The sequence below is a fragment of the Rhodococcus sp. FH8 genome, assembly GCF_019266085.1.
GTDB classification, from domain to species: Bacteria; Actinomycetota; Actinomycetes; order Mycobacteriales; family Mycobacteriaceae; genus Rhodococcus_F; species Rhodococcus_F qingshengii.
The window spans coordinates 57362-115032 of record NZ_LPNQ01000084.1 but is presented as its reverse complement, the minus strand read 5'-3'; the positions used below and the strand labels follow the sequence as shown (position 1 = coordinate 115032).

At 63.2% G+C, this 57671-nt stretch carries 29 protein-coding genes (2 of these 29 running past the window's edge); 11 read left to right on the top strand and 18 right to left on the bottom strand.

What is annotated here, in order from left to right:
* The 4 genes from gndA to ATN38_RS31020 form a co-directional block, all read right to left on the bottom strand.
* A protein-coding gene (gene gndA, locus ATN38_RS31035) for an NADP-dependent phosphogluconate dehydrogenase (protein WP_065455743.1) crosses the window boundary here: on the bottom strand, positions 1–2 show a 2-nt sliver of it. The gene continues 1456 nt to the left of window position 1, outside the view; just 2 of its 1458 coding nucleotides fall inside the window; the start codon is cut by the window's left edge — 2 of its three bases fall inside, at positions 1–2; its stop codon lies off the left edge, out of view.
* A 217-nt stretch (positions 3–219) separates the two neighbouring features.
* Positions 220–2205, bottom strand: a complete 1986-nt coding sequence (locus tag ATN38_RS31030; protein WP_218749331.1) for a DEAD/DEAH box helicase — start codon at positions 2203–2205, stop codon at positions 220–222.
* A gap of 261 nt (positions 2206–2466) precedes the next feature.
* Positions 2467–3420 (bottom strand): M56 family metallopeptidase, encoded by a 954-nt coding sequence (locus ATN38_RS31025; protein ID WP_007730909.1) that lies wholly within the window; start codon positions 3418–3420, stop codon positions 2467–2469.
* Between the two features lie 25 nt (positions 3421–3445).
* On the bottom strand, positions 3446–3859 hold the full coding sequence (locus ATN38_RS31020) for a BlaI/MecI/CopY family transcriptional regulator (RefSeq protein ID WP_003944876.1): 414 nt from the start codon (positions 3857–3859) through the stop codon (positions 3446–3448).
* A gap of 191 nt (positions 3860–4050) precedes the next feature.
* Between ATN38_RS31020 and ATN38_RS31015 the strand changes: the two genes are divergently transcribed.
* A complete protein-coding gene (locus tag ATN38_RS31015; RefSeq protein WP_030536378.1) occupies positions 4051–6627 on the top strand; it encodes a bifunctional lysylphosphatidylglycerol flippase/synthetase MprF in 2577 nt (858 codons plus the stop codon).
* A 10-nt stretch (positions 6628–6637) separates the two neighbouring features.
* Here the strand turns inward: ATN38_RS31015 and ATN38_RS31010 are convergent, their stop codons facing one another.
* Genes ATN38_RS31010 through ATN38_RS31000 form a run of 3 tightly spaced genes read right to left on the bottom strand, consistent with a single transcriptional unit; the run spans position 6638 to position 10034 of the window.
* Positions 6638–7489 carry an ABC transporter ATP-binding protein gene (locus ATN38_RS31010; RefSeq protein ID WP_218749330.1) on the bottom strand — a complete coding sequence of 284 codons (852 nt, stop codon included), beginning with the start codon at positions 7487–7489 and terminating at the stop codon, positions 6638–6640.
* On the bottom strand, positions 7486–8577 hold the full coding sequence (locus ATN38_RS31005) for an iron chelate uptake ABC transporter family permease subunit (RefSeq protein WP_003944960.1): 1092 nt from the start codon (positions 8575–8577) through the stop codon (positions 7486–7488). Before ATN38_RS31005 ends, ATN38_RS31010 begins: the two co-directional genes overlap by 4 nt.
* Positions 8574–10034, bottom strand: a complete 1461-nt coding sequence (locus ATN38_RS31000; protein ID WP_073512408.1) for an iron ABC transporter permease — start codon at positions 10032–10034, stop codon at positions 8574–8576. The genes ATN38_RS31005 and ATN38_RS31000 overlap by 4 nt, the downstream gene beginning before the upstream one ends.
* A 202-nt stretch (positions 10035–10236) precedes the next feature.
* Between ATN38_RS31000 and ATN38_RS30995 the strand changes: the two genes are divergently transcribed.
* Positions 10237–11019, top strand: a complete 783-nt coding sequence (locus tag ATN38_RS30995) for a hypothetical protein (protein ID WP_003944809.1) — start codon at positions 10237–10239, stop codon at positions 11017–11019.
* A 236-nt stretch (positions 11020–11255) separates the two neighbouring features.
* Complete coding sequence (locus tag ATN38_RS30990) at positions 11256–11684, top strand: PaaI family thioesterase (RefSeq protein ID WP_003945020.1); 429 nt, start codon at positions 11256–11258, stop codon at positions 11682–11684.
* 83 nt (positions 11685–11767) lie between these two features.
* Here ATN38_RS30990 and ATN38_RS30985 read toward each other — a convergent pair whose 3' ends face one another.
* Positions 11768–13183: an NAD(P)/FAD-dependent oxidoreductase gene (locus ATN38_RS30985; protein WP_003944885.1), complete on the bottom strand. Its 1416-nt coding sequence runs from the start codon at positions 13181–13183 to the stop codon at positions 11768–11770.
* A gap of 411 nt (positions 13184–13594) precedes the next feature.
* Here ATN38_RS30985 and ATN38_RS30980 point away from each other — a divergent pair, with 411 nt between their 5' ends.
* Positions 13595–14392: a metalloregulator ArsR/SmtB family transcription factor gene (locus ATN38_RS30980; protein ID WP_081604857.1), complete on the top strand. Its 798-nt coding sequence runs from the start codon at positions 13595–13597 to the stop codon at positions 14390–14392.
* A gap of 263 nt (positions 14393–14655) precedes the next feature.
* On the opposite strand, the gene ATN38_RS33030 is transcribed toward ATN38_RS30980, so the two are convergent.
* On the bottom strand, positions 14656–15165 hold the full coding sequence (locus ATN38_RS33030; RefSeq protein ID WP_256932253.1) for a hypothetical protein: 510 nt from the start codon (positions 15163–15165) through the stop codon (positions 14656–14658).
* A gap of 7 nt (positions 15166–15172) precedes the next feature.
* Here ATN38_RS33030 and ATN38_RS30970 point away from each other — a divergent pair, with 7 nt between their 5' ends.
* The 5 genes from ATN38_RS30970 (at position 15173) to galE (ending at position 20570) form a co-directional block, all read left to right on the top strand.
* Positions 15173–17260 (top strand): glycosyltransferase, encoded by a 2088-nt coding sequence (locus tag ATN38_RS30970; protein WP_218749329.1) that lies wholly within the window; start codon positions 15173–15175, stop codon positions 17258–17260.
* A 92-nt stretch (positions 17261–17352) separates the two neighbouring features.
* Positions 17353–17580: a PqqD family protein gene (locus tag ATN38_RS30965; RefSeq protein WP_218749328.1), complete on the top strand. Its 228-nt coding sequence runs from the start codon at positions 17353–17355 to the stop codon at positions 17578–17580.
* A 7-nt stretch (positions 17581–17587) separates the two neighbouring features.
* On the top strand, positions 17588–18466 hold the full coding sequence (locus ATN38_RS30960) for a hypothetical protein (protein WP_256932252.1): 879 nt from the start codon (positions 17588–17590) through the stop codon (positions 18464–18466).
* A complete protein-coding gene (locus tag ATN38_RS30955) occupies positions 18445–19575 on the top strand; it encodes a nucleotidyltransferase family protein (protein WP_218749327.1) in 1131 nt (376 codons plus the stop codon). Before ATN38_RS30960 ends, ATN38_RS30955 begins: the two co-directional genes overlap by 22 nt.
* Positions 19572–20570, top strand: coding sequence for a UDP-glucose 4-epimerase GalE (gene galE, locus ATN38_RS30950; RefSeq protein ID WP_007732078.1), 999 nt, complete (start codon positions 19572–19574; stop codon positions 20568–20570). The genes ATN38_RS30955 and galE overlap by 4 nt, the downstream gene beginning before the upstream one ends.
* Positions 20571–20577: 7 nt before the next feature.
* On the opposite strand, the gene ATN38_RS30945 is transcribed toward galE, so the two are convergent.
* The gene (locus ATN38_RS30945; RefSeq protein WP_218749326.1) at positions 20578–21561 is read right to left on the bottom strand and encodes a hypothetical protein; all 984 of its coding nucleotides are present in this window, start codon (positions 21559–21561) and stop codon (positions 20578–20580) included.
* 331 nt (positions 21562–21892) lie between these two features.
* Between ATN38_RS30945 and ATN38_RS30940 the strand changes: the two genes are divergently transcribed.
* Positions 21893–23215, top strand: a complete 1323-nt coding sequence (locus ATN38_RS30940) for a diguanylate cyclase (RefSeq protein WP_256932251.1) — start codon at positions 21893–21895, stop codon at positions 23213–23215.
* Here the strand turns inward: ATN38_RS30940 and ATN38_RS30935 are convergent.
* The 4 genes from ATN38_RS30935 to ATN38_RS30920 form a co-directional block, all read right to left on the bottom strand.
* Positions 23204–23677: a DUF5709 domain-containing protein gene (locus ATN38_RS30935; protein WP_003945009.1), complete on the bottom strand. Its 474-nt coding sequence runs from the start codon at positions 23675–23677 to the stop codon at positions 23204–23206. The genes ATN38_RS30940 and ATN38_RS30935 overlap by 12 nt on opposite strands.
* A gap of 73 nt (positions 23678–23750) precedes the next feature.
* Positions 23751–24926, bottom strand: coding sequence for a lipase family protein (locus ATN38_RS30930; protein ID WP_218749373.1), 1176 nt, complete (start codon positions 24924–24926; stop codon positions 23751–23753).
* Between the two features lie 110 nt (positions 24927–25036).
* Positions 25037–51613: a non-ribosomal peptide synthase/polyketide synthase gene (locus ATN38_RS30925; protein ID WP_218749325.1), complete on the bottom strand. Its 26577-nt coding sequence runs from the start codon at positions 51611–51613 to the stop codon at positions 25037–25039.
* Between the two features lie 293 nt (positions 51614–51906).
* Positions 51907–52263: a hypothetical protein gene (locus tag ATN38_RS30920; protein ID WP_051720850.1), complete on the bottom strand. Its 357-nt coding sequence runs from the start codon at positions 52261–52263 to the stop codon at positions 51907–51909.
* Between the two features lie 189 nt (positions 52264–52452).
* Between ATN38_RS30920 and ATN38_RS30915 the strand changes: the two genes are divergently transcribed.
* The gene (locus tag ATN38_RS30915; protein WP_003944971.1) at positions 52453–52791 is read left to right on the top strand and encodes an RNA polymerase-binding protein RbpA; all 339 of its coding nucleotides are present in this window, start codon (positions 52453–52455) and stop codon (positions 52789–52791) included.
* Positions 52792–53220: 429 nt separating this feature from the next.
* Here ATN38_RS30915 and ATN38_RS30910 read toward each other — a convergent pair whose 3' ends face one another.
* From ATN38_RS30910 to lnt, 4 genes are all read right to left on the bottom strand, one after another.
* Positions 53221–54399 (bottom strand): PrsW family intramembrane metalloprotease, encoded by a 1179-nt coding sequence (locus ATN38_RS30910; protein WP_003944910.1) that lies wholly within the window; start codon positions 54397–54399, stop codon positions 53221–53223.
* Entirely contained in the window at positions 54396–55049 is a 654-nt protein-coding gene (locus ATN38_RS30905; RefSeq protein ID WP_228400993.1) for a hypothetical protein, read from the bottom strand. Before ATN38_RS30905 ends, ATN38_RS30910 begins: the two co-directional genes overlap by 4 nt.
* Positions 55050–55185: 136 nt before the next feature.
* On the bottom strand, positions 55186–56016 hold the full coding sequence (locus ATN38_RS30900) for a hypothetical protein (RefSeq protein WP_030536365.1): 831 nt from the start codon (positions 56014–56016) through the stop codon (positions 55186–55188).
* A gap of 92 nt (positions 56017–56108) precedes the next feature.
* A protein-coding gene (gene lnt, locus ATN38_RS30895; protein WP_050655285.1) for an apolipoprotein N-acyltransferase crosses the window boundary here: on the bottom strand, positions 56109–57671 show its 3' portion. 6 nt of this gene lie beyond the right edge of the window; only the last 1563 of its 1569 coding nucleotides appear in the window; its start codon lies off the right edge, out of view; the stop codon is at positions 56109–56111.

Here is a 57671-nt window from a genome sequence, read left to right as displayed (position 1 = left end):
ATGCTTACAGCTTTCCCTCTCGGTCCGCGGCTGTGAAATCCTGCGCTGTGCGCAGCCGAAAACGGTGCGGCCGCGACGCGCGTGAACATCAGACCGTGCATACAAAACACGGATGCAGATCACTTTAATTGCAGTGACCTGCATCCGTCTCGATACAGCTTCCGGCACAGCCGGAAGGTTCTCAGTGTTCAGTTGTCGAGCCGCAGCTCAGCGCAGGTATTACCGCTGATCGCGCTTCGGGCCGTCGAATCCGTCATAGCTACGACGGTCGGTACGGCTGCGGAAGCCGCCACCGCTGGTCGAGGCTGCACGGTTGTCGCCGCCTTCGCGGTTTCCCTGGTATCCACCGGAGGAGCGGTTGCCCTGGTAGCCGGTCGAGGGGCGGCTGTCGCGATCGCCGTACGAGCGGTTGTTGTCACGGTTGCCCTGGTATCCACCACCGGAAGAGCGGTTGCCCTGGTATCCGCCGCGGCTCTCGCCGTCACGGTTGCCCTGGTATCCACCACCCGAAGAGCGGTTTCCTTGGTAGCCGGTCGAGGGGCGGCTGTCGCGGTCTCCGTAGGACGGACGGCTGTCACGGTTGCCCTGGTAACCACCGCTGGAGCGATCACCCTGGTATCCACCGGAAGAGCGGTTGCCCTGGTATCCGCCGCGGCTCTCGCCGCCGCGGCTCTCGCCGTCGCGGCTTCCCTGGTAGCCACCCGAAGAGCGGTTTCCTTGGTATCCGGTCGAGGGGCGGCTGTCGCGGTTGCCCTGGTAACCACCACTGGAGCGATCACCCTGGTATCCGCCGCGGCTCTCGCCGTCGCGGTTGCCCTGGTAGCCACCCGAAGAACGGTTGCCTTGGTATCCACCGGACGAGCGGTTGCCCTGGTATCCGCCACGGCTTCCACCACGATCACCGAAGGAACGCTCGCCACGAGAAGAGCTCTCGCGCAACGGTTCTCCGGTCGGCTTCTTGGCGCCGGTGATGCGAGCAAGTTCAGCAGAACCCGGGGTGACGGCAACGGCTGCGGCATTGACGCCGGCCATACCGGTCAGACGCTTGAACTGACGCTTCTGGTTCGGCAGCACGATGGCGACAACGGTGCCCTTCTCGCCGGCGCGAGCGGTACGACCAGCGCGGTGCAGGTAGTCCTTGTGGTCGGCCGGGGGATCGACGTGAACGACGAGGTCGATGCCGTCGACGTGGATGCCGCGTGCTGCGACGTCCGTTGCGACGAGGACCGGGGTGCGGCCGTTCTTGAAACGCTCGAGGACGCGGGTGCGCTGGTTCTGTGCCTTGCCGCCGTGAAGCGACTCGGCAGCGATGCCGACTGCGCGGAGGCGGTCGGTGATTCCCTCGCAACCGAGCTTGGTGCGGGCGAACATGATGGTGCGTCCGTCGCGGGCACCGATCTCGGCGAGGACTGAATCCTTCTGTCCACGATCGACGAGGAGGACGTAGTGCTCCATCGTGTCGACGCTTGCGCGGCCGTCTTCGGTGGAGTGGGTGACGTGGTTGGCCAGGAACTGACGAACCAGCGACTGGACCTCACGGTCGAGGGTTGCCGAGAACAGCAGACGCTGTCCGTCTGCGGGGGTCTCACCGAGGATCGAGCGAACCTCGGGCAGGAAGCCCATGTCCGCCATCTGATCGGCTTCGTCGAGTGCGGTGATTTCCACCGAGTCGAGGATGCAGGTGCCCTGACGCAGGTGGTCGCCGAGACGACCCGGCGTTGCGACGAGGACGTCTACGCCGCGGCGAAGCTGATCGACCTGCTTGGCGAACGGCGTTCCACCGACAGCGGGGCGAACCGTGAGTCCGAGTGCTCCGGCGTAGGAGTTGAGGGAGTCGACCACCTGGAAAGCAAGCTCACGGGTGGGGACGAGCACGAGTGCGCGGGGACGCTTGGCGGCCGGGCGATCTTCGTGGCGTGAGAGGCGGGTCAGCATCGGCAGGCCGAAGGCGAGGGTCTTGCCCGATCCGGTCTGTGCGCGGCCGAGAACGTTGGTACCGGCGAGCGCGTCCGGGATGGACTGCGCCTGGATGGGGGACGGGACGGTGATGGAGTTGCGCGCCAATGCGGCAACAAGCTGCTCGGGCAGGCCGATCTCGGCGAAGGTGATACCCGGCTCGGTGGCGACTGCTTCTTCGGCAGCGGGGGTGTTGACGGTGGGGTCTTCGATGTTCTCGGAAGACGACATTTGGACAGCGTTGGTCACGCGGAAACCTCTCCGGACTACGGGCACGTCGCGGAGCGGAAGAAGCCATGCTGAAATACACGACACAGTTCGCAAAGGGACGAGCCAGGGCACATGTCACCTGGCAATCCGAACGCATACTGCGGGGAATTGGGCTGTGTGCCGTTATATGTTGACGGACCACGATGGTGGCCGTGATCCACTCTACGCCACCGGGGACACCGAAGTCAGGTAGCCCCGCCTGTGACCTGCACTACTACACGGGGTTACGCAGGTCAAGACTCAGTATGCGTTGAAAAGCAGTCGAAGTTCGGTGAGCCAGGGCACAGCAACCGCAACCGTGGGAACAACGAGAATCGCGACCGCCCCGAGATACGCAAAAACTGCGATGCGGGGATCTGCGTCGTCGGCCGAGAGGCGCTGCACCCGGATGAGCGTCGACGGCCCGCCCGCTGCCATTGCCCCGCGGGGTGCCGTCGATCCGGCACACGCGACAAGCGCCCGCGCGAGGGGAGTGGGACCGGTAGCCCGCACGGCTGAATCGTCGGCGAGCAACTCCACCAGTAGCTGCACCGATCCCAGGGCCGACTTGCTACGAACGAAACGGGGGAACGCGTGGTTGACGGCAGTGAAAGCCTCGAGGACCAGATCGTGACGAGCTCGCAGGTGGGAACGCTCGTGCGTCAGGATGGCTTTGACCTCGGCATGATCGAGGTTCTGCAGAGTGCCTTGACTGAGAACCACGCGTTGACGCAGACCTGGCAGGCAGTATGCGATCGGTTCGTCGACGTCCAGTACCCGCAGATCGGGTGTGCGTTCCACCGACGCGGGCATGGCGCAGTCGTCGAGAAGGTCCACCAACACGCGGTGACGTGCACGGCGACGTCGGGTTCTCACAGCGACCTGGATGATCGAGAAGATCAGCTTCGCGCCGATCAGAAGCGTCAGGGCAAAAACAACCACGTACAGAATCCACAGCGGGAGCCCGAGTGCATCGATTTCGGCGGTCGGGGCCGTCGTCGGCCTACCGTCAGTGCCGGGAACGAGCAGCTGGCTGGCAATGGCCAGGCCCGAGCTGAATGCCGACAGCACCGCAGCAATTGCGACGGCTTGCCACAGAACCAACGCCGCGCGTGGAGCGCGGTAAGGCCACGTGGAGCGGCTCAGGAGTGCGGGAACCGGACCGGCCAGCAACAAGGCAAGCAGTCCGAAAACCAGTGCAGTAGTGGCGTTCATGTCCTACACATCATGCACGACGAAATCAGTTCGGCCTAGAAATTCCGGGCTGCGCAGCCTTTTTCGCGGACTCGCGCACCTCGAGGGCAGCGAGCGCCTCGCGGAGAGCATCGGCTTCGTCAGCATTGACCTGTCCCACGAAGTGGACGAGCGCCGCAGCGCGACCGCCGGACTCCGGAGCCTGGGCCAGCGCGTCGACCATCAGACTCGCGACCAGTTCTTCGCGCTTATTGACGGGAAGATAGCGATGTGCGCGATCGTCACGCTGCTGAATCACCAGATGCTTCTTCGCCAGGCGCTGCAGAACGGTCATTACCGTCGTGTACGCCAATTCGCGATGCGTCGCGAGTGCTTCATGCACCTGTCGCACAGTTTGCGGTTCCGATGTGGACCACAAATGATCCATCACCGCGCGTTCGAGTTCACCTAGACCTGCCATTCTTCGATTCTACGGACTTCCACGACGAAATACGTACTACTGGTAGTAGTAACCACCTCGGTGGGGGTGTGGTATTGGCCATAGTGATCGGCGTGACGGTTACGGTGGTGTGAGACGACGAAAGTCCCGACAATGACGATGCCCGATAATTGCAAGCCAACAGTCGATCCGCAGAAAGTAGCCGCACGTAGATGACGATCGACAGTTCGCCGGGCACCGAAGAATCGACATCACGGGCGCGGGTAGTCACGCAGAAAGCTGCCGGCATCATCCGTTTCGGCATTCGCGACGCACCGTTGACGGTCGTTCTACTTCTCACCATGTGGATCGTGGGTGCCGCAACCGGCAGCCTCGTTCACGGACCGTCCCGCGATCTCGAGCACACGATCGGTGCCGGAATGGGCTCGATCCAGCACGGCCGCATCTGGACTCCGCTCACGTCCGTGCTGTGGGCAGGAAACCTGCTCGGGTACCTCGGCGCGACCGTGCTCCTGATCGCAGTCGCCGCACCCCTCGAACGCCGAATGGGAACGATCAAGCTTGCGATCGCCGGCGCAAGCACTCAAATCTTGGGAGTCCTGCTCGGGCTCGGCTGGGCGTCGTTTGCGAAGGTGTTCGATTCCAGTTGGGGATTCCGCCTCCACGTGGGCTCCGCGGTCGGAGCCAGTGCATGGATCGTCGGCGCTGCGATGGCCGCCAGCTCGAACATGGGCACCCTGTGGCGCCGTCGCATTCGCGTCGGAACTTTGGCGTTGACGATCACTTTGGCCTTGTTCAGTGGTCAGCTGCAAGACGTCATCCGATTCTTTGCCGCTGTGGTGGGTTTGGTGATCGGACAGTGGATCGTCGGACGATCGGCGCGCGGTGAGCGCATCGCCGGGACACAGCGAGAGGGTCGCGTCCTGGTCGCCATCGTCGTCGCGGCGAGTGCGATCGGCCCGATGATCGCCGCGCTGTCCCCGCAGGCGGTCGGCCCACTCGCGGTCCTCCGTGACCTCTTCCGCGGAGTTCCCTGGACTGTCGCCGAGGTTCGAGAACTGTGCGAGGAGTCGTCGTCGGATCCGGACTGCCGACGAGGACTCCTCGAGCTCAGACTCTCCGGTATCGGCCCGACTCTGCTCTCGCTGATGCCGTCGATCTTCGTTCTCGTGTTGAGTGACGGGCTCCGTCGTGGCCGCAGATTCGCCTGGATTGCGACAGTGTGTGCTCAGGTCGTCCTACTCGTCCTCTCGATCGGGAACTTCGTCATCAGGTTCGTCGACGCCGTCGACAGTGACAGCTTGTTCTACGGAATCAGCGATCCGAACGTGTACCGAACTCTGGTGCCGTTCCTGACACCGCTCTTCGTACTGATCCTGCTGATCGCGACACGTCGATACTTCGACGTCGCGGCCCCGGCCAAGACATACCGACGTCTCGGTGCTGCGATCGTGACCTTGCTCGCGGTCCTCGCCGTGATCTACGTCGGCGGCGGAATGCTCGCCAGGCACGGGTTCGATCGCGAGCCCACCGTAACGATGTTGCTCGCGGACTTCCCTCAGCGCCTTGTACCGCCCGTGTACCTGCAGTTGATCGATCCGCGTCTGCTTCCCGTGGACATCGAGTCGACGTTGCTCTTCGAGTGGACCGGCGTCGTGTTCTGGGGCGTCGCCGCCGTGTTGGTGTTCGTGAGTTTCCTCAAGCCGGTCAAGACCGCCGATCCCAAAGCCGCCGAACGAGCACGATCCATGTTGATCGCCGGTACCGGCAGCCCGTTGTCCTGGATGACGACGTGGAAGGGAAACACATACTGGTTCAGCGCGGACGGTTCGAGTTACGTCGCGTATCGCGTCATCGCCGGTGTTGCTCTCACAACCGGTGATCCGGTCGGTCCTCCAGATCGCATGCGCACGGCGATCGAGGAGTTTGCCGAGTTCGCTTCGTCGAACGGTTGGATTCCCTGCTTCTATTCAGTGACCGACGACGCCCGAAGCATCACTGATTCCATGGGCTGGAGCGGCCTGCAGGTCGCCGAGGAAACCGTGCTCGACCTCGGACAGGTCGCGTTCACAGGAAAGCGGTTCCAGGATGTGCGAACAGCACTGAACCGGGCGAAGAAGTCCGGGATCACGGCCGAGTGGATTTCCTTCCCTCATGCACCTCTCGCGATCAAGGATCAGATAGTTGCGATCTCGGAGGAATGGGTGGCGGACAAGGGGATGCCCGAGATGGGATTCACCCTCGGCGGACTCGACGAGATCGACGACGAACAAGTGCGGTGCCTGATCGCCGTCGACGAGGATCGCACCGTGCACGGTGTCACGTCGTGGCTACCGGTGTACCGCGACGGCAAAGTCGTCGGGTGGACACTCGACTTCATGAGGCGACGCTCCGAAGGATTCCGTCCCGCGATGGAGTTCCTCATCGCCTCCGCTGCACTGAAATTGGAGGAGGAGGAGGACGTCGAGTTCCTCAGTCTGTCCGGTGCACCGTTGGCAACAATCGCCGGTGATTCCGAGAGGAATGCGAACGAACCGGAGGCCACGACTTTCTCGGCGATGATGGACAGCGTGCTCGACCTGCTCGGTCGCACCCTGGAACCGGTGTACGGATTTCGTTCGCTGTTGGCCTTCAAATCGAAGTTCCAGCCTCGGTACGTGCCGATGCACATGACCTTCGCCGATCCAGCCGCGTTGCCGAGCATCGGGAACGCGGTCGGACGGGCGTACCTGCCGACCGTGACGATCGGTCAGGGATTCAAACTTGTTCGGACGATTCTGGGTCGCTGATTCGCGATCGTCACGCAGGCTTTGCCGGCCCGCCGACGGCGCCGAACACGTGCCGGGTTCCGATCGGAACGATCAGCGGCCGATCCGAGACGGGATCGTCGATGACCGCAGCTTCGAGACCGAATACGTCGAGCAGAAGTTCCGCGGAAATGATGTCCTTGGGGACACCAGAAGCGACGACGGCGCCGTCGCGCATCACGATCAGATGATCGCTGTATCTGACCGCGAGATTGAGGTCGTGCAGAACCATCACCACGGTGCGCCCCATTTCCTCGTGGAGTTGATCCACCAGGTCGAGGACTTCCATCGAGTGCGCGAGGTCCAGATAGGTAGTCGGTTCGTCGAGAAGCAGAATGTCGGTTCCCTGGGCGAGAGCCATCGAGATCCAGGCTCGCTGGCGCTGACCGCCGGACAATTGATCGACGGGTCGATCGGCGAGATCCGAGACACCGGTCAGCTCCAGCGCTTCGGCGACCTCGCCCTCGTCGTCCGCGGACCACTGCCTGATCCACGACTGGTGCGGGTGGCGCCCACGTGAGACCAGATCGGCGACGGTGAGTCCTTCGGGCGCAACTGGAGTCTGGGGGAGCATTCCGAGCACCCGTGCGACTTCCTTGGTCTTCATCGAACTGATCGCCTTGCCGTCCAGGACAACCGATCCGCCCTTGGGCTTGAGCAGACGACCGAGCGCACGCAGGAGCGTCGACTTGCCGCAACCGTTGGGGCCGATGACCGTAGTGATCACGCCGGTAGGGATCTCGAGATCGAGTCCGTCGACGATGATGCGGTCCCCGTACCCGAGCGTCAGGTTCTTGGCGACGAGACGCGAAGGAGTATCGGTGGGCTGGGCGATGGTGGTCATGCTGTGACCTTCCGATTGTTACGAACCAACAGGTAGAGCAGGAACGGACCACCAAGTGCGGAAGTCACGATTCCGACGGGGAGTTCCACAGGCAGAATTGTTCGAGCGATGACGTCGCTGCCGACCACCAGTACAGCACCGGTCAGCGCGGACGCCACGATGGGCGGGCCGGCAGAGCGCACCAGACGCATAGCGACCTGTGGCGCAGCCAGGGCGACAAAGCCGACCGGACCTGCTGCCGCGGTTGCGATGGCGGCCAGCGCCACGGCGGAGAGCAACAGTTTGGCCTGCGATGATTGCAAGCGAACACCGAGAGAGGTGGCGTTGTCGTCGCCCAACCGCAGCGCTCCCATGGTGAACGAAGCGATCACCGCGTAGCCGCCGACTACCGCGACAGCGATGGCTACCGGCCACATCTGATTCCAGGTGGCACCGTTGAGCGAACCGTTGAGCCACACCTGTGCGCGGGAAGCATCGTTGATGTCCGCCGAGATGAGGAGCCATCCCGTCGCTGCCACCAGCATGGCGTTGATGCCGATACCGATCAGGATGAGGCGGAACCCCTCGACGCCCTTGCGCCACGCCAAGGCGTAGATCACCACTGCTGTCAGTAGGCCGCCGCAGAGTGCAGCCAACGGAATCCCCAGTGTGGCAAGCAGTCCCACGAACGACCCGCCACCACCGAGCACGATGAGAGCAACCGCGGCAGCACTCGATCCGGCCGTGATTCCGAGGATGTCGGGGCTGGCGAGGGCGTTGCGAGCGATCGTCTGGGTGACCGCACCGGCAATACCGAGTGCCATGCCGATGAAGAGTGCGGTGAGCGATCGAGGAAGTCGGAGATCGAAGACGATCAGGTTCTGTGTCTTGCTTCCATTACCGAGCAGGACGGAAATGACATCGGGGATCGAGATCGGATAGTCGCCGCGTCCGATGTTGATGCAGAGCAGAAGGAAGAGTGCGACCGCGAGCGCAATGCACACCGACACCGCGAGTGGACGGTAGACCAGCGAGAATCCACCGATACGAATCGACTTACGTGAGGGGACGGTCCGGGGGAGTACCCGGAGTTCTTGCTTGAGCGTCACAGACTTGCCAACTTCCTGCGGCGTACGAGAGCGATGAAGAACGGGGCGCCGAAGAGGGCCAGGATGATTCCGACCTGCAACTCGCCGGGGCGCACGACTACGCGACCGATGATGTCCGCGGTGATCAACATGACCGCACCGAGCAAGCCCGCGTACGGGACCAGCCAGCGATAGTCGGGTCCGGTGATGGCCCGGGCCACGTGGGGGACCACCAATCCGATGAACGCGATAGGTCCACACGCTGCGGTCGCGGCGCCGGTCAGCAGGGTGATCGCGATGATGCCGAGGGTGCGACTGAACGCGATGTTCGTTCCCAACGCTTTTGCGACGTCTTCACCAAGGCTGAGGACATTGAGACCAGGCGTACTCGCCAGGGCGATGACCAACCCGAGTATCAGGAAGGGGAGGACCTGCCAGAGAACGTCGAACCCGCGACCGGACACCGACCCGACTACCCAGAAACGGTAGGCGTCCAGGCTCGTCTGGTCGAGGATTATCACGGCGTTGGTCATGGCTTGCAGGAAGAACGCGACGGCCGCGCCCGCCAGAGCCAGACTCAGAGGACTTGCGCCGCCATTTCCGATGGAGGACAAGCCGAAGACGACGATGCTGGCGACGAACGATCCTGCAAACGCGAACCAGAGGTACTGACTCGGTGCGGTGAAGCCGAAGAGATAGATCGCCATGACTACGAAGAAAGCCGCGCCGGCGTTGAGGCCGAGTAGTCCGGCATCTGCCAACGGGTTACGCGTGTGTCCCTGAATCAGGGCGCCGGCGATACCGAGTGCGATGCCGACGACAAGACCCAGGATGGTCCGCGGAGCGCGCAACGTTCGCACGATGATGTCCGTCTGGGTGCCGTCCGAACTGAAGATGGCGTGGAAGATCTCGGCAAACGTCAGCGGACGTGCGCCCACCGCGATGCTCGCGAGCATGACGAGCGCGAGAAGAACCGTGAGCACCGCGAGACCGATCAGCCGGCGTCGACGAGTTGCCCCGACGCTGTTGTCGCGCGCGAGTTCCTCGAACCCTTCTTCGCGCGCCGTGCTTTCACGGACCACCTCGATACCGGTTCGATCGAACGGCCTGCGCAGAGCCCGGCGAACACCGATGGGCTGCTTTGTCTTCGCGTCACGCGTGACCAGACCTACCCATCCCTTTCCCGAGGTCCGGCCTGTGGCACCTTCGCGGAATCCCAGGTTCCACACGAGGAGACCAACGGCAATGGCTATTGCCGTCCCACCGAATACTGCGCGGTCGGCTTCGCCGCCACCGTTCTCGTCTCGGAGCGACTGAACGACGTACCAGCCGACGAGCAACGGAAGCAGGAACACCCCCGCGTCGAAAATCCCAGCTAGAACACGCATTCGGACAGGAGCCGGGCCGCGCGGCACTATGCGCCGTCCGTACGTCTCGCTGGGTCCTCGGGGATGTCCGTTCCCGAGCGGTTTGATCATCGTCACTGGCGGTTCGAGCTCCTGGTCTTTGTGCGCAGGGAATTCGCATCTTAGGTTACGGAACCCTATGTGGGTGTGCTCCCCGCGGGGCAAGTTCCTGTAAATATGCGGTGCCCAGCGTCACAGTTCTTTACTCTTGAATTATGGTGAGGCTAACCTACATTAAGAACCACAAGACAACTTCGGCCGATTGGAGTGCACGGTGACAATCACCTTGACCACCCAGCATGCGGATGTTCGTGAATTCGAACTCCGGTCGAACGCATTGAGCCGCACCAGCGTTCGCCTACGAGCACTCAACCCTGACTACCCGCGCGTCTACGCGGTTGCCGCCATGTCAGGTGAAGGCAAACGGCGTTGGTGGCAGTTGAGTGAAGGCTTGTGTGGGGATCGGGTGCATCAGATGTTCGCCCGCTCGCTCCAGGATCTCGACAGTGCCGAAGCTGCGGCGATACAGGTCGCAACATCACTGATTCACGCTGTGGTCGGCAGGGTTGCCGCATCGATCGTCTCCGAAGGTGCCGCCTGGGATCCAGGCCTCGAGAACCTGTTCATCCACATGGACAGCGACGGCGGTATCGACTGGGCCGGAGTGATCGACGAGACTCTGCGCGTTGCGCCGAACGGACGGGAGTCCGGCAGTGACGGCGTCGTCGACATGCCATGCGAAGAAGCGCTTCTCGTCTGGACTGCGCACCGTTGCCTGACCTCGCTACGGGCGATCTACGACGCCGTCTCCAGGTGTGCGCCCGTCGACCAGTTCAGATTCTGGGGCTTGGTAGGGGAGTCGATCCTGGGCGCAGCGGCATATGTCCCCATCTTGGCCGGCGGGGGCGAATCAGCCGCTCAGCGCCGTGGGCAGGGGCTGCTGGACGCCTTTGTCGCCGCAGGGCTGCCCGTGCGTGCACGCCGGAAGGTCTCGCTGCGTCCTCGTTGGAACCAGTTCGACGAAGGGCTTGCTAAATTAGGTCAGCCTTGCCTATGATTGTGGAACACCACGCGGAGAGATACACCCCGCGAGAGTGACGAAACTGCCGGACCGCGCCGGAGTCCTGAGGGCTGCAGAGACTCCCGGTCCTTCCCACGGCGGGTTTCACATCGAATGATGTGAAACCCGCCGGTTCTTTTTCCAGACCTGATTCCAAGCTCGAGTTACCTCTCGTGTAATCAGGTAGGGAGTGGCAGCCACACCGGCGCCAGAGAATCACAGATGGAGATGGCATGGTCGACACTGCTGAGACCGCAGAGATGATGAAACGGCTCGGAACGGGCTTCGACGCCACCATCGGCCTGGAATACACCGAACTGAGCCCAGATCGCGTGCGGGCGCAATGGACCGTCAAGCCCACGCTGCACCAGCCCGCCGGGATACAGCACGGGGGTGTGTACTGCTCGGTGGTGGAGTCTCTCGCCAGCGTCGGTGGCACCGTGTGGCTGGGCGAGCGAGGACACGTGGTCGGAGTCAACAACAACACCGACTTCCTGCGCGCAACGCGGGAGGGCACTCTCACCGCTGAAGCCACCCCGATTCATCGCGGACGCACCCAGCAACTCTGGGAAGTTCGCATCACCGACGAGAACGACCGACTCGTTTCCAAGGGACAGGTTCGCCTCGCGAACATCACCGAGGTGGCGAAGATCGGAAACTGACCACGCGGCAGTCGATCGAATGACGGAGGGCGGCTGCGGAGTTGAACTCCACAGCCGCCCTCCGCCGGTCACTCAGGTGTTGATCAGCCGGCGGCCTTCTGCTGCTTGCCGGCAGCCTTCTTGGCTTCGCCATTCGAAGCGCTGCCGGACTCCGTCGCTTCCTTGTTTTTCTTCTCCAATTCGCCCATCGCGTTTCGCGCGAAGACCTGCTGCTCGGTGGACGCCATCTGAGCACGGCCACGCCCGAAGAACGTCACCGCCCACGACAACAGCGTCGAGGCACGGGAACGGAATCCGACGAGGTAGAGGAGGTGAATTGCCAGCCAGGCAACCCACCCGATGAAGCCGCTGATCTCGAGCTTGCCCACCTTGGCTACCGCGCTGAAGCGCGAGATCGTTGCCATACTGCCCTTGTCGAAGTACTTGAACGGAACTCGTTCCGACGGTGACTTGCCGTCCAGTGACGCTTTGATCTGCTTGGCCGCGTACTTGCCACCCTGCATGGCAACCTGAGCCAATCCGGGCAGCTTGTCGAGCGACATCATGTCGCCGATGACAAAGACGTTGGGGTGCCCGGGCAGAGACAAGTCGGGATTGACCATGACGCGGCCGGCGCGGTCGGTTTCTCCGCCGCTCTGTTCTGCGAGCTGCTTGCCGAGGGGGCTGGCCTGCACGCCGGCGGACCACACCTTGCACTGCGACTCGATACGGCGAAGCGTGCCGTCCTTCTCCTTGATGATCAGACCGTCGTTGTCCACGTCGGTGACCATCGCGTCGAGCTGGATCTCGACGCCGAGCTTCTCGAGCGTCTCGGCAGCCTTGCGGCTGAGCTTCCCGCCGTACACGGGCAACACGGCAGGGGCGCCGTCGAGGAGCACGACGCGCGCTTCACGAGGATCGATCTTGCGGAACGCGCCGTCCAGCGTTCGACGGGAAAGCTCGGCGATCTGCCCGGCCAACTCCACGCCGGTGGGGCCGGCGCCGACAACGACGAAGGTGAGCAAGCGCGCACGCTCGGCGGGATCGTCCGACAGTTCGGCCTGTTCGAAGGCCCCAAGGATTCGTCCGCGCAGTTCGAGGGCGTCGTCGATCGTTTTCATTCCGGGGGCGAACTCCGCGAACTGGTCGTTGCCGAAGTACGACTGACCGGCACCGGCTGCCACGATCAGACTGTCGAACGGCGTAACAGTGACGCGTTCGAGCAGGCGCGAGGTCACGGTCTGATTCTCGAGATCAATGGTCTCGACCTCACCGAGCAGTACCTGTGCGTTCTTCTGCTTGCGCAGCACCAGTCTCGTGGCGGGAGCGATGTCACCGACCGAGAGGATGCCGGTCGCAACCTGATAGAGGAGCGGCTGAAACAGATGGTGGGTTGTACGCGCGATCATCGTGATGTCGGCATCGGCTTTTTTGAGAGCCTGAGTGCCGAACAATCCTCCGAAGCCGGAACCGATCACCACTACGCGGTGGCGGTGCGGTTCAACCGACTGGATGCTCATTCCGTACTCCTCGAGTTCTAGGCGACAGTCCTACGGTAGTCCCACCGCGGCCGAGCTTCTCTGCGAGCAGTCCGACGCGCGCCGGTGTGTCCGAATCGATCAAGCGGCCTCGAGGGTGATCACTCCCGAGGTGATCGGCTTGGCCGGACCCCGGGGTGATCACCACTTTGTCGAGGTGTCAGCTACTGGCGGACGGACAAGATGAACAGTGCGATGCACCCGCCGACGAAAACCAGGATCGACAGGGCCACCGAGGCATACCCGACACCCACTCCAATTGCTGCCCAGTCCATGTGCCCAACCTCTCTTACGGTGCAATCCGGGATTCAGATCACATCTGCCTAGAGACATCACACCTCATCTGTCCCAACTTTCGAAACCCGGCACGCCCAACCGTTGACATGCAAGTAAATGCTTGCATATTGTGAAGTTGTGAACGACCGGATGAATGCAGCCTTCAAAGCACTGGCCGATCCCACACGAAGGCTTCTCCTGGACCGCTTGTTCGTAGCCAACGGTCAGTCGCTCGGCGAGCTGTGCGACAGCCTCGACATGAGTCGGCAAGCTGTCACTCAACACCTCACCATGCTCGAGGACGCCAATCTGATCAGCACGGTCCGACAGGGGAGGGCAAAGCTTCACTATCTCAATCCCGTTGCGCTCGAGGAGATTCGAGAGCGGTGGATCAACAAGTTCGAGGTACCGCGCCTTCGTGCGCTCAGTACCGTCAAAAGAATTGCGGAGGAAGCCATGACCGACAAGCCCAGTTTTGTGTACGTCACCTACATTGCGAGCACGGCGGACAACGTCTGGAAAGCGCTCACCGACGCACAGGCCACCGCAGAGTATTGGGGACACAGCAACGTCTCCGACTGGCAGCCGGGATCGACCTGGGAGCACCGCCGGATCGACGGTTCGAACATTGCCGATGTAGTCGGCACCGTAGTCGAGAGCAACCCTCCGTCGAGGTTGGTCACCACCTGGGCTGATCCGAACGGCGAACCGGGCGTCGACATCTCTCGGGTGAGTTTCGACATCGAAGCCTTCGGTGCGATCGTGCGACTGACCGTCAAGCACACCGATTTGGCGGACGAATCGGCTCGCATGGAGGTGGCCGGTGGATGGTCGGCGGTGTTGTCGAACCTGAAGTCCTACCTCGAAACCGGAAGCACTCTTCCGGTGGCGCCGTGGGAGATGCCGGCCGGCTGACGGTGATGGAACAGGACAAACGTGCTCCCTGTGCTGGAGGGAATTGTCGTACTCCCGTCCGAATTGCCGGCCCAGTCCAGTCTCAACTTCGCATAAGAACCAAATTTCGGCGGGTTCAGTCTGTAAAGTTGCCGGAAGGATGCTAGCGTTTTGCCCGACATCGAGTGAGGACGACCTCGTCTCGGACGCATGGGAGAAACACTATGGGCGACGACGCTTTTCAGAATGTTCCGGTTGATCGACGCAAGTTCGTCAAGACAGTTCTAGCGGCCTCGGCGGTAACTGTGCCCGTCGTGACGTCGATCAGCCTCGGTGGTGCGGCGCCGGCCTTCGCAGCCGGAGACACGCCGAATCTCTCCGGAGCGCCAAGTCGTGGCCAGCAGAACCCGAATCAACCAGGCGGCGAACAACCAGGCGGGAATCAGCCCGGTGGCCATACTCCGGGAGGGAACCAGCCGGGCGGAAACGGGCAATCCCGGATCATCGGGAAGTTCGGGATCGTCAGGAAGTTCGGGTAGTTCCGGCAGTTCGGGACCGTCCGGAAGTTCCACAGGTTCCGGATCAACCGGTAGCTCGTCAGGTTCGGGTGGAACGACGACCGCCAAGCCCACCGGGCCGACAGCGCCGACGGAGCCGACCGTCCCGACTGTGCCAACCGTACCGACAGTGCCGACCACTCGCACCGAGCCGACCTTCCCGACCCCTCCGACCCAGCCGACGAATCCCACGGAACCTACGTAGCCGACACGACGCGACTGGTTCCGAGGGAGCACACCGACGATGACAGAGTTCGACGTCGCGCTACACCGCGCTCTGAAGAAGTTTCAGAGCGCGGGGTCGGTTCAGGTGAAGGAGACTCCGCCACACGGAGAACCGGCCGATCTGACTGTCGCGATCGCGACCTACGACGATTTCGACGGCGCGTACTTCACGATCCACTCGATCTTGGTCCATCATCGCGAGGTTCTGGACAGAGTCGAATTCGTCTTGTTGGACAACAACCCCGAGGGGTTGCCGGCGCCGATGCTCGAATCGTTTGCCGGTTACATCGATCGGTTCCGCTACATCCCGTTCACCGACGTTCGATCGACTGCGGTGCGGGACGTCCTGTTCCGCAAGGCAACAGGAAAGTACGTCCTGGTCCTCGACTCTCACGTGATCTTGGCACCGGGATCGTTGTCGGCGTTGCTGGCGTATTTCGATGCAAATCCGGAAACCGACGATTTGATCCAGGGGCCGATGCTCTCCCAGGATTCCTCGCACATCGCGGCCACCCACATGGACCCCAAGTGGCGCAACGGGATGTTCGGCTCGTGGGGAGTTGATTCGCGCGCGAAGCAGCACCCGGACGTGCCTTTCGAGATCGTCATGCAGGGCCTCGGCTCATTTGCCTGCAGGCGTGAGGCGTGGCCGGGATTGAACTCACACTTCACCGGATTCGGAGGTGAAGAGGGATACATCCACGAGAAGTTCCGGATCAACGGCGGCAAGGTCGTCTGCCTTCCGGCTTTCGGTTGGCACCATCGGTTCGAGCGCCCGGCAGGCGTCCCCTATCGAATAAACTGGGAAGATCGTGTTCACAATTACCTGCTCGGTTGGACTGAGGTCGGTTGGGACATCGATTCACTCCATCGTCAGTTCTCCGAATACCTCGGTGATTCGTATCCCGAGATCCGTCTCCGTGCGGAGCTGAGCGTCCAGAGACCCGAGTTGGCCTTTGGTGGAGTGATCGTTCTCGGCGACGACGGCCGAGTCGCTCCGTGGCGTTCATGCCTGGCGGAGGCCGAGTCGATCGAACTGACCGTTCACCGTGCCATTCCGGCGGAGGACGACGGTCCGGATGGGTGGAGGACTGCGTCTGCGTTCGTCGCCGGACTCGACAAGGCCATTCTGTTGGCGTGGAAATCGGTAGTTTTTCTGGACGAGATTCGCGTGATCGAACCCGCGGTTATGTACAAGCTACGGAACATCGTCGACGACCTCCCCGCCGAAGCCGATACGGCTGTCATCCAGGCACACGGCGAAGATCTGGTCGGAGCTGCACTGATTGTTCGCGCGGCGACATACGGAACTTTGCGAGACGAACTCTCACGAAGGATCAACGGACCCGTGCCGTCCGACTTCTCACTGGCGGCTTATCTGCTCGAGCGAGGCGCAGTCGACGTTGTGCTCGATCGCCCACTGTCGCCTGTCCGAGTAGGGCGAGAACCCAACCCCGTTGTCGAGGATTCTCAGTCGGACCTCGGTGTTGCCGTCGTGAATCTCGATCTCGACATCGACAGATGGAAAGCGTCCTGGCATAGATTCATTCGCTTACCGCGCGTAACAGCGGTGGAAAGAGTGTCGGCTTTCGAGGACGCGATGAATCAGGACGCGGCCTTCACCGTCTCGTGGCGTCGTGCGCTCGCTCGGGCGACTGAGAAGGGCTGGGATTCGGTCCTCATCGCTGCTGACGACGTCAGTTTGCTGGATGCCGCCGCATCGCTCCTTGGCCATGCCCGCGAAGAGTTGGATCACGGCGATTGGGATGTCGTCCACCTCGGACACGACCCGAAATCGAGGGACGGAGCTCTGCTCGACGGTTCGGCACTCTTGCGCACCAGTCCTGAGAACCGTGGAGTCCACGCCGTTCTCGTACATTCGCGCGCCTTCGAGCGAATTCTCGACGAGATTGCGGATCCGGAGTCAGATCCCGAAGCATTCGGACAATGGGCGGGTCACTACCGAACTCTGGGCGACTACCTGGTGGATGCGAGTGCCGGGGGAGCGCTCACGTGCCTGACGCTGTCGCCCGGCATCGCCTCCACACGCAGCCTGATTCGTTCGGGCGCAATCGAATCCGAATACTCACGACGCTTCGCACTGTGAGACCACCACCAAAACGAAATCGGATTCGCTGAATCAAGGAGATATCTTGACCGAAACTACTCGAAGGTGTGAGACCGCAACGCTCTCAGACGGTGGAGAGCAACGATCTCACCGACGGTGTTGTGCTGTACGACAATTCCAGCGAGGTTGCCCATCACCTCAACCCGGTCGCGACGTTGGTGTGGGAACTGTGTGACGGCCGGACCGTCAGCGAAATTGTCCAGGCCGTGGCAGAAGTGCTCGAGATCCCTGACGACGAGGCGAAGTCGGTAGTCAACGAGACGTACGGACAGCTGAGCACCTCTCGTCTGCTGGTGTGAGAATTCCGTGACAGGCAACCACGTACCACAATTCCGGGCGCACTACCTTTGGGTTGACGCGATTGTGCGCGGTTTCCGCATACCCGAGGTCGGTGTCGTCGAGCATCGGATTGCCAGCCCGTGGCCTGCGGACAACAACGTCGAAGTTCGGATTCAGCGGAATCGAGCGACATTCGGTCGCTGGGACGTCACCATCGAATCGACCATCGGCGGCAGCCATGAAACGCTGATCGGTCTGGACGGTCTCCAGCTCGCGGAGAGCGTGTACCGCACGGTGCACCGGGATGTCATGACGGCCGCGCACGCCCGACAGTGGACACGCCTGCACGCCGCTCTGGTCGACTGCAACGGTGTGAGAGTGGCGATCGCCGGGCATTCAGGGGCGGGCAAGACCACCTTGGCGCTCGCCCTTGCCCTGCGGGGTGCACAACTGTGTGCTGACGAAGGCGTCTTCATTCGTGGTACCGAAGCTGTGGGCTTACCGCGGCGGGTTCACCTCAAAGCCGGTACGTTCGACGTCCTCCCGGAGATCAAAGCGCACGATTCGCTGTATCTTCCGTACGCCCCGCCGGTGTGGGCGTTGGACCCGTCGACCTTGCCTGCTGAACGAAACGTCAGCTCGGCGGTTCGCGGAATCGATCTGGTGCTGATCCTCGATGGATGGGACGAGGCGCCGACTCGACTCGCTCCGATGCCCGTATCCCAAGCGATACAGTCGCTGGCCGGGCAATCCGCACTGTGGTCCGACAATCACGGAGTGACCCTGAGAAACATCGCTGCTCTACTCTCGAATGCCCCGTGCTACAGACTGATTCGACATCACGGCGATACCGGCGCCGACACGGTGGAGGAACTGGTGGCGTCATGCGTGACACCCGGTACCTGATTTCCATGTTGAAACCCGAGTGTGGGGCCGACGTCATCCGCTTGTGTTCGCAGCAGGATTGGCCCAGAGTCATCGACGCCGCTGTAAGGCACAAGGTATTGCCGCTGCTCGCCTCCCGAGCGGTCGAGGCCGGCTTCGCATCGGTCCTACCTGCGAGCTTCGCGGAAATGCTGTCGGAATCCTCGGCCACCGCATCGAGTCCGGAATTGACGCTGAGCCTTGTCCATCACCGAAACACCATAAGGATCTCGGACCTCGACGCGCAACGAGTGGAACTGCAAGAGCTGTTACACAGCAACGGATTTCCGACGGTTGCACTGAAGGGTGCCGCCCTTCTCGAGCGAAGAATCTGGCCGAACCCGGCAGCTCGACGGATGACGGACATCGACCTTTTGGTCGTCGACCCTGCACATGCCGTTCCGGCCAACGACGCGATCCTCGATTTCGGCTACCGAATGGTCCGCCCCGACGAAGTGGACTCCGACTCCATCGATCACGACGATCACCAGGAACCGGCACTCCTTCGCGACGACCGTCATGGCTCCGTCGAAATCCATTCGCACTTACTTCCGAGGTTCGCCCGTCACGCGCTGACCCGGGAGGCCGCGGTCCGAGGAATCAGCTCGGAGGCGGAAGGATCCCGCCTTGCGATGGCCGACGTGACGCTGCACGTCATCGCTCACGCGCGGCTTGCCGATCGGGCCTTGATTCGAGCCGATTTGTCGTTGAACAGTGTCTTCGACGTGGGGTACCTGCTCACTTCCGAACCGGAACTCGCTGTGACGCTCTCCAGACGCCAGTTGCCACGCGATGTCCGTCGGGCGGTGAACGTCCACTGGGCGGCGGTGGAATCGATCTTCGGCGTCAGTACCGGAATGACGACCTTCCCGGCGCGTTGGTGGTGGCGATGGACGCTGTGGTTGGCGGATCGCCCACGCCTGCACTCGCTCTACCGCGATCTGGTCATGGTGCCGCTCTTTCTCGACCGTGATCGGCTTTCCATCCGGGACGGGCGCGACCTACGTGGATGGGACTTGGTGCGCTCACGCGTGTCCCACTTCGTCCGTCGTGCGAGGACTGCCGTCGAAGATGCCGGGGGAGCGGCGTGAAAGTACTGATCACGGGCGGAGCGGGATTCATCGGAAGCACCGTCGCGTCGAAGTGCGTCGACGCCGGGATCGATGTCGTGATTCTCGACAACCTGCTGACCGGCCGCGCCGAATTTGCGCACAGATTCCCGTTCTACTGCGGCGACATCGCGGACGAGAAACTGCTCGACAAAGTATTCGCAGATCATTCCGATATCGATGCGACAGTTCACTGTGCGGCCTTGATCGTGGTCGGAGATTCCGTGAGTAACCCGGCGCGGTACTACGAGAACAACGTATCCAAGTCGCTGACGCTGGTATCGAGTGTCCTTCGGAACGGGTGTGAGCGCTTCTTGTTCAGTTCCTCTGCGGCGGTGTATGCGCCGAGCGACGGTGGGTGTGTCGACGAACGTTGGGGGATCGCACCGCAGAGTCCCTATGCGCACAGCAAGGCTCAGTTCGAAACGATGCTCGACGACATTGCGGCGGCCACTGAACTATCGGCGATATCTCTACGCTACTTCAACCCCGTCGGGGCAGATCCGGATCTGCGAAGTGGTACACCATCGGCACGCCCGACCCACGCACTCGGAAAGCTGTTCGAATCATATTCGACAGGAACGCCTTTCAGGGTTACGGGAACGGATTGGCCGACGCGCGACGGATCCGGAGTGCGTGATTACGTTCATGTCTGGGACCTTGCAGACGCTCATGTTCGAGCACTGGAAAGGTTCGACCGGGTCACCGCTGAATCATCACGCATGACTGTGGTCAATCTGGGCAGCGGGCGGGGGACGACCGTGTGGGAGCTGGTACACACATTCGAGAACGTGCTCGGCGAAGATATCGACGTGGTCGCTGCCGGCCGACGCACCGGTGACACTGCCGGCGCATACGCATCGAACGATCGTGCGTTGCGACTACTCGGGTGGGTTCCGACATTCACCCTGGAACAGGGGATCGAGGACACCGCGCGGTGGCTGGCAGTGCGGCCGCACCTGCTCAACTCGGTGTAGCCGAACGTCAGCCCGTCGGGTCGTCGTCAACGGTGATGTTGTTGCTACGTAGCCAGAAGGTGGCGTCCGGATTCCACCCGGCGAGCACGGTGGCCCCCGAGTTGGCCGACAACGGGATCGCGATGCCTGGCGTGGTCAGATAAGCCATCATGGTCAGGTGCACGGCGTCGTAATCTGCAGCGACCGAAACCCAGTCCGGAATGAACCAGTCACGGTATTCACCGGTCGTGTCGTACCACACGGAGCGACGTGAAGCGGGCACAGGCAGGGGATAGGTATCGACCAGATTCGCCCAGTCCTGCGGACCGGTGATCTCGTAGATCCGGGGCGCGCCGTAGATCCTTACCGGCTGCACCCGCGCCTCGTTCGAGGAGCTGTCTTCTTCGAGAATCACCCCGAGGGCCCCGATACCGTCGCGGGCCCTGGTTGTTTCGGTTGTGCCGTTGGCAAACGGGATAGACCACCATTCGCCTCCGATGTGACGGTCCGGATCTTCGATCTGGTATTCCAGAAACTGACGTTCGTTGTCGAGTGCCTCAGCACGCCACTGTTCGAGGCCGTCTTCTGTGCGGTAAATCCGCAAGGGTAGGTCCGACCAGCCGTAAATGGGGTTTCGCTTTTCAACCAGATTCTGGTTCAGAAGGTCAGCAGGCTCGGCCCACCAGGCGGTGTGTGACGAGTCGAGAAGGGTTTGGGCGATCGGGCGCAATGCCGCGATCACCTCAGGGCGGACGAAGATCAGATCTTCTTCGTCCGGCGGCTCCCAGTAGCGTGCAAAATCTACGGCATACGCAAGACAGTGCAGAATCTCGAGTTCTGACATCTCGCCGATTGCCCGGATATCAACAGCGCCGAGAACTTGGAGCGCATGTTCCGGCGATTGAGGCCAGTGTCCACCGGATGTGCGTGCGCCGGCGCGGCATGCGTAACCGACGTTCGCACAGAAGCGACGGCCACGTGGTGAACCGAGGACGAGTGCAACGGAATCCATGTGGGTAAAGCTAGCGGACAAGCTGACGGGGGGACGTTCGAACATACTTTACTTGACATAATGTAGATTATCGGCAAATTCTCGACCTGGCGATATCCGGTTCACGCCTGGTTCGTGCAACCTTCTTTGTTTCCGCCCACCCATGTCTGTCTGCCGGTACATTTGCCGGCTTTCCTGCGTTTCCGTCCGAGATCTGCGACAGGCTTGCACGACTCGACCATTGCGACTCCGCGATCGCCGGCTGAATTGCTACCGATCACCGCCTGGCCTCGCCGGCGACTGCGGCGACGCCGCGCGACCTGGACGTCAGGAATGACCAATAAGTGCTCTGATGTGGATTGATGCCGATAAACACGTCTCACCGACTACCGGCTACCCCATCTCAATTCGTCACTGTGACGTATTATGGTCGACAGGCTGGAGGCGAGTTCAGTTTCATTGTCATCGCCACGGACTACTATCGCCGCATGTGTTGTATTCGACCGGCCGCTTCTCATGGTCAGTGGCCGCGATGAGCGACACACCCAAGGTCGTGCATCGCTGGCTCGCAGTGCCAGACCAGTTTGACCGATTCACGCGATTCTTGCGCGACAACGGAATTCTGATGCCGACTCGGATAGGCATCGGCGTATTGGTTTTCCTCCTGGGTATCACGATTCTGCTGAAGCGACTGGGCACTCATTCGGTACAGACCATCGGATTTCCGTTGGACGTCGTCGTCGCAGTGCTTGTGATGATCGGCGGAATTGCCCTGCCTGTCATAGCGACCACCCGTGAAAGGTCGTATTTCTTCGTCGTTGCCGGGGACTTCGCTGTTGCGGTGATCGTGCTGGCCGAGGCGAATCCGGATCAGAGATTACTCGGATGTCTCGTCTTCGGGCTCGTCGGCTCGTACATAGCCTTCTTTCACAATCTTCGAACTCAGCTGTGGCACCTGCTGTTTTCCGGGGCGGTCATCGTTGTCGCCAGCATCGGCGTGTTCACCGATGTACCTTCTGGCCTTCCAGACGTCCTGGGGCGCATTGCCTTTGCCATTCCTGTCATCACTGTCATACCGGTGGTCACGCAGATTGCTCTGGCGCTTCTGAGCAACGACGCTCAAAGCTCAGAACTCGATCCGTTGACGGACCTGCTGAATCGGCGCGGACTCGCACGGCGGACTTCCGAACTACTGCAAGCGAAATCCAGCCTCGACCAGTCCTTGCTGGTCGTGGTGATCGACATCGACAATTTCAAACACTTCAACGACACCTACGGTCACGACGTCGGCGACCGAGTCATACTGCGCACGGCCTATCGACTACACGACTGGGCCAGATCGGACGCGGCGATAGCGCGCATCGGCGGTGACGAGTTCGTCGTCGTTCAGATGATGCCGTTGCCGTACGTCGGCGATCTACTGGCCCGGATCGCGCCCATCATGAACTCCCCTACAGGCGAACCAATCTCGACGACCAGCATCGGCATAGCCATCCACAACGGCGCCTGGCCGGACGTACACGCAGCAGAAAGTGGCGTTCACGATCTACATCGCCTCGCCGATTCGGCGATGTACGAAAGCAAGAGAATGGGTGGAAATCACGTCCACTCCATCGTTCTCACCGATCAACAGCTACAACAGCCACAACAGTCAGGCGGTCGTTCAGTCCTCTGAATCGTCGATCAGATGCATCGCGGCTTCCTCTGCCGACGCTGCGCCGCCGTCGATTCCGACGTCTCCGGCAATGAGTTCACTTTCCTCGTCCTCGTATCTGCCCTCGTCTTCGGCAACGAGACGCCCGACGCGACGGTTACCCACTTCGTCACCGTTCGGGAATTCTTCTTCCCGTTCGAATTCGTCGGCATCGGCGGGATCCTTCAAAGGATCTCCGAGCGACGCGTACGGATCGGGTTCTTCTTCGGCCAGGCGCTCGTCGAGGGTCTCCCCCGCTGATTCCTCGCTGCCGGTCAACCCGTGGGCATCAAGTCCCAGTGGGCGTTCCGGTGGTGAGATTCCCTCGTCGAGAATGTCGTCGACGCCTCGATCGATCAGAGTGTCTTCAGGTTGAAGCTGGTCGTCGGGATCGAGACTGTAATCGCCATTGCCGGCCGCGCCGGTGTCATCCGTGTCGCTCATACGATCAACGATGCCACGGGCACACCGAGTTGGCCATGTGCCGCGCCTGCTCGATACATCACTGCGGAGACATTCAGCACGAACGCGGGGCCGGCACTCCGTCGAATCGGTCCTGTAGGTACTCGAATGCGGTGGGCAGACCGAGGACCGCAGTGGTGAGGTGGTCCGGGCTGGGGAACAGTTGGGATTGAATCGTGGCTCCGGCGGCGCAGTACCGCGAAATCGTGTTGACCACCGAATCGATGGGGATCAGAACGTCGTCGGGTGTGTGCCATTCGAACACCGGGGCAGTCGGCACACCCGGATAGAGTTCGACGCTGTTGTCGTCCATCACTTTTCGCACTTCAGGGCTGGACAGCAAGGATGTCGACGTCGACACCTGAGAGGCACTGCGCCCGGCACCGACCCTGAGGATGTCGTTGGTGCACGCGTTGGTGAGTTCGGCCCGCATCGACCGTCCGAGGTCGTTGAGTTGGTTGCTCAGCGGCAGTAGGTCGGGATACTCGCGTTCGAGGCCCATTGCTGCGGCGAAGGCGAGGCCGAATGCCGGGTGCGGATCCTGTCCGAGGCCGTTTGCCATCTTGGACAGATTCATCGGGACGCCGCCCTCGGCTACACCGACAAGGTTGACCTCGGGTGCGTAGCTCGGGGCCAGTGCGGCCGCCCACGCGGTGGCCATGCCGCCGCCGGAGTAGCCGGCAATACCTACAGGGCTGGCGCCACTACGCAATTCGGGGACTTTCTGAACGGCGCGGATACCGTCGAGCGTGATCTGTCCGCCCAGGCGCGCGGCGCCGTACGCACTGTTGGGTCCGAGATGGTCGGGAAGGGCAATGGTCCATCCACGTTGCAGCGCGACGTTGAGGATGGGCGCTTCACGGATGACGATGTTGGGATCCGATGCGTAAAGCGCGCGAGATGGCGCACATCCCGTACCGAGTGCATTGACGATGTGCTGATACGAGAGCAACGGGCCGTCTTGTGCTTGATTCGGCGGGACCAGGATCGTGCTGACCGCGGCAATAGGCTTGTTCTCTGAGTTCGTGGACCTGTAACTGACCTGCCAGATCGCGACGCCGGGAAAGGTCATCAGGTCAGGGGCCCGGCGCACGGAGATCGGCGTGCCGGCGGTCCCCTCGACAGCTGCTTGCGAGTAGAACGGGTCCGGGTCCGGTGCCGGATATGCGGGATCGGCCTGTGCAGTCCCCCCGGAGAGCAGTGCGGCAGTCAGTGCAGCGGCAGTCAGCATCGATCCGGTAAACACGCGTGTGGTTCGCAGTTTCAACGTTTTCCCCTCGTCCGGACCCACCCGGGGTCCATCACCCTGTGTGTTTCACTCATACCCATGTCGAACCTGGTTCAGACACCCCACTGAGCGATAACTTCTCGCAATCGTACAGCTATGGTTGCCGCCGGACCCGGTTCGATCATCTGGTTGTGTTCGCAATCGACTTCGGTGACTCGGAGGTCCCCTTCTACAAACCTTCGCCATTCGGCGACATCGTGTCCGTTCTCCGTAGATCTTCCGGCTACGAAGAACTCGATGGCTCCAACGTGGACAGGCGGTTGGTGCCGATTCGTCAATTCGACGGAGTGGGAGTAACCGCGACTGATCCGCGCCAGATGCTCCGCTTCGATTCCGATTCCGGCACCCAGGGTCTGCTCCAGCAATTCCGCCGCTTCTTCGAAGGTCTCGACCGTCTTGGATCCCGCCGGCATCGCGAGCCCGGCCAGTAGTTCGGAGACCGAGAGTTCTGCGGGCTGATCGGAATCCGACGACGGATAGCTGTCGAGTATCGACAGAGTCACGTCACGTCCGCTCCGAGTGAGGCTGTGTGCCACGGCGTGTGCGATCACGCCGCCGAGCGACCAGCCGGCCAGATGGATCGGGCCGGTCGATGCCACGGCTGCAATGCGATTCGCGTAGTCGTCGGCGAGTTCGGTCAGCGAGTCGAAGCTGGGCCCGCCGCTCAGGGACGGTAGCTGAAGACCGTAGACGGGTTGATCCAGCTCGAGATGCTTGACGAATTCTGCGTAACCCCAGGACAATCCGATACCCGGATGGACGAAGAACAGTGGTGCACGATCGGATCCGGCGCGCAGCGTGATCATCGGGGCGAGAAGATCCGACGAATCGTCCGGCGAGTGTGCGTCCATTCCGTCGGCAGCCCGGGCGACTCCGGCAGGTGTCGGATCCAGGAAAAGCGATTGCAACGGCACTCGCATCCCGAGACGCTTCTCGAGTTCGATGGTGATGCGAGTGGCCACGATCGACGTTCCGCCCAGTTCGAAGAAGTCGTCGTCGACGCCGATGTGCTCGTGCCCGAGCACGGTCTCGAAGATGTCGACGACCGTTCGTTCGGTGTTGTTTGTCGGCGGTGCGTACGGGACCGTGCGTCGCTCGAAGCTCGGGGTCGGCAGTGCCTTGCGGTCCAGCTTGCCGACCGGTGTCACCGGAATGCGGTCGACGACGACGATCGCGCCGGGAACCATGTGCGCGGGCAGGCGAGAAGACAGATGGCGGCGAAGCTCCCAGTCGTCGACGGTCTGTCCTTCCACGGGCTGGATGTAGGAGGCGATCATAGTCTCCCCCGACGGCGCTTCGTGCCCGAGTGTGGCGGCGAAGTAGACGGATGGGTGTGCCATCAGGACAGAGTCGATTTCGCCGAGCTCGATGCGGAATCCGCGGACTTTGATCTGGAAGTCGCTGCGGCCCAGGTATTCGAGGGTGCTGTCGGAGCGCCAGCGCACCAGGTCGCCCGTGCGGTACATCCGCTGGCCTGGTTCGCCGAACGGATCGGCGACAAATCGGTCGGCGGTGAGGTCGGGACGATTGTGGTATCCCCGGGCGAGTCCGGGGCCGGTCACGTACAGCTCCCCGATGACTCCCACCGGCACGGGCTTGAGGTGCCCGTCGAGGACCAGTCCGGCAAAGCCGATGGCCGGTCGTCCGATGTTGATGTCCTTGCCCGGCCGCATGGGTTCACTGACGCTGGCCTGGATGGTGGATTCGGTAGGTCCGTATCCGTTGAACATGCGACGGTCGCGGCCCCAGATGTCCACGAGTTCGGGTGGGCAGGCTTCGCCACCGACTGCGAGTACGCGGAGTTCGGGTAGCGCGGAGCTTTCGATCGAGCTGAGCGCGGTCGGAGTGATGAACGCGTGTGAGACGTGTTCGTCGGCAAAGATTTCGGCCAACTCGGATCCGCCGAAGACCGTCGGTGGGATGACGACCAGGCACGCTCCGCTGCCGAACGCCATCATGAGTTCGAAGACCGAGGCGTCGAAGCTCGGTGATGCCAGGTGAGAGATCCGCGAATAGGGCTGGACGTTGAATCTCTGATGTTCCTCGGCGTTGAGGTTTGACAACCCGAGGTGGGTGACGATGACGCCCTTCGGCTTCCCGGTTGAACCCGAGGTGTAGATCAGGTACGCGGGATGCCCGTGATGCAAGGGGATCGTGCGGTCGCGATCGGTGATCGCGGCTGCGCTCTGGGCGTCGATCTCGTCGACGGTCTCGGCTTCATCGAGGACCATCCACTCGACCGTGTCGGGAAGTTGACTGCGGTGAGCGTCGTCGGTGATGCCGAGTACGGCCCGCGAATCGTCGAGCATGTGGTTGATGCGATCGTCGGGATAGTTCGGGTCGACCGGCAAGAACGCTGCACCGGTTTTCGTGACCGCCCAGATCGCGACGATCTCCGCAGTGGACCGCGGCAGACCCAGCGCCACAAAATCTTCGGGACCGACGCCGCGCCGACACAGCGCGCGCGCCAGCTTCGTCGATTCCTCGTCGAGCTCGCGGTAGGTCATCGACCTCTCGCGACTCGAGAGGGCTGGGGCATCCGGGTTCGAGGCGACTGCTTCGGCGAGGATCTCCGGCCACACCCGCGCTCGAGTCGCGGCGGCACCGGATGCCGGCACCAGGGCAGCTGTTTCATCGGCGCCGAGGATGCCGATGTCGGCGATACGTGTTGCGGGTTCGCGTCCGACAGCGTCCAGGATCAGGCGCAGTCGGTCGGCAAACCGCCGAATGGTGGCGGGTTCGAAGAGATCGGTTGCGAAGTCGAAGGCTGCGGACATCCCTGCCGGGATGCCGAACTCGTCGAACTTCTCGTCGACGATCAGCTCCAGGTCCTCCTTCGCGAATTTGGTTTCCACGGTCAGTCCGTCGATGTCGAGGCCGGGTAGGTGGAAATGTGCGGGTTCGTTGTTCTGAAGTTCGAGGGCGACCTGGAACAACGGTGAGTACGACGTGGATCTGGTTGGGTTGATGACGTCGACGAGCCGTTCGAATGGCAGGTCCGAGTTCTGGAATGCGGCCAGGTCGATTTCCCGGACGTGCTCCAACAGGTCGGCAAACGTGATGTCGGGATCGACGCTGGTTCGCAGGACCAGTGTGTTGACGAACATTCCGACGAGATGGTCGAGCGCTGCCTGACCTCGGCCGGCGATCGGTGTGCCGATGGTGACTTCGTCGGCGCCCGACAACTTGGACATCAGCACTGCGAGCGCGCCGTGCAGCGCCATGAACATCGTGACACCGTTTGCCCTGGTGAGGTCCGCGAGGGCGCGGTGGGTGTTCGCGTCGATGTCGAAGGTGAATCGGTCACCGTGGAAGGTCTGTTGCACGGGTCGCGGGTGGTCGGCGGGCAGTGCGATGACGTCGTCGAGTCCGGCGAGTTGCTCACTCCAGTAGTGCAATTGGCGACTGATGACGGATTCCGGGTCGTCTTCCGATCCGAGGACGCGATGCTGCCACAACGTGAAGTCTGCGTACTGCACCTCGAGTGGCGCCCACGTGGGCTCGGTCCCTGCCGTACGCGCCAGGTAGGCCGTCATCACGTCGCGTGCGAGCGGCGCCATCGACGATCCGTCGGCACAGATGTGATGGACCACGACAAACAGAATGTGAACGGGTTCAGCGGTGTCGAGTCGGAACAGTGCCACGCGCAGCGGCAGGTCCACCGACACGTCGAAGCCGGTCGTGGCGAGTCGTTGCATGCGCTCCGCGAGCTCGTCCTCCCCCAACGTCATTTCACGGACCGGCGGTACTGCCTCGTCGACGGTGAGCACTTGCTGAATCGGATCGCCGCCGACGGCGGGGAACACCGTCCGCAGTGTTTCGTGCCGCTCGACGACGTCGGCGATGGCCTGTTGCATGGCCGTGACGTCGAGGTCACCGGTAAGGCGAACAGCTAGTGGGATGTTGTACGCGGCTGAGCGTGTGTCGAATTGGTTCAGGAACCACATGCGCTTCTGCGCCAACGAGAGCGGGACGCTGCCACTGCGCTCCATGGGAGTGAGCGGCACAGCGCCGACGGCAGTGACAGCGCTGGAGAGCCGTTCGGCGAGCTGAGCCGTCGTCGGTGCCTCGAACAGCACGCGCACCCCGACGTCGATGTTCAGTGCGGAGTTGAGCCGCGAGACCACGCGAGTGGCGATCAGCGAGTTGCCGCCGAGCTCGAAGAAATTGTCGTCGACGCCGACCCGTTCGACGCCGAGTACGTCGATGAACGCATCGGCGATCCGACGTTCGAGGCTGGTGCCGGGCGCCCGGAATTCCACACCGGTTCCGGTGAACTCCGGCGTCGGCAACGCTTTTCGATCGAGCTTGCCGACCGCGGTGCGCGGTAGCTCGTCGACGATCATGATGCTGGCCGGAACCATGTGCGAGGGAACACGTCCGGCGAGGTGCGCGGTGATCTCTGCCCCGGTCAGCGTCGATCCTTCCTCGACGGTGAGGTAGGACGCGAGAACTGTGGCGCCGGCCGGTCCGTCGACGCCGAGTGTCACGCAATTCGTGACACTCGCCATTGCGGTGATCTGGGCGTCGACCTCGCCGAGCTCGATGCGGAATCCGCGAATCTTGACCTGGAAGTCGCTGCGCCCGACGTATTCGATGGTGTGATCGCTTCGCCAGGAGACGATGTCGCCCGTGCGGTACATCCGGTCGCCAGGCTTGCCGAAGGGGTCGGCGACAAATCGCTCGCTGGTCAGGCCGGGACGCCGGTGGTATCCGCGAGCCAGGCCGATGCCGGCGATGTACAGCTCACCGGGAGCTCCGACGGGTACGGGTTGCAGGCGCGAATCGAGGATCATCTCGTGCACGCCGCGGATCGGTCCACCGATCGTGATGGGTGCGCCCACTGTCATGGGTTCGCTGATGTCTGCCATGACGGTTGTCTCGGTCGGGCCGTAGGCGTTGACGAATTCTCGTCCGGGAGCCCAGAGGCCGACGAGATGCGGCGGTAGTGTCTCTCCCCCGACGACGACGTGCCGGAACTCGTCCAGGCCGGCCGGGTCGACGGTGGCGAGCGCTGCCGTGGTGACGAACGCGTGAGTGACGTGTTCGCGGCGGATGAGACTTGCCAGTTCGGCGCCGCCGTAGATGTCGGTCGGGACGATCACCATGGTGGCTCCGACACCGAATGCCTGCAGGTACTCGAAGACGGCTCCGTCGAAGCTGGGGGTGGCGAAGTGCAGGGTTCGAGAGTGGTGATCTGCGTGGAATCGACGCTGCTGGTCGAGTGCGAAGCTGTCGAGTCCGGTGTGGGTGACGACAACTCCCTTGGGTCGGCCGGTGGATCCCGAGGTGTAGACCACGTAGGCGGCGTTGTCCATGACCACCGGTGCACGCCGTTCGTCCTGGGTGATCGGCAGCGTGCAACTGGTGGCGACGTCGTCGTCGAATGCCTCTTCTCCGAGCACCAACCAGGACACGATGGGTGGAAGTGTGTCGATGGCGTCGACGACGGTCAACCCGAACAGCACCTCGGAGTCGCTGAGCATGTGTTCGATTCGGTCAGCCGGATAGGTGGGGTCGACGGGGACGAACGCTGCGCCGGTCTTGGCCACCGCCCACACCGCGAGTACGGATTCGACGGACCTTTCGATGCCGATGGCAACCGACGTCTCGGGCCCGGCGCCGCGGCGAATCATGGCTCTGGCCAACTGGTTCGAGCGCCGGTCCAGTTCGGCGTAGGTCATGGAACGGCTGCCGGCCGAGAGCGCGATGCGGTCGGGATAGGTGGCAGAGACGTCGGCGAGAATCTCTGGGAGCGTTCGCGCGGAGCGCCCCGGGGAGCCGAAGACCGGCGCAAGATCACGGCTCTCGAACTCCGTGAGAACCTGCAGACGGGCCAGCGGCTGATCCGGTGCCGAGGCGAGTTGCCCGAGGACGATGCCCACGCGCTCGGTGATCTTGGCGACTTCGCGGGCGGAGAAGTGCGTCGGCAAGTACTCCATCTTCAGATTCAGCGTGTCACTTTCGGACGCCACCACGGCAATCGGATAGTGCGCCGAGTCGCGTCCGTCGATGCCGAGAACGTGCATTCCCGCGATGTCGGTTTCGGCGGTCAGGGCTGCCTCGTCGACGGGATACGACTCGAATACCGTCAGGGTGTCGAAGGAGCCGGCGGCGCCGACTGCTCCGGCGATGTCCGACAGTCCGATGTGGTGGTGGTCGAGCAATGACGCTTGCTCGGATTGCACGCGAATGGCCAGTTCGGCGAGGGTTTCTCGGGCGTCGAGGCGGACTCGGACAGGCACCGTGTTGATGAACAGGCCGACTATCGATTCCACGCCGGGCACCTGTGGTGGGCGTCCTGAGACCGTTCCGCCGAAGACGACGTCGTCGCGTCCGAGAAGTTCGGCGAGCACGATTCCCCATGCCACCTGTACCAGGGTCGCCATGGTCAGACCGCGGCTTCGCGCGAACGCCCGAAGAGTCTCGGCTCGTTCGGTCGGCAGCGAGTACGAGTGGATTTCACTTGCCACGGTTTCGGCGGCGGTGTCTGCCCTCGAGAGGTGGGTGGACGTGTCGACGCCCCGTAGCGCTTCTTGCCACGCCCGTAGCGAAGTCTCGGGTTCTTGCTTCGAGATCCAGGAGAGATAGTCGCGATACGACTGAACTCGGGGCAGAATCTCGGGGTCACCGTCGGTTGCGTAGAGAGTGAGCAGGTCTCGAAGCAACAGCGGGGTGGACCAGCCGTCGAGCAGGATGTGGTGGTTCGTCACGACGAGGCGTGCTGTGTCCGGTCCGATTCGCACGAGCATGAAGCGGATCAACGGGGCTGTTTCCATGTCGAAACGATGAGCGCGATCGCGTTCGAGCAGCTGACCGAACGCGACTTCACTGTCTTCGGCCCCGGACAGGTCGATCTCGGCCCAGCCGATGTCGACACCGGAACGGATCACCTGCAGTGCCCGCCCTCCCGGTGCGGAGACAAATCCCGCGCGCAGGCTCGGATGACGATCAACCAAGGCCTGCGCGGCGCGGCGCAGGCGCGGCGCCTCCACCCGACCCCCGAGCTCGAGGGTCAGTTGCACCATGTACGGGTCGATTTCGGTTTCGTCGAACTGGGCGTGGAAGAGCATGCCCGACTGCAGAGGTGACAGTGACCAGATGTCGGTCAGGTCGGGGAATCTGCGCTCGAGCTGTTCGATGCTCTGTTGATCCGCGGTGACGAGATCGAGATCGGTGGGCGTGAGCTCGCGCTCGGAGTGTTCCTCCACGTATTCACTCAGTGCGCCCAGTGCTCGGGCCCAGAGCTCCGCCAGTTCGGTGACTTCGGCCTCGCTGAGAATGCCGCGGGGGAAGGACCACGTAGCGCGCAGAATCGGACCGTGTGCGGTATCGGTCGTGACGGCGTTGATGTCGAGCACCGACGCGGCGGCCAATTCGCCGCTGTGCGCTTCGTCGAGGGTCACTTCCGAGATCGGCAGCCACGGCACTTCGCCGTGCTCGGGATCCGAGCCGGCAAATCGTCCGAGGTAGTTGAACGAGATCTGCGGCGTGGGCAGCTCACGAAGTTCCTCGTTTCGATCGAGGTACTTCAGGATGCCGAACCCGATTCCGTTGTCGGGCAGGCCGAGCAGCGTTTCCTTGACGAGTTTCACGGCGGAGGCGGCGGTTGATCCCCCGGCCAGTGCATCGACGACATCGAGTCCGGTGAGATCGATCCGGACGGGGAACAAGGTGGTGAACCAGCCGACCGTGCGCGAGAGGTCGGCGCCCGGTACGGCGTTCTCCTCGCGGCCGTGCCCTTCGAGGTTGACGAGCACGTCCCCGCTGCGCTGTCCGCGCGATCGACGCCAGGCGGTGACGGCAATCGCGAGAGCAGCGAGCAGCCCGTCGTTCACCGAGCCTCCGAAATGCTGAGGCACCGTCGAGATGACGTTCTCGGTCACGGAGGTCGGAACGTCGACGCTGACGCGGTCGACGGTGGCTCCGACATCGACGGCTGGGTCGAGCCCGCGTGCCCCGAGCAATGGCTCGTCGGTCCGCATTCTCGACCACAGGTCGATCTCGTCGCGTCGCTGCGCAGCGGTCTCGGCGAGCGCTGTCGCCCAGCGACGTATCGACGTTCCGCCCGGCGGAAGTATCGGTGTTTCTCCGTCGAACGCTGAGGCATAAGCAGTGACCAGGCCCGGGACGAGCATGCGCCAGGACACACCGTCGACCGCGAGGTGATGAAGGACCAGGAGCAACCGTCCGGCTTCGGCCCGGTTGCCGTTCGAGCTGACGGGATCCAACCAGACTGCGCTGATCATCTTCCCGTGTTCGGGATCGAGGCGGCTGGATGCGTCCTGCATCGCGGTTTCCGCAGCGGCGACGAATTCTTCGCCGCTGGTGGACACGATGGGGGTTCGGCGCAGGATGTCGGGGGCGGTGATGCTGCCTGGCTCGCGGATCTCGAGTTGGTGAGTCGCGGCGTCCAGGCGCGCCCGCAGCACGTCGTGACGATCGAGGATCGTTTGCAATGCTCGTTCCAGCGCGGGGCCGGAGACATCCGCGGGCAGTGCGATCAGCGCGCTCTGGCTGTAACTGCGGATCGTGCTCAGGTCACCTCGACTGCGTTCGACGAGCCACTCCATGATCGGCGTGAGCGGTAGCGGGCCGGCTCCCCCGCCGGGTAGCTCCGTGAGAACCGGTGCCGTTTCCGATGATTCGATGAGGAGCACTTTGGTGAGGCCGGCCACGGTCTTCGCTTCGAAGACGTCCCGCGGAGTGAAGACGAGGCCTGCGGACTTCGCCCGTGAGACGAGTTGGATCGACATGATCGAATCGCCGCCGAGACCGAAGAAGGAATCGTCCACTCCGATACTGCCCCGACCCAGCACCTCCGCGAAGAGGTCCGCGAGGACCGCTTCGGTAGCGGTGGCCGGCGCCCGCGTCGCCTCGGTTGGTCCCGTGACGGTGAAGTCCGGAGCCGGGAGGCTGCGTCGGTCGAGCTTTCCGTTGACCGTCAGTGGAAGCGATTCGAGGACGACGATCGCGGTGGGCACCATGTACTCCGCGAGTTCGGCGGCGACGAAGTCGGTCACCGTCGCTGAATCGACGGTACTGCCTGTTTCGGCGACCACGTACCCGACGATCCGCGGTGACGCTCCCTCCGTCCGAACAAGTGCTACCGAGGCAGCGACGCCGGGGCAGCGGAGCATTGCGGCTTCGATCTCTCCGAGTTCGATGCGGAAACCACGCACCTTCACCTGGAAATCACTGCGGCCCACGTACTCCAACTGCCCCGCGTCGTTCCACCTCGCCAGGTCCCCGCTCCGATACATTCGATCCCCCGAACTACCGAATGGATCGGGAAGGAACCGCACCGAAGTCAATGCGGGTTTCCCGAGGTATCCCCGAGTCACCTGATCACCGGCGACGTACATTTCGCCGACGACACCTGGTGGTACCAAGTTCAGTCGCCGATCGAGTACGTAGACGGACAATCCCGGTACTGCTCGCCCGATGATGCTCGCCGACGCGTGCTCGCTGTCGTTGCGGTCGAGTGCGATTCGACTGACGTGCACTGTCGTCTCGGTGATCCCGTACATGTTGACCAACGTCGGAGCCGTGTCGGCCCGCCTGTCGTACCACTTGCGCAACTGCCCGAGGTCGAGCGCTTCGCCACCGAAGACGACGTAACGCAGTGCAAGGTCGGGACCGGTGCCGTTCGGTGAGTACGCACGGTCGGCTTCGGCGAGTTGGTAGAAGGCGGTGGGCGTTTGGTTCAGGACCGTCACTCGCTCACGGCGGAGCAGTTCGTGGAACATGTCCGGTGATCTGGTCGTGTAGTAGTCGACGACGACCAGTCGGCCGCCGTGTAGCAGCGGCCCCCACAACTCCCAGACGGAGAAGTCGAATGCGTACGAGTGGAACATCGTCCACACGTCCGTGTCGTCGAACCCGAACGTCGGGGCGGTGTTGTCCATCAGAGTCAGGACGTTTCGGTGGCTGACCTGGACACCTTTGGGGCGCCCTGTGGATCCGGACGTGTAGATGATGTACGCGATCGCGTCGGGCAGAAGTGGTGTCGTCCGGTCCGCGTCGGTGATGCGACGGGGCGCGGAGTGATCGAGGCGTACCGCGATCTCCGGCGATCCGAGTTCGACGACGTCTATGCCGGATTCGATGATCTCCGAAGGTAGGTCGCTTCGGAAGTCTCCGGTCGTGACCAGGCATACCGGCCGCGCGTCGTCGAAGAGGAACCGCATGCGCTCGGCCGGGTAGGTGATGTCGACCGGCAGGTATGCCGCTCCGGTTTTGATGACGGCGACGAGGGCGAGCACGAGATCGGTGGTTCTGGGCATTGCAACGGCAACCACGGATTCCGGACCGATACCGCGGCCGATCAGGAGTCGGGCCAGGCGGTTAGCGCGCCCGTCCAGTTCGGCGTACGTCATGGCGCCGTCGCTGTCGTTGACCGCGGTCGACGACGGATGTGCTGCAACAGCCTCGAAGAATCGGTCCGCGATGTTGTCCGCTGGAGCCGGTTCGGCGTGAGTGTTCCACTCGGTCAGCATCTGTCGACGCTCGTCGGCGCTCACGACGTCGATGTCACCGGTAGGAGTCGACGGCTCTCGGGAGACCGCCTCGAGGATGGTGAGCAGTCTGCGTGAGAACGAATCGATCAAGTCACCGTCGAACAGGTCTGTGGCGTAGATGAATTCGGCGTCGATGCCATCCGTTCCGCCATCCGCGTCGTAACGCTCGGTGACCGAGAGTTGCAGATCGAACTTGGCGACGGGTAGGTCGAACTCGACTCCCGAGACCGACAGCCCCGGCAATTCGAGTTGTGGGAGTGCATTGTTGCGGAACTCGATGAGGATCTGGAACAACGGAGTGTGCGAAGTCGAGCGTTCCGGGTCGAGTGCGTCGACCAACCTTTCGAAGGGCAAATCGGTGTGCTGGAACGCGCCGAGGTCGCCTTCGCGAACCTGGGCGAGGACGTCCTCGAACGACGCGTCGGGCGTGATCTGTGTTCGCAGCACGAGAGTGTTGACGAACATACCGACCAGGTGATCGAGGTCGGCCTCGCCGCGGCCGGCGACGGGTGTCCCGATGGCGATGTCCTCGGTACCGGCCAGGCGCGCCGCAAGTACCGCCAGTGCTGCGTGCATGAGCATGAACATGGTGGTGCCGTGCTCACGTGCCAGGTCGGTCAGCGCCCGATGGGTCTGCGGCGATACCGCGAACCGGTGGACCGAGCCGACCATGGACGGCTTTGCCGGACGTGGGAACGACGTCGGCAACGCGATCGGCTCGCCCAGTCCCGCGAGTCGGTCCTTCCAGTAATCGAGCTGACGGGTCAGAGCCGAGTCCGGATCTTCCTCGGAGCCGAGCACTTCGTGCTGCCACACAGCGAAGTCGCCGTACTGCACGGCCAGTTCCGACCAGTTCGGCGCACTGCCGGCACTGCGGGCCGCGTAAGCCGCTGCCACGTCCGCTGCGAGGGGGTTCATCGAGAACCCGTCGGCGACGATGTGGTGGACGACGATCACGAGTACGTGCCTGCGCTCGTCCCCGTCGACGCGCAGGACCGCGCAGCGGATCGGAACTTCGGCCGAGGCGTCGAAGCCTGCCGAGGCCAGCTCGAGGATTCGATCGGACACTCTGGCAGCAGTGACGATTTCCGGCTCCAGGATCGGCATGACCTCGTCGCTGGACATCACCTGCTGAACCGGCTGTCCGTCGATCGAGGGGAACTTCGTCCGCAAGCTCTCGTGGCGCCCCAGTACGTCCGCTACCGCGGCCTGCAATGCGGCGAAGTCCAGATCGCCGTCGAGGCGCACTGCCAGGGGAACGTTGTAGGCGGGGGACGTCACGTCGAACTGGTTGAGGAACCACATCCGCTTCTGTGCCAGTGACACGGGCAGTGGGTCCGGGCGGGATCGCCGAGTCAACGGTGGTCTGGGGTTCTCGCCGCGGCCGACGCTCTCCGCCAGACGAGACAGCTGCCGAACTGTCGGAGACTCGAACAATCCTCGAACGCCGATGTCGGTGCCGAGAAGTGCGTTGACGCGGGCGATGACGCGGGTCGCGGTCAGTGAGTTTCCGCCGACGTCGAAGAAGTGAGTGTCGATACCGATCGGAGACACTCCGAGCACGTCCTCGAAAACGCCCACCACCAGCCGTTCCAACTCGGTGGCCGGTGCAGTGAGTGTTTCGGCATCGGTGTCGAAACGAGGCGCCGGAAGAGCAGCCCGATCGACCTTGCCGACGCCGGTCAGCGGTAGTTCGTCGAGCACGACGACGCTTGCGGGCACCATGTGTGCCGGCAGTAGCTCCCGTGCCGCCGCCCGGATGTCCTCGGCGCTCACCCGGCGTTCGTCGTCGCAGACGACATATGCCGCCAAGGCCTGCTCGTCGGAGGGTCCGCGCACCGCCAACGTGACCGCGTACTCCACGCCGGGCAGCTGACCCAACGCCGTGTCGACCTCGCCGAGTTCGATACGGAAACCGCGGATCTTGACCTGGAAGTCGCTGCGTCCGAGGTACTCGATGGTGCGGTCGCTGCGCCAGCGCACCACGTCGCCCGTGCGGTACATCCGCTCCCCCGGCTCGCCGTACGGGTTGGCGACAAATCGTTCGCTCGTCAGTGGTGAGCGCCCGTGATAGCCGCGCGCGAGTCCGACTCCGGCGACATACAGTTCGCCGGGAACTCCGACGGACACCGGTTGAAGTCTGCGATCGAGGACGACCTCGCTGAATCCGCGGTTCGGCGGTCCGAGATAGACCTTCTCGCCGGCCGGGATGGGGTCGCTGAGGTTGCAGGAGATGGTGGTTTCGGTGGGTCCGTAGACGTTGACGAACGATCTTCCCGGCGCCCAGGTGCGCACCAGGTCCGCCGAGGGCGCCTCGCCGCCCACCGTGATGGTGGTCAGTTCGTCGATTCCCTCGGGATCCACCGACGTCAGCGCTGCAGGCGTGATGAACGCGTGGGTGACATGTCCCTCGCGGAGAACGTCGGCCAGTTCGGTTCCTCCGTAGACGGTAGTGGGAGCTACGACCAGTTCACCGCCGACGGCGAAGGCGAGCAGATACTCGAGAACGGAGGCGTCGAAGCTCGGAGAGGCGAAATGCAGTGCGCGTGAATTCTCGGTGAGACCGTAGCGATGACGCTGTTCGTCGGCGAAGTTCTCGAGACCGGTGTGCGTGACGACGACGCCCTTGGGTCGGCCGGTCGAGCCCGAGGTGTAGATGAGATAGGCAGTGTTCTCCAACCGCGGGGTTCCTCGACGCTCGTCCTCGCGTAGCGGCGCCGTGGACACTCCGGAGAGCCGAGCGATGCTCGTCGGGTCGTCGAGTTCGAGCCACTTCGTCACACCGCCGTCGCCGGGTCTGTGGGCAGCCGTGGTCAATCCGAGCGAGGATGCCGAGTCCTCGAGCATGAACGAGATCCGGTCACTCGGGTAGCGAGGATCGATCGGCACGAAGGCGGCGCCGGTCTTGGTGATCGCCCAGACCGCTGCGACGGATTCGAAGGACCGTTCCACACAGATCGCCACCCGTGAGTCCGGGCCGGCGCCTTCCGAGATGAGCACGCGCGCCCACTGGTTCGACGCCTCGTCCAGCTCTCGATAGGTCATCTTTCTCTCACCACAGGACAGTGCGACCCGTTCGGGGAATCTGCTCGCGGTGTCCGAAAAGATGCGATCGAGTGTCCTGACCGAGCGGCCCTGCCGGCCGCGCGCGGGAACCAATTGCTGCACTTGCGAATCCGGCATCAGGCGCAGTTTCGCCAGCGGGAGATCCGGTTGCGCGGTGATCAGCTCGAGGGTGCGGAGCAGCCGGTCGGCGATCGCGTCGATGTCGTGATCGCCCAGGACTCCCGGGAAATACTCGAATTTGAGCCGCAGTCGCCCGTCTGCCGCAGAGGCAACGATCGCGAGTGGATAGTGCGCGGCATCCTCGGCGTCGTGGACGTCGAGAACGTGCATTCCGGCTATGTCGGTGCCGGAGGAGAGTCCACCGCGGTCGACGGGATACGACTCGAACACAGTCAGCGTGTCGAACGATGCAGCGGACCCCACAGCCGAAGTGATGTGCGAAAGCCCGACATGATGGTGATCGGACAACCGCGCCTGTTCCGCTTGGACGCGAACGCACAGCGCCGCCAGGGACTCTCTTGGATCGAGGCGAACTCGGACGGGGACGGTGTTGATGAACAAACCCACCATCGACTCGACGCCGGACACCTGGGGTGGTCGGCCGGAGACGGTTCCACCGAAGACGACGTCGTCGCGTCCGAGGAGTTCGGCGAGCACGATTCCCCAGGCCACCTGGATCAAGGAGGCTGTCGTCAGGCCACGGGAGCGGACGAATCCACGCAGAAGTTCCGTCTCACGTTCTCCGAGCGCTGTGGTCGTCGAGCGTGAGGTAGCGCCGTCCTCGTCGACGGCGTGAGTTCCGGTGAGCAGCGTCGGGTCGTCGAGTCCGCGGAGTGCTTCGCCCCAGGCCTCGATCGACACGCTGTCGTCGCGAGTGCTGATCCAGCTCAGATAGTCCCGGTAGGGGTGTACGCGTGGGATGGCACTGTGATCACTGTCTGTCGCGTAGAGCGTCAGTAGGTCGCGGACCAGCAGCGGCATCGACCATCCGTCGAGGAGGATGTGGTGGTTGGTCAGGATCAACCGATACGCGTCGTCACCGGTTCGCAGAAGCAGGAACCGCAGCAGGGGCGGAGTGGCCATGTCGAAGCCGCGGACCCGATCCGCATGGAGAAGCTCGCGTATCTCGGTCGCTTGTTCGGTGGGGGCCAACGGAGAGATGTCGATCTCGGTCCACGGCACGTCAACGTCTGCGTTGATCACCTGCACCGATCGTCCACCGGTGTCGGTCGTGAACGCCGCGCGTAGGTTCTCGTGTCTGTCGAGCAGTGCCTGTGCGGCACGGTGCAACCGGGACGCGTCGACGCCGTCGAGTTCGAGTGCGAGTTGGACGGTGTACGCGTCGACTGTGTGTTCGGCGTAGCGGGCGTGGAAGAGCAGTCCGGATTGCAGCGGTGAGAGGGACCAGACGTCGGTCAGTGTCGGGAACTCGCGCTCGAGGTGGTCGATGGAATCCTGGTCGAGGTCGATCAGGTCGATGTCGGACGGGGTGAGTCCCCCGCGTTCGCTGTGTTCGGCATAGGTGGCCAGCGCGCGCAACGCCTGCACCCAGAGGTCGGCGATGGCGCGAGCATCGCGCTCTGCCAGCACGCCGGTGGGATAGGCGATAGTGGCACCGATGTGCGGTGCGCCCGAGATCTCGGTGGTGACGACGTTGACGTCCAGGACCGAACCCACTGGCATCTCGGACCGCGCTGCCGCTTCCAGATCGACGTCCCGGGCCAGTGCCCAGTCCCCCAGTGACTCTCCTGCTTCGGTGCCGGAGAAACGGCCCAGATAGTTGAACGAGATCTGCGGTTGGCGGAGGTCTTCGAGTTCCGCTCGACCCACCTCGTCGAGGTAACGCAGAACTCCGTAGCCGATGCCGCTGTCCGGAACACCCAAGAGTTCTTCCTTGACACGCTTGAGCACCACCGCTGCCTCTGGGGCGCTGCTCATCACTTCCGCGATGTCGATGCCGGCGAGGTCGATCCGCATCGGGAAGACGCTGGTGAACCAGCCGACCGTGTGCAGGACGTCCGCACCGGGCACCACGTGAGCTTCGCGTCCGTGGCCCTCCATCGAGATGAGCACGTTGTCGGTTCGTATGCCCTGTGCCTGCCTCCACTGCGTCAGTGCCAGTGCGAGAGCAGCAACGAGACCGTCGTTGACTGATCCACCGAAAAGCGCCGGAAGCGTGGTCAGGACTGTGTCGGACAGTTCGACGGGTACGTCGGCGACAACTCGGCCGACCGAATCGAACGTGTCGAGCCGCGGGTCCAGCGGCCGGGTTCCGATCAGCGGGTCGGCACCTTCGAGTATCGAACGCCACCGGGGCAATTCGACTCTTCGATCGGGCGCGATGTCGCGGAGCGCATGCGACCAACGACGAACCGACGTGCCCGAGTACGACGGCTCCGGTTCCTCGCCTGCATCGATGCGGTGGAAAGCCGACGCAAGTTCCGGCACGAGGACGCGCCAGGAGACACCGTCGACGGCGAGGTGGTGGATCACCAGGAGCAGCCGGCCGGTGTTGCGCACGCCGGACAACCAGACGACCCGCACCATCGCGCCCCGGCCGGGGTCGAGTTCTCGACGCGCACCGCCCAGTGCGTCGACGATCGCCGCGTCGAACACCGCGGTGCCCGGCTCGGCCTCTACCTCGATCACCCGGCAAATATTCTCGGCTGCAACAGATCCCGGCTCGCCGACAACAAGCCTGCGCTCGCCGTCGAGCTCGAGGCGTGCGCGAAGGATGTCGTGACGATCGAGAACAACTTGAAGAGCCGCGGTCAACTGCTCCACACTGTGAAGCCCGTGCGGCGCGTTGAGAAGAGTCGCTTGGGAGAACGAATCGAGACCTCGGAGATCGGAGCCGAGCCGGTCGAGCCACCACTGAGCCACCGGCATCAACGGCACGTGGCCCACGCCGTCTCCGGGAAGTTCCTCGAGCACCTCGGGTTCGTCGTCCTTGGTCGATGCCAGCAAAACCGCAAGACCGGCGACCGATTTCACCTCGAAGACGTCACGCGGGGTGAAGACGAGCCCGGCATCGCGGGCACGGGCGACGAGCTGAATCGACATGATCGAATCGCCGCCCATCGAGAAGAACGAGTCGTCGACGCCCACCGATTCGACACCGAGGACATCGACGAACAAGGCGGCCAGCGTGCGTTCGGTATCGGATTCGGCGGCCCGCGAGCGTGCCTGGGTTGCTCGCAAGTCGGGAACCGGCAGGGCTCGGCGGTCGAGCTTTCCGTTGGCAGTCATCGGCAGTTCGTCGAGAACGACCACGACCGCAGGAACCATGTACGGGGCCAGAGCCGAGCCCGCGAACGCGATGACGGCCTCGGGATCCACAGTCTGAGCGTCGTTGGCAGGCACGACGTATCCGACGATCCGTGCGGCGCCTCCGTCACGTTCGAGCGTGGTCACCACGGAATGTGCAACGCCGGGATAGCGAGCCAGAACTGCCTCGATCTCGCCGAGTTCGATGCGGAATCCGCGAATCTTGACCTGGAAATCGCCTCGACCCTGGTACTCGAGTTCGCCGTTCTTGTTCCACCTGGCGAGGTCGCCGGTTCGGTACATCCGTGTGCCCGCACTGCCCGCGGGATTGGGCACGAATCGTTCGGCGGTCGTGCCGGCGCGGTTTCGGTAACCGCGGGCGAGTCCGTCGCCGCTGACGTACAGCTCTCCCGTCACTCCGACCGGGACGCGGTGCAGGCGATTGTCGAGGACCCACGCGGTGATGCCTGTCGACGGGCGACCGATCGTCACTCGATCGGTCGGGGACATCGGCTCGGTGATGCTGGCGACGACCGTCGATTCGGTTGGTCCGTAGGCATTGATCATGATCCGGTGATCGCTGACCCAGGCGGCGACGAGGTCGGGTGGGCAGACGTCGCCGCCGGTTCCGATGCACACCAGCTCGTTCAGTCCGCTCGGATCGACCGTGGCCAGAGCGGCTGGTGTGATGAAGGCGTGCGTGACGTGCTGGTCGGCGATCAGACTCGTCAGTTCGGTTCCGCCGATGATGCTTGGTGGGGCGATGACCATCGTGGCCCCGGCACCAACAGCCATCAGGAGTTCGAGAATCGAGGCGTCGAAGCTCGGTGAGCTGAAATGCAGCGTGCGCGAGGTCGACTCGACGCGGAAGCGACTGCGTTCCTGCTCGGCGAGTGCCGAAAGCCCACGGTGAGTGACCATGACGCCTTTGGGGACGCCGGTGGAACCGGAGGTGTAGATGACATAGGCCGGGTTGTCCAGGGACACCGCAGCCAGCAGCTCCGAGGCACCTATCCGCTGATCACCGATCTGTTCGAGGGTTGCGAGTGTCTTTGCCTGATCGAGCAGAACGGCGTCTGCCTCGTCGGGGACGACACCCACATGCTCGGCGGTGGTGAGAACGACGCCCGCTCCCGAGTCGTTGATCATGTGGTGCACGCGGTCGACGGGATACGCCGGGTCGACGGGTACGAATGCAGCGCCGGACCGGGCAACCGCCCAGATCGCGACCACGGATTCCAGTGAGCGTGGTAATGCCAGGGCGACAACGGATTCCGGACCGACCCCGCGGCTGATCAACAGTCGTGCAAGCCGGTTGGCGCGGCGGTCCAGATCGGAGTAGGTCAGATGGCGGTCGCCGAAAATCAGTGCAGTCCTCTGCGGTTCGTCGGCGTACTTCCGCTCGAGCAACGTCGAGAAGTGAACCTGCTCGGGAAGTTCCGGTGCGACGGCGCGAATCGTGTCGAGATCACTCACGAGATCGATGTCGCCGACCGGCGTGTGCGGTGACTCGGTGACAGCACCGAGAATCCGAACCAGGTATCGAGCGAAACCTTCGACGGTCGACTCGTCGAACAGGGCGCTCGCGTAGGTGAACCCGGCCTCGATTCCGGCCGGCCGGCCGTCGTCGTCGAAGGTCTCGGCAAGCGTGAGTTGCAGATCGAAATTCGAGACGGCGGATTCGAGTTCGAGGACCTCGACGTCCAAATCCGTCAGACGAACTGCTGGCCGAGTGGTGTTCTTGAACTCCAGCATCACCTGGAACAACGGTGAATGCGACGTCGACCGCTCCGGAGCCAGCGCATCGACGACGCGCTCGAAGGGGACGTCTGCGTGAGCGAAGGCGTCGAGGTCGGTGCTGCGAACTCTGGCCAACAGATCGGTGAACGAGGCGGCGGGGTCGACGTCGGCGCGCAGGACCAACGTGCCGACGAACATACCGACCATCGGATCCAGCAGGGCATTTCCGCGCCCGGCGATCGGTGAGCCGATCGTGATGTCTTCCATGCCGGACAATCTCGCCACGAGCACTGCGTATGCGGCGTGTACCGCCATGAACATACTGCTTCGGTGTTCGATCGCGGTTTCGCTCAGACGGCGGTGGATGCCGGCATCGATGTCGAATCGAACGACGCCGCCCGAGAGATCCTGCACACGCGGACGCGGTCGATCTGCGGGGAGCGCAAGAAGTTCGGGAACACTCGCCAGTTGACGTGTCCAGTACTCGAGCTGACCGGCAAGAGTGCTGTCCGCTTCGTCGATCCGACCGAGAGCCCTTTCCTGCCAGATGGCGAAGTCCGCGTACTGGACCGGAAGAGGAGACCAGTCTGGCGCCTCACCTCGATGCCTTGCCGAGTACGCGCTCATCACGTCGAACGCCAACGGTGCCATCGAGAATCCGTCGGCGCAGATGTGATGGACGACCACGGTCAGGACGTGATCTTCTTCGTCGACCTCGATCAGTTCCGCCCTGATCGGTGGAGCCTGCGTGACGTCGAAGCCCCTCGAGGTGAGACGTTCGATCTCCCCGAGTACCGCTTCGGCGTTCGCGGCGACAATCGGCAGCGCGCCCAACGCTTCACCGGGTTCGACGATCACCTGCGCCGGCACTCCCTCGATCATGGGAAACAGCGTGCGCAGCGATTCGTGGCGAGTAAGCACGTCGGTGATCGCGCCCTCCAACACGGCAACGTCCAACCGGCCTCTCAGCCTGATCGCTATGGCGACGTTGTACGCCGCGGACGTGACGTCGAATTGATTGACGAACCACATGCGCTTTTGTGCCAGCGACAGCGGGATCGTCTGTGGCCGCGGCAACGCCTCGAGCGGAAGGACTGCCGGTCCCCCTCGTGCCGTGGCGCACTCGACCGCCAACTGCGCAACGGTCGGCGCGTCGAACAACTCTCTGATCGACAAGTTCAACGACAGCGAATCGTTCACGCGCGCCACAGCGCGTGCAGCGACGAGGCTGTTTCCGCCGATCTCGAAGAAGTTGTCGTGAACACCGACTGCCCCGGATTCCAGAAGCTCCTCGAAGATCGCCGCCAACTGCGCTTCGAGCGGTGTTCGCGGCGCCAGATACGTCTGCGAACTGTCGAAGCTGGGCGCGGGCAGAGCCTTCCGATCAAGCTTGCCGGTCGAACCGAGAGGGAACACGTCGAGGGCGATGACCACCGCGGGAACCATGTAGGCCGGAAGGAGACCTCTCAACTCGGTGCGTAGACCGTCCGTGTCGATCGAAGTGCCGGTGTCGGCGATGACGTAGCCGACCAAACTGTCACCGACCACGTCGTCGTGATGGACGAGAGCAGCAGCTTGCGCGACACCGGGCAGCCTGAGCAACGCTGCTTCGACCTCGGCGAGTTCGATGCGCTGGCCGCGGATCTTGACCTGGAAATCGCGTCGACCGACATAGTCGAGCAGCCCGTCGGCGCGCCACCGGACGACATCACCGGTTCGGTACATCCGGGTGCCCGAAGGGCCGTACGGGTCGGCCACGAACCTGTCGGCGGTGAGATCGCTGCGCCCGAGGTATCCACGCGCCAGTTGCACTCCCGCCAGATACAGCTCGCCGTGAACGCCGACCGGAACCGGATGCAGCCGCCCGTCGAGGACATAGAGCTGGGTGTTCCACACGGGCGCACCGATGGGAACGGTGACGGTCATGTCGGGGGTGAATTCGGCGGCGCTGACGTCGACGGCAGCCTCCGTGGGTCCGTACAGGTTGAACAGTCCCGCAGAACTCAGACGGGTGAACGCCTCCGCAGTGGTAGGCGCGAGCGCTTCACCGCTGCAGAACACCTGACGCAGGCTCGCACACTGCCCGGCAGTCGCGGCAGCGACGAATTCCGCGAGCATCGACGGAACGAAGTGCGCCGTCGTGACGCCTCTGTCGGCAATCAACGCCGACAGGTACCCGGGATCACGGTGCCCGTCCGGTTCCGCGATCACCAACTGCGCGCCGGTCTGCAGGGGCCAGAACAGTTCCCACACCGAGACGTCGAAGGTCACCGGGGTCTTGTGCAGCACCACGTCCGACGCGTGAAGGGGGTACGTGTCCTGCATCCACAGCAGGCGATTGACGATCGAACGGTGTGATACTGCAACACCTTTCGGTCGACCCGTCGATCCGGACGTGAAGATCACGTAAGCAGCATTGTCCGGGCGCAGGGGTCCGAGCCGATCAGCGTCGGTGATCGGCGCCGTCGTGGACACCTGACGATCGAGATCGACGTCCACGATCGGGACTCGCGCGGGAAGAGCGCCGTGGTCCTGGGGCCGGCTCAGCACGCAGATCGGTTCCGCGATGTCGAAGACGTACGCGATGCGCTCGGCGGGATGATCGGGATCCACCGGGACGTATGCCGCACCGGCACGGATCACGGCGTGGACCGCGACGAGTAGTTCCGGTGACCGTCGAATCGACACCGCGACGCGCATGTCCGGGCCGACCCCGCGGGCGATGAGGGTTCTGGCAAGTTCACCGACCCTCGCGTCGAACTCCGCATAGGTCAGTGTCCGCTCGCCGTAGACCAGCGCGGCCCCCTCGGGTGTCCGGGCTGCCTGCTCCGCCACCAGGTCCGAGAGGGTGGTGATCGGTACGGCGTGTTCGGTGGCATTCCAACGCTCGAGGACCAGTTCCGCCTCGCCCGGAGCTGTGAGATCGACGTCGCCGACGACGGATTCCGGGTAGGCAGCTACCGCGTCGAGGAGCATCGTGAAGCGATCAGCGAGGCCGGACATGGTGTCCGAGTCGAAAAGCTGGCTGGCGTAGTTCAACTGGCCGTCGAGATGGTCGCCGCGGTCGGTGAGAATGACCTGAAGATCGAACTTTGCCGCGCCCGTCGACAGTTCGTCGACCGTGACCTCGAGCTCGGGCAAAGTGACCTCGGTGGGAGCGGCGCCCTGCATCACCAGCATCACCTGGAACAGCGGCGCCTGGTTGTCTGCGAGGGATTCGACGAGTACGTCGTACGGCACTTCGGTGTGCTGCAAGGCCGCCACGTCGACGTCGCGGACGCGGGTGAGAACTTCACCGAAGGTGAGTCCCCCCTCGAGAACCGTCCTCAGCACCACCGTGTTGACGAACATTCCGACGACGTCGTCGAGAGCGCGCTCGCTCCGCCCGGCCACCGGAGTGCCGATCGTGATGTCGTTCGCTCCGGATTCTCGGCTGAGCAGGACGGCCAGCGCGGCGTGGATCACCATGAACACGCTGACATCGCTGCGCGCCGCGATCTCGCCGACCCGGCGGTACGTCGCGGAGTCGATCCGGAAATCGAGATCGTCACCGCGCAGCGAGACACCCGCAGGGCGCGGATGATCCATCGGCAGTTCCGCGAGCTCACCGCGTTCGGTGAGCGTGTGCGACCAGAACCGCAACTGCTCGGCAAGAATCGAATCCGGGTCGGACGCTTCACCGAGCGCTCCGCGTTGCCACTCGCTGAAATCGCCGTACTGCACTTCGAGTGGCAGCCACGCCGGCACGCGTCCGCTCGCCCGCGAGGCGTACGCCACCATCACGTCACGAGCCAGCGGCGCCATCGACAGGCCGTCTGCTGCAATGTGGTGCACGACGAGGACCAAGGTGTGCTCGCGTTCGTTCACCTCGAGCAGAGTCGCGCGGATCGGCACCGATTCGCTGACGTCGAATCCCTCTCGCGCGAGCTCACTCGCCCGCGCCGAGGTCGCTGCGGCAGGCACCGTTTCCACCTCGAGATGATCGAACATCTCGTCCACACCGAGAACGTGCTGGACGGGGCCACGCGCACTCTCGGGGAAAACGGTCCGCAAGATCTCGTGTCGAACGATCACGTCCCGCAGCGCGGTGAACAGTGCATCGACGTCGAGATCGCCGGTCATCGAAACCGCGATCGGAATGTTGTACGCCGGCGAACTCGGATCGAGTTGATTGGTCAGCCACATTCGTTGCTGCGCCAGAGATACCGGTATCCGGTCAGGGCGATCGATACGCGTCAGTGCCGGGGCACGTGTGTTCCGCGAGTCCGCGAGGTCGGCACGTGCTGCCAGAGCGGAGACGGTCGGCGCCTCGAAGAGGTCGAGAACGCTCAGCGTCGTTCCGAGAGCTCCGTTGACTCGCGACACGACGCGGGTCGCGATCAACGAGTCACCGCCGAGGTCGAAGAAACTGTCGTCTGCTCCCGCCCGGGTGATACCGAGCAGATCGCAGAACACCGCCGAAATTCGCTTCTCGGTCGAGGTCTCGGGGGCACGGTATTCAGCCGACCCGCCCACAGAATCGATGTCCGGTAACGCTTTCCTGTCGATCTTTCCTGCCGGAGTCAACGGAATGGAGTCGAGGACGACGATCCGCGCCGGAACCATGTGGGCTGCCAACGAAGATCTCGCGTGGGCGACCAGCTCGGAGTTGTCGATGTGTGTGCCCGCAGCCGCCGTGACGTACGCCGCCAACAGTGTTTCCCCACTCGGGCCCGCAACTCCGGCGGTGACTGCCTGTGCGACGCTCGGGTGGCGGCGCAGCACGTCGTCGATCTCGCCGAGCTCGACGCGGAAACCGCGGATCTTGATCTGGAAGTCGCTCCGGCCAAGGTACTCCAGCTCACCCTCGCCGTTCCACCGCGCGAGGTCACCCGTGCGGTACATGCGCTCTCCCGCAACACCGTTGGGGTCGGCAACAAATCGTTCGGCCGTAATCGTGGCACGCGCGTGGTACCCGCGCGCCAAACCGACACCGCTCACATAGAGCTCGCCGGCGACACCGATCGGCACCGGTTGAAGCCGCGAGTCCAGGAGGACGGTTGCGGCTCCGCGCATCGGCTTCCCGATGGTGACGGGAACATCGCTGCTCAGCGGTCCGGTCAGAGTGGCGACGACGGTGGTTTCGGTCGGTCCGTACGCGTTGAACATCGAGCGTCCGTGTGACCACTGATCCACCAGCGCGGGTGAGCATGCGTCGCCGCCGGTCACGACCACTCGTAGATCCGGTAGGCCGGCGGGATCGACTGTTGCCAGCGCGGCCGGGGTGACGAAAGCGTGGGTGACCCGTCCGATACGCATCACCTGTGCCAGTTCGTCGCCGCCGTACACGGTGGGCGGCGCGATCACCATCGTTGCCGCGCCCCCGAAGGCAAGGAGGAGTTCGAGGACTGAAGCGTCGAAGCTCGGCGAAGAGAAATGCAGGGTGCGGTCTCCAGGTTCGACTCCGAACCTGACTCGTTCTTCGTCGGCGAAGCTGCTCAGCCCGCGGTGACTGACCACGACGCCTTTGGGGACACCGGTGGAGCCGGACGTGTAGATGAGGTATGCCGGATCGTCGTAGCTCAGGCGCGTACGCCGCTCGGCGTCGTCGACCGGTGCATCGGAATGGTGCGAGGTGTCCAGTTCGTCGAGGAGCAGCCAATCCACCGAATCGGCGAGCCCGCCATGGTGCTCCCCCACACTGATTCCGACTACAGCTCCCGAATCGGTGAGCATGTGCCGAATACGATCCTCGGGGTAGTGCGGATCGATCGGGAGGAAGGCACCGCCGGTCTTGGCCACCGCCCACGTCGCGGTCACCGATTCGAGAGACCTCGACAGCGCAAGGGCGACATAGGTGCCGGGGCCGACTCCCCTGTTGATCAGTTCACGGGCGAGTGTGTTCGACTCGGCGTCGAGATCCCGGTAGCTCACCTCACGATCACCGAAAACGAGCGCTGGGGCATCGGGGTTCACAGCCGAGGCCCGGCGGAGAATATCGGGGAGGGTCAACGGGGAGGACGCGGTCGCTCCCCGCGCCGGTACCAGGGACTCACGCTCGAAGTCGTCGAGGAGATCGAGGTCTCCGACCGGCGTTCGCGGGGCTGCTGCTGCGCCTGCAAGGATCCGCACCAGTCGCGAGAGGAAGGCTCGGACCGTGGATTCGGCGTAGTGCTGCGTGGAGTACGCAACCTCGAGGGCGCCGGTATCTGCGTGGACGTCGATCGCCACGTCGAGGCCGGCAATCGTGGTCTCCTGCGAGCCGTCGTTGAGGTGGACGTGCAACTCGGGCAGTGCGGGGACACCTGCCGCCGATCGAATCGACAACGTATCGCGTTCTCGAGCAAGAGAACTCACGAACTCGTCGAACGGCGCCGCCGGATCGACCTCGCAGCGCAGGGGCAAAGTTCCCCACTCGGTCCTCGTTCCGATCAGCACGTCCCGGCGCTCGGTCGATCTCGACAGCAACGAAGCAAATGCGGCATGGACAACGGCAAAGAGGGAGACGCCTTCCGTGCGCGCAAGTTCGGCGACCGCGGGATCGAGTGGGACGCTCAGCCGATTCGTACCGGTGGGCTCCGATTCGGCGTCGATTCGCTCGAGGCCCAGTGTCTCGAGGTCCAGTGTGGAGCCCTCGTCGGAGTCCCCCAGGTATCTCGCCCAGAACCGCTCGAGTTCCCTGCGCTGTGCACTGCGCGCCCCTGCCTCGGCACTTGCCGGATGAATCCGGTTCATCGGCGTACCGGCCGGTGCTGCTGTCAGTTCTGCGACCAACTCGGTGAACGCCCGGTGGTGCTCGGCCAGTTCGTCGTGTCCGTAGCGATTGGGGTTTCCGCGAAAGTCGATCAACGTCTGCGCCGGATCGCCGCTCTGGTACACGTTGACCAGCAGATCCTCGACCGGACCCGACGTGACGATGTGATACTCACCGGTCAGTGGCCCGAGGGTTATCTCCTGCCGGAAGAGCATCACATTCATCATCGGGCCGGACAGACGCGCGTCGCCGACGGTCAGACCGGCATCACGCCGGATGTCCTCGAGGCTGCATCGCTGATGACGAAGCGCACCGAGAAGTTCGAGTTGCACGCGCCCGACGAGATCGTCGACACTTTCGTCCGGGTTTACGTGGATGTGTAGCGGCGCGACGTTGACCAGCATTCCGCCGGACCGCTGCAGCGGTGCCGTCGTCCTCGCGGAAACCGGCAGGTTGATCAGCACGTCGTCGTAGCCGGTACTGCGGGACAGGTAGCACGCCAGTGCCGAAATCAACACTGCGGCCGGAGTTGCACCGGAACGTGAATTCCACTCGTCCAAGGCAGCAAGGCTGTTCGTCGACATCGCGGCACTGACGAGTTCACTGCGTGCAGTCGGGGGTCCCTCACGGGTGGCCAACGTCGAACCGTGTTCGACGCCCGACACACGCTGGGCCCAGTACTCGCGGTCGGCTTCGAATCGGCTCGATTCGCGGTACTTCTGGTCGAGCTCGGACAGCGTCGTGACGTCGAGCGCCTTGTTCACCGCAGGCTCTCGACCTTCGACGGCTGCGGTGTAGATCGCCGCAATCCGATTGACGATCGTCATACCGCTGTATCCGTCGAGAGCGACGTGATGAATCCTGGTGTACCACAGGTAATCCCGATCACCAGTTTGAAGAATTGTCATCTCGACGAGACGATCGCGAGTCAGATCGAGCGTCGTCGCGTAATCGTTGTCCATCCACTCCGAGGCAGCCTGCCGAGGGTTCTCACGCTCGCGGAAGTCGAAGTAGTCGATGCCCGGGTCGATCGTGAAGTCCACGATCTGGCAGGGCTCCCCATCCGGGTACATCAACCGTAGAAACGGTGATTCGAACTCGTGGGCAGCCTCCACCGCGGCGCGACTGAGCAGTTGCATGTCCAAATCGCCGTGGAACTCGATGTACTGCGCGATGAAGTACGGGACCGTCGGGTGAAGTTGCTGCGCAAACCACATGCTGCGCTGCACCGCTGACAGGGGGAACGCTCCTGCCGGCAGGCTTCGCGATCCGGTGAGCGGGTCGATCCTCTTGTCGGTATCCATCACGACCACCCCCACACAGCGTTGTGACGATCAGCGTTGTCACGATCAGCGCCGGGAAGTGTGGCTCGGGGATTGAAGAGAAACATCGCACCGCCTCGATATCGAGTGGAAACCATGTGGCGATCCTGCGAGAGCGCAGCCGAAGGTCATCGACCTCGACGAAGGGTCGCTTCGAAGTCCGAACCTCCCCGAAGGTCCGAACTCAGGATCAAAATTGTCGTCGTCAGGCGTCAGGAGCACCGCAGTGTTGCAGTGCTCGACGCAAGGCTAGAAACCGGTTGCCCACACCTGCTCTACCGGAAACGTTCGGCTTCGCGGGCAAGCTCGGTCAACCGTTCACACAACTGTGTGAGCTCTGAACTCTCTGCGCCCTCGGCAACTGCTGTCGCCACATCTTCGGCAGCGCATCGGACCTCGAACATCCGATCCACGAGTTCGACCGCTTCGACTGCGGTCAAGATGACGGCGTCAGCCGGGATCGACGTGCCCTTGACGGCATTGCGCTGCTCGTACGCACGCTGTCGACAAGACTGGCTGCAGTACCGGCGTCGACGACCGACACCGGTCACCGCGACCTCTCGACCACACCACACACACGGGTTTCCCGAACGCGCAGACTCCGGTGATCCGACGCGTGTGCTCTCAGCCATGAATCGACACTGTACTCGAGATTCGGACGCCTTCGATGAACGCGCACGGTACCCGGTAAGATGGAGAGGTTGCGTCTTCTCGCCACACGGGAACCAATCGGGTGCTCGTGGCGTTGTAGATGAGTGTGAGCGTCTACTCCCCAAGTCAGGGCGCCCACCAGCGGTGACGAACGAAGAGAGGACACCACCATGGCAGATCGCGTACTTCGAGGTAGCCGACTCGGAGCTGTGAGCTACGAGACCGACCGTGACCATGACCTCGCGCCCCGTCGTATGGCCAAGTACAAGTGCGAGAACGGCGAGATCTTCGACATCCCGTTCGCGGACGAAGCCGAGATCCCCGGCACCTGGTTGTGCCGAAACGGCCTCGAAGGCACCCTCATGGAAGGGACTGCTCCCGAAGCCAAGAAGGTCAAGCCTCCCCGCACCCACTGGGACATGCTGCTCGAGCGTCGCTCGGTCGAGGAACTCGAAGAGCTCCTCAAAGAGCGTCTCGATTTGCTGAAGGCCAAGCGTCGCGGCGCATGAACTAGCACTTCGATCAAGACCGTCCGGTTCTACACCGGGCGGTCTTTCTCGTTCTTCGGGGAGTGATCGTTCACAAGTCGACGTCATACTTCGGCCCTTCTTCGACGTGGCAACTTCAGGATGCTTCGCGGTCCTCAAAGACACTTCAGGGCAACGTCATTCAGCATCCAGGCGCACTCGTGGGCCGACAGTGCGCAAATCCTGGACTTGCGCTGGAGAACCATCGGCGTTGCTTCGTGCACCAGTGTGAGCTGTATCCCCCACCCCGCGACACACCAAACTTCGGTACACCAAACTTCGACACGGAGTGAACTGGTAGCCCAGTCACTCGGCCGGGTTGCTTGCCAAGTGACGATGGCAAGCAACCCGGCCGACTGGGGTGTGGGTGAATGTTTTGCGGTGCTGAACGGTTCTTCCGCTACTTCCCGGTCACCGAGTGATGCTCTGTGCCGCGGTTCCTTGGCGGAGGCGGGTGATTTCGTTGCGTGATTCGACGACCTGGGGGCTGTCGTCGCCCTTGCTGACAGCAAGGTCGCTGCACAGATCCAGCGCGGCACGAACGATATGTCGTCGTTGGCGACGTTCGGTGCGAGTGGGTGCGGCTTTCGCGTAAGTACGTTGTTGTCGCCATCCGCCGGCGGCTGTCACCTCGGCGTCGGTCAGGACGCCGGACTCGATTTCCGGGGCGAGAATGTCACGGACGAAGTGGGATTCACGTGGGTGCGCCCAGACGAACGCGATCCACAAGGCAGTGAACGCGAAGACGATGTCGCCGATCATGATGACGAACACGAGCGAACTGCTGCCGCCGGCGATCGCGAGCATGGAATCCCACACGCCGTGGATCAGGATGGGTGCCACGATCAACGCCAATCCGCGTCCGATCCGCCGGGGCTGGGCCGGGGTGCCGATCAGATAGATCACGCCGGCGCAGAAAAGGGCGGTGAACAGGGGATGAGAGACGATGTCGGAGTAGGTGCGGGTGGCGATGGAACCGAGCAGGCCGTCGGTTTGGTGGGCGCCGAAGCCCTGTGTTGCGCCGGCAATCGAGTACAGAAAGTCTTCGCTGGTCTGAAATCCCAAGCCGATGAAAGCACCGAGGAGCAGGCCGTCGGTTGCGGTGCGCACCAGGCGTGGTGCAAGCGCGAGGAGGACTACGATGCCGATGCCTTTGGCGGTTTCCTCCACGAAGGGTGCAGAGAGGCCCGCATGCCAGTCCTGAGCCCATACCTGCCCGAAAATCTTCGAGTAGAGCGAACCGACTGCTCCGTTCGCGGGTACTGCGATAGTGAACGTTGCTGCGGTGGCGCCCCAGATGAAGCCGGTGACCACTAGTCCTACGGGTTGGCGTTCGTAGCGGTCGATGTGCCGGAACCACCATGTCCAGACCGCGGCGCTGATGACGCCGACGATGCCGGCAACGAGGAGTGCGCGCCCGAAGTATCCGGCGAAGGGAGCAAACATCTGCCAGCCTTTGACGAGGCCGAATCCGCACATCCACAGGTATATCCAGAACACGACGTTGCGTGGCTGGAAGAAGTGAAATTTCTCGCCCCAGGCCGTCGTATCGAATGCGCGGGAGCGGGTTTCGAGGAGATCGGTGCTCACTTGGTGTCTCCCTCGTGTGTGCCGATAGAGGCGATCATGTCGGTGATTTCTCGACTGCGGGCGGCGATCTGATCGGGTGGGCCGACTACCTGTACCCGAATTCCCTTGCCGTCGACGACGAATGTGGTCACCGATCCGGCGGACCGAGGAGTGTCAAAGCTGACCTGGACGCCGCTCAGACCCCCGGCGGTGCTGATCGGCTGGCGCGCACCGGAGACCGCAAGCACGGAACTGCCGTTCGTCGCAAGACTCACGGCATCTGTTTGGGAGAGGAGTTCGTCGGCAGTTCCACTGAATGTGTCGGCGTCGACGCTCACGGTGACGGTGCCATCGGTCAACGTCACACGTGGGAGCGAATCGGACGCGCCATGTTGGTCGGTTCGGAAACCACTGTCGACATTCCAGCCCGCAGGTGCGGCGAAGGAGACCGTTTCGGTCACGGCCATCCGGTCTCCGGCGCCGGTTGGATCTTCGGAGGAGACAGCGGAATCGATGGCGGGCACGATCACGGTCCAGAGCATCCACACCGCCAAGATCGCGAGGGCGTGTGGAAAGACTCGTGTGTCGAATCCGAGGAAGCGGTGATCCGCTGGTGGACGTCTTCCGTGTAGGGGCTCGTGCTTGTGTGCAGTACTCGAAATAACGCTCAATTTCCCTCGTTTCCATTGCACGGCAGGTGCACTGACTATCGCAGAAACGGACAAATTCCGTGCATCAGCCGGCACCAGCCGGTCATCGAGACGATCGTGCACCAAGTTCCCGTAGGCGCGAGATCACCGAGAGCTCCTAGTCGACGGTGAACCGTCGCATCGCCAGATGTCCGAACACGCCGACCAGAATCAACGTGACGCCTGCGGTCACGGAAACGGAGTCGGTCACCAACCCCGCGATGCCGGTCACGGCTACGAACACCGGCAAAAAGTCGAACAGCCTGAAAATCGACTGCGGTGGTTCGGTTTCGAGGCCCTGAGCCTGAGCGGCCTTGTTCGGCGCATACTCGGGGTACCACTCGGTGAAGGAGATCGCGAAGAAGGTTCCGAGCAACTGCAGAATCCATCCGGTCCAGAAGTTGTCACCGTCGTGCAGCAGTGCGTCTCCGAACAGGCCCACTACCGCCGACCAGGTGAACGCGAGAGCCCACACTGCGGTGATGACGTAGTTGATGTGCAGAAACAGAGGCGTCGCCCAATACTCTTCGGGCGTCGACTCTTTCGCGTACTGCAAAGTGAAAGGATTGCGGAGCAGGATCGATCCGAAGGCAAAGACCACCAGCGCGATGTTGGTCAGTTCGCCTCCCCAGAGTTCGAACCACCGAATCGTGTTCGCCGACGCGAGGAGGCCGACGGCCGCCAGAACGCCGAAGAACACGACGTCGAAGACCTCCAACAGCTTCACGGTGCCGCCGCGCCGGTGACTGGCCGCCAAGATCAGCAGCGACAACCCGAGGGCTGCGGCCGCGGATTCCTCGAACCTTCCCGGCCCGGAGAGCAAAGACAGCAAGATCCACGGTGACAGGCCGGCGAGCGGTGACTGCAGAACCGCGTCGACGACACTGGTTTTGTGAACTGCATCCCGGGGCTCGGACTTGTCTGGCTCGGTTTTCTCAGGCTCGGTCACAAGAAGCCGCCTTACGCAGGAACGGGTGGCACAGCGAGTACCCGCGTAGGCGCTCCTCGGAACATCGGCAGCCCTAATATCCGATGCTCGGCTCAGATTGCCGCAGTCTCCTCGGGTGAGTGCTCAGCCTGATCTCGGCGCCGGGCCAGCACTGCCATGGCAATCGCGCCGACCGCGATGATGCTGAGCACGATCTCCGGCACCGGACCTACTCGGCTGGCAAGGGTGGAGCTGGTCGAGAGCGGCACCTTCGCCACCAGGGTCGCCGGCACGAACAGGTCGGTTTGCGAAGTCACCGCACCGTCGGGAGCGATGATGGCGCTGACACCACTGGTTGCGGCGACAACGACGGCGCGGCCGTGCTCGACTGCCCGCACACGCGACATTGCCAGCTGCTGATAGGTCATCTCGGTGTCCCCGAAAGTGGCGTTGTTGGTCGGTACCGCCAGCAACTGTGCACCGTTGCGCACAGATTCCTGGAACGCCCGGTCGAACGCCACCTCGTAACAAGTCGCGACACCGATGGGTACCCCCGCTGCATGGACAACGCCGTTGCCCTCGCCGGGAACGAAATTGCCCGCGCGATCGGCGTACGAGGAGAAGTTCCGGAAGAAGCTTCGGTAGGGCAGGTATTCGCCGAACGGCTGAATGATCTTCTTGTCGTGCTGTTCCTGAGGACCGTTGGCGCCGTCCCACACGATCACCGAATTGGTGGTCGTACGATCGGCGTTCACGAGTACGGTGCCGACAAGAATCGGCGCTCCGATCGCTTCGGAGGCCCGGGTGATGTCGGCAGCGGCATCGGCGTTTCGCAGGGGGTCGATGTCCGAGGCGTTCTCCGGCCAGATCACGACGTCAGGCTGATCGACGCGGCCCGCGTCCACCTCGGCAGCAAGTTTCACGGTTTCGGCGACATGGTTGTCGAGGACCTGCTTGCGTTGCGAGTTGAAGTCCAAGCCCAACCTCGGAACGCTTCCCTGAATGGCGGCGACGGTGATCGTTCGATCACCGGAATCCATGGTGGACAAGAACGGCGACACCGCGAGAGCAATGATCACGGGCACGAGGGCAGCGGCAACAGCTCCGAAGAATCCTCGGTCCCATCGTTTGGCCGCGACAGCGACTGCAACTGCTGCCAAGCCGGTACCGGTCAGGGCCACCGCGAAGCTGAGCAGCGGCGCACCGCCGACACTCGCAAGAGGGAGGAGCCACCCTTCGGATTGACCGAATGCGAGCCTGCCCCAAGGAAATCCGCCGAAAGGAACGCTGGAACGAAGCCACTCGGTGAGCGTCCAGGTCGCAGCAATCCACAAGGGTGCCCATGGCAACCTCGCCACCAGAACCGCAAGCAGCCCGAACAGTCCGATGAACAACGACTCCACCGCGGCCAACGCGATCCACGGGACCGCACCTACGAACACACCGATCCACGGAAGCAACGGCACCAGAAATCCGAGACCGGCCAAGTATCCGTAACCGAAGCCGGCACGAAGGCGCAGTCCGCCGCGCCCGAAGTTCGTCAACACACACGTCAGAAGAGCGATCCCGACGGGCGCCAAGAACCACAGCGGGCGGGGTGGGAACCCTGCGAAGATCAGGAATCCACCTGCGGCCGCGTACAGCGAACGTAGCCATGCGGAACCGGTGAGCACAGC

Excerpts from the sequence above, each read along its gene's own strand:
- ATN38_RS30940 (WP_256932251.1), top strand. The coding sequence starts at position 21,893 with ATGTGGATTGATGCCGATAAACACGTCTCACCGACTACCGGCTACCCC.
- ATN38_RS30935 (WP_003945009.1), bottom strand. The coding sequence starts at position 23,677 with ATGAGCGACACGGATGACACCGGCGCGGCCGGCAATGGCGATTACAGT.
- ATN38_RS30930 (WP_218749373.1), bottom strand. The coding sequence starts at position 24,926 with ATGCTGACTGCCGCTGCACTGACTGCCGCACTGCTCTCCGGGGGGACT.
- ATN38_RS31010 (WP_218749330.1), bottom strand. The coding sequence starts at position 7,489 with ATGACCACCATCGCCCAGCCCACCGATACTCCTTCGCGTCTCGTCGCC.
- ATN38_RS31020 (WP_003944876.1), bottom strand. The coding sequence starts at position 3,859 with ATGGCAGGTCTAGGTGAACTCGAACGCGCGGTGATGGATCATTTGTGG.
- ATN38_RS31025 (WP_007730909.1), bottom strand. The coding sequence starts at position 3,420 with ATGAACGCCACTACTGCACTGGTTTTCGGACTGCTTGCCTTGTTGCTG.
- ATN38_RS31000 (WP_073512408.1), bottom strand. The coding sequence starts at position 10,034 with ATGATCAAACCGCTCGGGAACGGACATCCCCGAGGACCCAGCGAGACG.
- ATN38_RS30980 (WP_081604857.1), top strand. The coding sequence starts at position 13,595 with ATGCTTGCATATTGTGAAGTTGTGAACGACCGGATGAATGCAGCCTTC.
- ATN38_RS30970 (WP_218749329.1), top strand. The coding sequence starts at position 15,173 with ATGACAGAGTTCGACGTCGCGCTACACCGCGCTCTGAAGAAGTTTCAG.
- ATN38_RS30925 (WP_218749325.1), bottom strand. The coding sequence starts at position 51,613 with ATGGATACCGACAAGAGGATCGACCCGCTCACCGGATCGCGAAGCCTG.
- ATN38_RS30990 (WP_003945020.1), top strand. The coding sequence starts at position 11,256 with ATGGTCGACACTGCTGAGACCGCAGAGATGATGAAACGGCTCGGAACG.
- ATN38_RS30955 (WP_218749327.1), top strand. The coding sequence starts at position 18,445 with ATGCGTGACACCCGGTACCTGATTTCCATGTTGAAACCCGAGTGTGGG.
- ATN38_RS31015 (WP_030536378.1), top strand. The coding sequence starts at position 4,051 with ATGACGATCGACAGTTCGCCGGGCACCGAAGAATCGACATCACGGGCG.
- ATN38_RS30985 (WP_003944885.1), bottom strand. The coding sequence starts at position 13,183 with ATGAGCATCCAGTCGGTTGAACCGCACCGCCACCGCGTAGTGGTGATC.
- ATN38_RS30945 (WP_218749326.1), bottom strand. The coding sequence starts at position 21,561 with ATGGATTCCGTTGCACTCGTCCTCGGTTCACCACGTGGCCGTCGCTTC.
- ATN38_RS30915 (WP_003944971.1), top strand. The coding sequence starts at position 52,453 with ATGGCAGATCGCGTACTTCGAGGTAGCCGACTCGGAGCTGTGAGCTAC.
- ATN38_RS30920 (WP_051720850.1), bottom strand. The coding sequence starts at position 52,263 with ATGGCTGAGAGCACACGCGTCGGATCACCGGAGTCTGCGCGTTCGGGA.